Annotated in this window: 57 protein-coding genes (1 of these 57 running past the window's edge); 9 read left to right on the plus strand and 48 right to left on the minus strand. The window is 29.1% G+C overall.

The window, feature by feature from the left end; all coding sequences use genetic code 11:
• Window positions 1–248: 248 nt before the first annotated feature.
• The 29 genes from KGF48_RS11590 to KGF48_RS11730 form a co-directional block, all read right to left on the minus strand.
• A complete protein-coding gene (locus KGF48_RS11590) occupies window positions 249–443 on the minus strand; it encodes a hypothetical protein (RefSeq protein ID WP_227483267.1) in 195 nt (64 codons plus the stop codon).
• Window positions 444–751: 308 nt separating this feature from the next.
• A complete protein-coding gene (lysS, locus tag KGF48_RS11595; protein WP_227839252.1) occupies window positions 752–2,281 on the minus strand; it encodes a lysine--tRNA ligase in 1,530 nt (509 codons plus the stop codon).
• Between the two features lie 14 nt (window positions 2,282–2,295).
• Window positions 2,296–2,775: a transcription elongation factor GreA gene (gene greA / locus KGF48_RS11600; protein ID WP_227828676.1), complete on the minus strand. Its 480-nt coding sequence runs from the start codon at window positions 2,773–2,775 to the stop codon at window positions 2,296–2,298.
• A 108-nt stretch (window positions 2,776–2,883) separates the two neighbouring features.
• Complete coding sequence (dusB, locus tag KGF48_RS11605; RefSeq protein WP_227828675.1) at window positions 2,884–3,852, minus strand: tRNA dihydrouridine synthase DusB; 969 nt, start codon at window positions 3,850–3,852, stop codon at window positions 2,884–2,886.
• Between the two features lie 136 nt (window positions 3,853–3,988).
• On the minus strand, window positions 3,989–4,759 hold the full coding sequence (locus tag KGF48_RS11610) for a type III pantothenate kinase (RefSeq protein WP_227839250.1): 771 nt from the start codon (window positions 4,757–4,759) through the stop codon (window positions 3,989–3,991).
• Between the two features lie 18 nt (window positions 4,760–4,777).
• The gene (locus KGF48_RS11615; protein WP_227483268.1) at window positions 4,778–5,368 is read right to left on the minus strand and encodes an ECF transporter S component; all 591 of its coding nucleotides are present in this window, start codon (window positions 5,366–5,368) and stop codon (window positions 4,778–4,780) included.
• 196 nt (window positions 5,369–5,564) lie between these two features.
• On the minus strand, window positions 5,565–6,524 hold the full coding sequence (locus KGF48_RS11620) for a P1 family peptidase (RefSeq protein ID WP_227839249.1): 960 nt from the start codon (window positions 6,522–6,524) through the stop codon (window positions 5,565–5,567).
• Entirely contained in the window at window positions 6,517–7,494 is a 978-nt protein-coding gene (locus tag KGF48_RS11625; RefSeq protein ID WP_227868071.1) for a biotin--[acetyl-CoA-carboxylase] ligase, read from the minus strand. Before KGF48_RS11625 ends, KGF48_RS11620 begins: the two co-directional genes overlap by 8 nt.
• A 317-nt stretch (window positions 7,495–7,811) precedes the next feature.
• Complete coding sequence (gene ftsH / locus KGF48_RS11630) at window positions 7,812–9,782, minus strand: ATP-dependent zinc metalloprotease FtsH (protein WP_227839247.1); 1,971 nt, start codon at window positions 9,780–9,782, stop codon at window positions 7,812–7,814.
• Window positions 9,783–9,815: 33 nt separating this feature from the next.
• The gene (tilS, locus tag KGF48_RS11635; protein WP_227839246.1) at window positions 9,816–11,204 is read right to left on the minus strand and encodes a tRNA lysidine(34) synthetase TilS; all 1,389 of its coding nucleotides are present in this window, start codon (window positions 11,202–11,204) and stop codon (window positions 9,816–9,818) included.
• 182 nt (window positions 11,205–11,386) lie between these two features.
• Window positions 11,387–11,815 carry a DUF1934 domain-containing protein gene (locus KGF48_RS11640; protein WP_413894804.1) on the minus strand — a complete coding sequence of 143 codons (429 nt, stop codon included), beginning with the start codon at window positions 11,813–11,815 and terminating at the stop codon, window positions 11,387–11,389.
• Window positions 11,816–11,832: 17 nt separating this feature from the next.
• Entirely contained in the window at window positions 11,833–12,639 is an 807-nt protein-coding gene (gene murI / locus KGF48_RS11645) for a glutamate racemase (protein ID WP_227868072.1), read from the minus strand.
• A 201-nt stretch (window positions 12,640–12,840) separates the two neighbouring features.
• Window positions 12,841–13,347, minus strand: a complete 507-nt coding sequence (locus tag KGF48_RS11650) for a cell wall hydrolase (RefSeq protein ID WP_227839243.1) — start codon at window positions 13,345–13,347, stop codon at window positions 12,841–12,843.
• 31 nt (window positions 13,348–13,378) lie between these two features.
• Window positions 13,379–14,038: a stage II sporulation protein R gene (spoIIR, locus tag KGF48_RS11655; protein ID WP_227828667.1), complete on the minus strand. Its 660-nt coding sequence runs from the start codon at window positions 14,036–14,038 to the stop codon at window positions 13,379–13,381.
• A 135-nt stretch (window positions 14,039–14,173) separates the two neighbouring features.
• Complete coding sequence (locus KGF48_RS11660) at window positions 14,174–14,854, minus strand: GntR family transcriptional regulator (RefSeq protein ID WP_227828666.1); 681 nt, start codon at window positions 14,852–14,854, stop codon at window positions 14,174–14,176.
• A complete protein-coding gene (gene ispE, locus KGF48_RS11665; protein WP_227828665.1) occupies window positions 14,838–15,728 on the minus strand; it encodes a 4-(cytidine 5'-diphospho)-2-C-methyl-D-erythritol kinase in 891 nt (296 codons plus the stop codon). Before ispE ends, KGF48_RS11660 begins: the two co-directional genes overlap by 17 nt.
• Window positions 15,729–15,845: 117 nt before the next feature.
• On the minus strand, window positions 15,846–17,396 hold the full coding sequence (locus KGF48_RS11670) for a DUF3794 and LysM peptidoglycan-binding domain-containing protein (protein ID WP_227437546.1): 1,551 nt from the start codon (window positions 17,394–17,396) through the stop codon (window positions 15,846–15,848).
• Window positions 17,397–17,488: 92 nt separating this feature from the next.
• A complete protein-coding gene (locus KGF48_RS11675) occupies window positions 17,489–17,755 on the minus strand; it encodes a Veg family protein (RefSeq protein WP_009892135.1) in 267 nt (88 codons plus the stop codon).
• 147 nt (window positions 17,756–17,902) lie between these two features.
• Window positions 17,903–18,763, minus strand: coding sequence for a sporulation peptidase YabG (yabG, locus tag KGF48_RS11680; RefSeq protein ID WP_227839242.1), 861 nt, complete (start codon window positions 18,761–18,763; stop codon window positions 17,903–17,905).
• A gap of 83 nt (window positions 18,764–18,846) precedes the next feature.
• Window positions 18,847–19,785 carry a dipeptidase gene (locus KGF48_RS11685; protein WP_227839241.1) on the minus strand — a complete coding sequence of 313 codons (939 nt, stop codon included), beginning with the start codon at window positions 19,783–19,785 and terminating at the stop codon, window positions 18,847–18,849.
• A gap of 109 nt (window positions 19,786–19,894) precedes the next feature.
• Window positions 19,895–20,056 carry a hypothetical protein gene (locus KGF48_RS11690; protein WP_227839240.1) on the minus strand — a complete coding sequence of 54 codons (162 nt, stop codon included), beginning with the start codon at window positions 20,054–20,056 and terminating at the stop codon, window positions 19,895–19,897.
• Window positions 20,057–20,065: 9 nt separating this feature from the next.
• The gene (locus tag KGF48_RS11695; protein ID WP_227828662.1) at window positions 20,066–20,563 is read right to left on the minus strand and encodes an SEC-C metal-binding domain-containing protein; all 498 of its coding nucleotides are present in this window, start codon (window positions 20,561–20,563) and stop codon (window positions 20,066–20,068) included.
• Window positions 20,564–20,680: 117 nt separating this feature from the next.
• Window positions 20,681–21,391: a UPF0489 family protein gene (locus KGF48_RS11700; RefSeq protein ID WP_227839239.1), complete on the minus strand. Its 711-nt coding sequence runs from the start codon at window positions 21,389–21,391 to the stop codon at window positions 20,681–20,683.
• 158 nt (window positions 21,392–21,549) lie between these two features.
• Window positions 21,550–22,080 (minus strand): hypothetical protein, encoded by a 531-nt coding sequence (locus KGF48_RS11705; protein ID WP_227828660.1) that lies wholly within the window; start codon window positions 22,078–22,080, stop codon window positions 21,550–21,552.
• 4 nt (window positions 22,081–22,084) lie between these two features.
• Window positions 22,085–22,327 (minus strand): hypothetical protein, encoded by a 243-nt coding sequence (locus KGF48_RS11710; protein WP_227839238.1) that lies wholly within the window; start codon window positions 22,325–22,327, stop codon window positions 22,085–22,087.
• A gap of 15 nt (window positions 22,328–22,342) precedes the next feature.
• Window positions 22,343–23,737, minus strand: a complete 1,395-nt coding sequence (locus KGF48_RS11715) for a sodium:solute symporter family protein (RefSeq protein WP_227828658.1) — start codon at window positions 23,735–23,737, stop codon at window positions 22,343–22,345.
• Between the two features lie 214 nt (window positions 23,738–23,951).
• Entirely contained in the window at window positions 23,952–25,205 is a 1,254-nt protein-coding gene (locus KGF48_RS11720) for an MFS transporter (RefSeq protein WP_227839237.1), read from the minus strand.
• Between the two features lie 48 nt (window positions 25,206–25,253).
• Window positions 25,254–26,408 carry an aminotransferase class I/II-fold pyridoxal phosphate-dependent enzyme gene (locus tag KGF48_RS11725; RefSeq protein WP_227839236.1) on the minus strand — a complete coding sequence of 385 codons (1,155 nt, stop codon included), beginning with the start codon at window positions 26,406–26,408 and terminating at the stop codon, window positions 25,254–25,256.
• A gap of 575 nt (window positions 26,409–26,983) precedes the next feature.
• Window positions 26,984–27,553, minus strand: coding sequence for a recombinase family protein (locus KGF48_RS11730; RefSeq protein WP_227828683.1), 570 nt, complete (start codon window positions 27,551–27,553; stop codon window positions 26,984–26,986).
• 201 nt (window positions 27,554–27,754) lie between these two features.
• On the opposite strand from KGF48_RS11730, the gene KGF48_RS11735 reads away from it, so the two are divergent.
• Window positions 27,755–27,982: a single-stranded DNA-binding protein gene (locus KGF48_RS11735; protein ID WP_227437569.1), complete on the plus strand. Its 228-nt coding sequence runs from the start codon at window positions 27,755–27,757 to the stop codon at window positions 27,980–27,982.
• A gap of 221 nt (window positions 27,983–28,203) precedes the next feature.
• On the opposite strand, the gene KGF48_RS11740 is transcribed toward KGF48_RS11735, so the two are convergent.
• A complete protein-coding gene (locus KGF48_RS11740; RefSeq protein ID WP_227839235.1) occupies window positions 28,204–28,947 on the minus strand; it encodes an RsiV family protein in 744 nt (247 codons plus the stop codon).
• A 168-nt stretch (window positions 28,948–29,115) separates the two neighbouring features.
• Between KGF48_RS11740 and KGF48_RS11745 the strand changes: the two genes are divergently transcribed.
• From KGF48_RS11745 to KGF48_RS11770, 6 genes are all read left to right on the plus strand, one after another.
• Complete coding sequence (locus KGF48_RS11745) at window positions 29,116–29,988, plus strand: class I SAM-dependent methyltransferase (protein ID WP_227868073.1); 873 nt, start codon at window positions 29,116–29,118, stop codon at window positions 29,986–29,988.
• Complete coding sequence (locus tag KGF48_RS11750; RefSeq protein ID WP_227839233.1) at window positions 29,988–30,653, plus strand: RluA family pseudouridine synthase; 666 nt, start codon at window positions 29,988–29,990, stop codon at window positions 30,651–30,653. Before KGF48_RS11745 ends, KGF48_RS11750 begins: the two co-directional genes overlap by 1 nt.
• Window positions 30,654–30,673: 20 nt before the next feature.
• Window positions 30,674–31,531: a MerR family transcriptional regulator gene (locus tag KGF48_RS11755; RefSeq protein WP_227828653.1), complete on the plus strand. Its 858-nt coding sequence runs from the start codon at window positions 30,674–30,676 to the stop codon at window positions 31,529–31,531.
• 176 nt (window positions 31,532–31,707) lie between these two features.
• Complete coding sequence (locus KGF48_RS11760; protein WP_227828652.1) at window positions 31,708–32,037, plus strand: PadR family transcriptional regulator; 330 nt, start codon at window positions 31,708–31,710, stop codon at window positions 32,035–32,037.
• Between the two features lie 4 nt (window positions 32,038–32,041).
• Entirely contained in the window at window positions 32,042–32,491 is a 450-nt protein-coding gene (locus KGF48_RS11765; RefSeq protein ID WP_227839232.1) for a permease prefix domain 1-containing protein, read from the plus strand.
• Window positions 32,492–32,574: 83 nt separating this feature from the next.
• A complete protein-coding gene (locus KGF48_RS11770) occupies window positions 32,575–32,952 on the plus strand; it encodes a DNA polymerase III subunit delta (protein ID WP_227828650.1) in 378 nt (125 codons plus the stop codon).
• Between the two features lie 131 nt (window positions 32,953–33,083).
• Here KGF48_RS11770 and carB (KGF48_RS11775) read toward each other — a convergent pair whose 3' ends face one another.
• The 7 genes from carB (KGF48_RS11775) to KGF48_RS11805 all read right to left on the minus strand — a co-directional run bounded on the left by carB (KGF48_RS11775) (window position 33,084) and on the right by KGF48_RS11805 (window position 44,771).
• Entirely contained in the window at window positions 33,084–36,290 is a 3,207-nt protein-coding gene (gene carB, locus KGF48_RS11775) for a carbamoyl-phosphate synthase large subunit (protein WP_227839231.1), read from the minus strand.
• Between the two features lie 180 nt (window positions 36,291–36,470).
• Window positions 36,471–37,520, minus strand: a complete 1,050-nt coding sequence (gene carA / locus KGF48_RS11780) for a glutamine-hydrolyzing carbamoyl-phosphate synthase small subunit (RefSeq protein WP_227839230.1) — start codon at window positions 37,518–37,520, stop codon at window positions 36,471–36,473.
• 257 nt (window positions 37,521–37,777) lie between these two features.
• Window positions 37,778–40,984: a carbamoyl-phosphate synthase large subunit gene (gene carB, locus KGF48_RS11785; RefSeq protein WP_227828647.1), complete on the minus strand. Its 3,207-nt coding sequence runs from the start codon at window positions 40,982–40,984 to the stop codon at window positions 37,778–37,780.
• A gap of 52 nt (window positions 40,985–41,036) precedes the next feature.
• Window positions 41,037–42,080, minus strand: a complete 1,044-nt coding sequence (carA, locus tag KGF48_RS11790) for a glutamine-hydrolyzing carbamoyl-phosphate synthase small subunit (protein WP_227828646.1) — start codon at window positions 42,078–42,080, stop codon at window positions 41,037–41,039.
• Window positions 42,081–42,105: 25 nt separating this feature from the next.
• A complete protein-coding gene (gene pyrF / locus KGF48_RS11795; RefSeq protein ID WP_227436407.1) occupies window positions 42,106–42,822 on the minus strand; it encodes an orotidine-5'-phosphate decarboxylase in 717 nt (238 codons plus the stop codon).
• Between the two features lie 375 nt (window positions 42,823–43,197).
• On the minus strand, window positions 43,198–43,833 hold the full coding sequence (locus KGF48_RS11800) for a DUF1847 domain-containing protein (RefSeq protein ID WP_227839229.1): 636 nt from the start codon (window positions 43,831–43,833) through the stop codon (window positions 43,198–43,200).
• A gap of 23 nt (window positions 43,834–43,856) precedes the next feature.
• A complete protein-coding gene (locus tag KGF48_RS11805) occupies window positions 43,857–44,771 on the minus strand; it encodes a nitroreductase family protein (protein WP_227839228.1) in 915 nt (304 codons plus the stop codon).
• Between the two features lie 396 nt (window positions 44,772–45,167).
• On the opposite strand from KGF48_RS11805, the gene KGF48_RS11810 reads away from it, so the two are divergent.
• On the plus strand, window positions 45,168–46,397 hold the full coding sequence (locus KGF48_RS11810; RefSeq protein WP_227839227.1) for an aminopeptidase: 1,230 nt from the start codon (window positions 45,168–45,170) through the stop codon (window positions 46,395–46,397).
• A gap of 204 nt (window positions 46,398–46,601) precedes the next feature.
• Here the strand turns inward: KGF48_RS11810 and KGF48_RS11815 are convergent, their stop codons facing one another.
• The 6 genes from KGF48_RS11815 to KGF48_RS11840 all read right to left on the minus strand — a co-directional run bounded on the left by KGF48_RS11815 (window position 46,602) and on the right by KGF48_RS11840 (window position 53,122).
• Entirely contained in the window at window positions 46,602–48,983 is a 2,382-nt protein-coding gene (locus tag KGF48_RS11815) for a homocysteine S-methyltransferase family protein (protein ID WP_227839226.1), read from the minus strand.
• Window positions 48,955–49,680: a vitamin B12 dependent-methionine synthase activation domain-containing protein gene (locus tag KGF48_RS11820; RefSeq protein ID WP_227839225.1), complete on the minus strand. Its 726-nt coding sequence runs from the start codon at window positions 49,678–49,680 to the stop codon at window positions 48,955–48,957. Before KGF48_RS11820 ends, KGF48_RS11815 begins: the two co-directional genes overlap by 29 nt.
• Window positions 49,670–50,125, minus strand: a complete 456-nt coding sequence (locus KGF48_RS11825) for an S-ribosylhomocysteine lyase (protein WP_227828640.1) — start codon at window positions 50,123–50,125, stop codon at window positions 49,670–49,672. The genes KGF48_RS11820 and KGF48_RS11825 overlap by 11 nt, the downstream gene beginning before the upstream one ends.
• Window positions 50,126–50,402: 277 nt before the next feature.
• Window positions 50,403–51,590, minus strand: a complete 1,188-nt coding sequence (locus KGF48_RS11830; RefSeq protein WP_227839224.1) for an ATP-binding protein — start codon at window positions 51,588–51,590, stop codon at window positions 50,403–50,405.
• Window positions 51,580–52,272: a response regulator transcription factor gene (locus KGF48_RS11835; RefSeq protein WP_227828638.1), complete on the minus strand. Its 693-nt coding sequence runs from the start codon at window positions 52,270–52,272 to the stop codon at window positions 51,580–51,582. Before KGF48_RS11835 ends, KGF48_RS11830 begins: the two co-directional genes overlap by 11 nt.
• A 133-nt stretch (window positions 52,273–52,405) precedes the next feature.
• Window positions 52,406–53,122: a M15 family metallopeptidase gene (locus KGF48_RS11840; protein WP_227839223.1), complete on the minus strand. Its 717-nt coding sequence runs from the start codon at window positions 53,120–53,122 to the stop codon at window positions 52,406–52,408.
• 124 nt (window positions 53,123–53,246) lie between these two features.
• Here KGF48_RS11840 and KGF48_RS11845 point away from each other — a divergent pair, with 124 nt between their 5' ends.
• Window positions 53,247–53,987: an ATP-binding protein gene (locus KGF48_RS11845; RefSeq protein WP_227839222.1), complete on the plus strand. Its 741-nt coding sequence runs from the start codon at window positions 53,247–53,249 to the stop codon at window positions 53,985–53,987.
• Between the two features lie 292 nt (window positions 53,988–54,279).
• Here the strand turns inward: KGF48_RS11845 and KGF48_RS11850 are convergent, their stop codons facing one another.
• The 5 genes from KGF48_RS11850 to KGF48_RS11870 all read right to left on the minus strand — a co-directional run.
• Window positions 54,280–55,131 (minus strand): metallophosphoesterase, encoded by an 852-nt coding sequence (locus KGF48_RS11850; protein WP_227839221.1) that lies wholly within the window; start codon window positions 55,129–55,131, stop codon window positions 54,280–54,282.
• A gap of 25 nt (window positions 55,132–55,156) precedes the next feature.
• Window positions 55,157–56,095, minus strand: a complete 939-nt coding sequence (locus KGF48_RS11855) for an SDR family oxidoreductase (protein ID WP_227828634.1) — start codon at window positions 56,093–56,095, stop codon at window positions 55,157–55,159.
• A 102-nt stretch (window positions 56,096–56,197) separates the two neighbouring features.
• A complete protein-coding gene (locus KGF48_RS11860) occupies window positions 56,198–56,848 on the minus strand; it encodes an HAD family hydrolase (RefSeq protein ID WP_227828633.1) in 651 nt (216 codons plus the stop codon).
• Window positions 56,849–56,998: 150 nt separating this feature from the next.
• Window positions 56,999–57,187: a ferredoxin gene (locus tag KGF48_RS11865; RefSeq protein WP_227436432.1), complete on the minus strand. Its 189-nt coding sequence runs from the start codon at window positions 57,185–57,187 to the stop codon at window positions 56,999–57,001.
• 97 nt (window positions 57,188–57,284) lie between these two features.
• A protein-coding gene (locus tag KGF48_RS11870) for an amidohydrolase family protein (RefSeq protein ID WP_227839220.1) crosses the window boundary here: on the minus strand, window positions 57,285–57,671 show its final stretch. It continues 798 nt past the right edge of the window; only the last 387 of its 1,185 coding nucleotides appear in the window; its start codon lies beyond the right edge, outside the window — the gene reads right to left on this strand; it ends in the stop codon at window positions 57,285–57,287.

Raw genomic sequence — 57,671 nt, forward strand, 5'->3', positions numbered from 1 at the left:
TCTGGCTTTATGGTTTGTTTCTTGTTTTATAAATTAACCTACTGTTTAATTTTCAAAGTTCATTTTTCATGTTTGCCCTTTTCTTAAGGACAAGTAATACTATATCACCTTAAAAATAATTCGTCAATACTTTTTTTGTTTTTTATTTTAAAAAAGGTTATAACTCTTTGTTTTTTTTAATACTTTTAACTAAAACTAACAGATATAACCCTTGATATTACAAGTAACACATGCATATACAGTTTTTCCTATTTTGCAATTTTATTTTCATAAGAATATGAGTTAGCTCTGACTCTATCTGCCCAAACATTTATACTCTTAACTTTATTAACCTTAGTTGTACTTTCAAATATATCCATTGCATCCTTACAAAAATATACCATAACATCAAGAACTAAAAATCCAATACAAACTAAACATAAAAAATCAATTACTTGAAACATCACGCATTCCCCCAATAATTTTTTATATATAGTATTCTCAAAAATTATTCCTTTTTCCTTCCCAAAAATTACTTTAAATATTTTCATAATAAATTACTTTCAATCATATTTTCTAAATATAAAGTTCCAATCAACAAAAACTAATATCAGTTTGTAACGTTTGTTGGTAATTTATAAATTAAATACATGAAAATTTTTTTAGAATATATAAAAAGCATTCTACATTGACATTTTAAATAAAATAAAGCTATTTATTGATAATTTAATAGCTCTATTCTATTTAAAACTTAGTAGAATGCTTGTATTTTTTATTTTTCTTCTTCTTTATTTTGATTATTATCAATAGGTTTCATAGTTGGGAATAATAATACGTCTCTTATAGATGGAGAATTAGTTAATAGCATAATAACTCTATCTATACCTATTCCTAGTCCACCTGTAGGAGGTAAACCTACTTCTAATGCTTTTAAGAAATCATCATCCATTTCAAAAGCTTCATCATCGCCTAATTCTCTTTTTCTCAATTGGTCCATAAATCTTCCTTTTTGGTCAATTGGGTCATTAAGCTCAGAAAATGCATTAGCTAATTCCCACTTATTAGCAAAAGCTTCAAATCTATCAGTTCTTCTTGGGTCTTCAGCATTTCTCTTAGATAATGGAGATACTTCAACTGGATGATGTGTTATAAATGTTGGTTGGATTAATTTATCTTCTCCAAACTCTTCAAAGAAAGCATTTATTACTTCCCCTCTTCTCATTCCAGGTTTTATTTCTATGCCTTTTTCTCTAGCAACTTCTAATGCTTCTTCATCTGTATTTATTGTAGAAAAATCTACACCAGAATATTCCTTCACACAATCTTCCATAGTCATTCTCTTCCAAGGAGGTGTAAAGTTTATTTCTGTTCCTTGATAGTTGATTATCATACTTCCTGTAGCAACTTCAGCCATATGTGCAACAACATTTTCTGTTATCTCCATCATATCAGTGTAGTCTGCATATGCTTGATATAATTCTATAGCTGTATATTCAGGATTATGTTTTAAATCCATACCTTCATTTCTAAACATTCTTCCCATTTCATAAACTTTATCAAATCCACCAACAATAAGTCTCTTTAAGTATAATTCGTTTGCTATTCTTAAATACATTGGTATATGTAAAGTGTTATGGTTAGTTATGAAAGGTCTAGCATTTGCTCCACCCGCTATAGTATTTAATATTGGAGTCTCAACTTCTAAAAATCCTCTGTCATCTAAATATGCTCTTAATGCTTTTAATGCTTTCGTTCTAATTAAAAAAGCATTTTTTACTTCTGGGTTCACTATTAAATCAACATATCTTTGTCTATATCTTAATTCTTGATCTTTTAATCCATGGTATTTTTCTGGTAAAACTTGTAAAGATTTGCATAATAATACTACAGATTTAGCCTTTACAGATATTTCTCCCTTTTTAGTTCTAAATATTTCCCCTTCAATACCAATTATATCTCCAATATCATATGTTGAAAATACACTATATTCTTCTTCCCCTATAGCATCTAATCTTACATAAGATTGAATTCTTCCTTCTTGGTCTTGAATATCTATAAAACCAGCTTTACCTTGTATTCTCTTGCTCATTATACGTCCTGCTACTTTTGTAGTTTGACCTTCAAGAGCTTCAAAGTTATCTTTTATTTCCATAGAATAATGAGTTCTATCATATCTACTTTCTTTAAAAGGGTCTCTACCTGACTCTTGTAATTTTTTTAGTTTATCTCTTCTTACTTGAAGTACTTCACTAAGGTCTTCTTGAATTTGTGCTTCTTCATTGCTTTGTTGATTATTTTTCATTTTTTTCCTCCAGATTATCTTCTTATTTCTAATATTTCAAACTTAGCAACTCCATCAGGAACTTGCACTTCTACAACCTCTTTAGCAGCTCTTCCTAAAAGCGCTTTTCCTACAGGAGATTCGTTTGATATTTTACCATCATATGGGTCTGCTTCTGTTGAACCAACTATAGTATATTCAACATCTTCATCAAATTCTAAATCTTTAACTTTAACTATTGAACCTATTGTAACAACATTAAGGTCTATTTTGCTTTCATCTATGATAACAGCTTTTCTAACCATATTTTCTAATTTTAAGATTCTTTCTTCAACTTGTGCCTGTTCCTTTTTAGCTTCATCATACTCAGCATTTTCAGATAAATCACCAAAAGATATAGCAACCTTTATTCTCTCTGCAACTTCTTTTCTCTTTACAACCTTTAAATTCTCTAATTCTTCTTCTAATTTATCGTATCCCTCTTGTGTCAATAAAAATTCTTTATTCTCTTCCATTATAAATACAACTCCTTCACAAATTTCTTAGGAATTTTCCTAATTATATTTTAAAATTTTTATAATCTTTTTTTAATTTATGCGCTATATTATAAGTCACTATTATTTTTATGTCAAGGAGTCTTCCATATAGTACTCCAATTTCGACACAACTTCTTGATAGTCTTCTATTTTATTAATTTCATCTCTCAGTCTTGCAGAGTTTCTAAGACCTTTTAAATACCAAGCGATGTGTTTTCTCATTTCCCTTACAGCTACATACTCTCCATGTTCTTCTACTGCAAGCTTTAAATGTTTAATGGCAGTACTTATTTTTTCGTTAAGAGTTGGCTCTGGTAAAATCTCGCCTGTATTCATATAATGGTTTATTCTTTTAAATATCCACGGGTTACCCTGAGCACCCCTACCTATCATTATAGCATCACAACCCGTTTTGTCTAACATATTTATTGAATCTTCTATTGTAAATACATCACCATTTCCTATAACAGGTATATTTAAATTTTTCTTAATATCTGCAATTATATCCCAATCTGCTTTACCTGTATAATATTGCTCTCTCGTTCTTCCATGTATTGCTAAAGCACTTATTCCACAAGCTTCTGCCATCTTTGCTATCTCAACAGCATTTATATTATTATCATCCCATCCTTTTCTTATTTTTAAAGTAACTGGTTTCTTTGAATTCTTCACTACCGCCTTTAATACCTGCTCTGCAAGTTTAGGATTTTTCATAAGTGCTGAACCATCCCCATTTTTAACTACTTTTGGAGCTGGACATCCCATATTTATATCAAGGATTTCATTTGGATATTCATTCATTATTTCTGCTGCTCTTCCCATAAAATCTGGTTCAGAACCAAATATCTGAACAGCTACAGGATGCTCTTCTTTTTCTATCTTAAGCATTTTTTTAGTATTTTCATCATCATAGCAAAGTGCCTTACCATTTATCATTTCTGTATATAAAAGTCCACATTCTTGTTCTTTACAAATTAATCTAAATGGAAGGTCTGTTACCCCTGCCATAGGTGACAGAAAAACTTTATTTTTTAATTCTAAATTTCCTACTTTCATCGTTTTTCTCCTATATTTTCCTTTGTTTTTGTGATTTTATTTCTAAATCTGCATTTCCTCATTATAATATACCACATAACACTAAAAAACTATCATAAAAAGGGAATTGGATATATAATCCAATTCCCTGTATTAATTATTCTTGGTTTTTTTCATATATTATTCTTAATCCTTCTAGCGTTAAAAAACCATCTACATAATCTATACTTTTTGTTTCTGAAGCAATTAGTTTAGCTAGTCCACCTGTAGCTATAACCTTAACATCATCACAATTTAATTCTTTTTTCATCATATTTATTATTTTATCAACTAAACCTACATATCCATAAATTATACCAGATTGCATAGCTGATACAGTACTTTTACAAATAGTCATACCTGGTTTTGCTAATTCCACTCTAGGTAATTTAGATGCACTTTGGAATAATGCCTCACTAGATATTTTAATTCCTGGTGCTATTGTACCTCCTAGATATTCACCTTTTTCAGAAATAGCACAAAATGTAGTTGCTGTTCCAAAATCTACAAGTATACTTGGTGATCCATATTTTTCTATGCCTGCTACAGCATTAACTATCCTATCTGCTCCAACTTGTTTTGGATTATCATATTTTATATTTAGACCTGTTTTTATGCCTGGACCTACTATCAATGGATGCTTTTTACAGTATTTTATACAAAAATTTTCAAGAGAATGCATAACATTTGGAACTACAGATGATATTATTACATCATCAATAGCATTTATATCCACATCATCATACTTAAATAAGCTACTTATTAGAATTCCATATTCATCAGATGTTTTTTCCTTATCTGTTTTAATTCTCCAATAATTAACTAACTTGTCACCTTTATATATACCTAAAACCATATTAGTATTTCCAACATCAAATACTAGAAGCATATGTCATTAACCTTCTTTCTATTTTTTGCTTTTCTTAAGTACAGCAGCAACGGCAGCTACTACTAAAGCTCCTACTATTGCTTCTGGTACTCCATTTGCTGCGGCAAGAGCCATTATAACCTTTCCTGCTGAGCCATTTTGACCCATTGCTTGAAGATACTTGTCAGCATATAAAACATATATCATTCCTAAAACACCAGCTGTATTTAACAAAGAACCTACAGCTCCTGTAATTAATCCAGATATGTATACCTTACTTGTAGCATTGATTATTAGTTGATATACATAATAAGCCAATATACCTATCATAACTCTTGGCAATATTGAAACTAATGGATTTATAAAAACAAAAGATGTTACTGTTGGGTTTACTATAGCGTTTAAAAGACTTGATACTCCAAATATAAAGCCTATTGCTGCCCCAACTATTGGTCCTTCCATAATAGCTCCAATAATAACTGGTATATGCATTATAGTTGCTTTTGTAGGTCCAACTGGAATAAATCCCAATGGAGTCATAGATAGCATAATAGAAATAGCTGATAGTACTCCTATTATAGTCATCTTTCTTACATTTACTTTTCTTACTGATGCACTTGTGTTCATCATAAAAAATACACCTCCGTTCCAGCTCACTAACGATGCCGGACTACTTAATTTTTTGATTTTTCTTACTCTTATTTCTTATCATTATGAGTCAGGCTACTACTTTCAGGATGCCCGCTCTAACAAGAATAATTTTATCAAGACGAGTTGCCATTGTCAACAATTTGACAAGAAAAATATGCTAATTTCATCATATTTCTCATTTTTTTACTATGTCTTTATATGCTATTATATTTTCTACACTATCAGCTTTTTTTACTGCATTTATTATACTTTTTTCCACAGCCTCTACAGCTAATGAACCTAATAACGTTATATCTGCTTCTATTTCACCTTTTGACATTGTGAATATTGTATCTCCATCATGAGGTGTATGGATAGGAAAAATAGCTTTTGCATACCCATCATGACCCATTTGAGATATTTTTTTACATTCAGCCTTAGTCAACTTAGCATTCGTTGCTATAATTCCAATCGTAGTATTATCTATACTAAATCCGCCTTTACTTGCACCTTGTTTCATCAATTTGTACGTATCAATTGTTTCTGTTTTTTTATCATTTAAGGCACCCGCTATAACCTTGCCATCCTCATAAACATCTCCAAGAGCATTTACAGCAATCAATGCAGATACAATCAAGCCATTATCAAGTTTTATAGAATAACTTCCTATTCCACCTTTCATAGCATATTCTTGCCCTCTTATCTTTCCAACAGTAGCTCCACACCCTGCTCCATAATTCCCTTGATTTAAAACAGTTGTATTTGCTACTTCACAAGCTTTATAACCCATTTGTATATCTGGTCTACACTTAAAATCTCCTATTCCTAAATCAAATAAAACTGCGCCCACAACTATAGGAACTTTGCCAACTCCAACATCAAAACCAATTCCTCTCTCTTCTAAGTATCTACTTACTCCACAAGTAGATTCAAGACCATATGCAGAACCTCCTGCTAAAACTACAGCATGAACTTTTTGAACCATATTTACAGGGTCTAATAAATCGGTTTCTCTAGTTCCTGGAGCTGACCCTCTTACATCAACACCACAAGTTGCACCTTCTTCACAAATCACTACTGTACATCCAGTCATCCCTCTTCTATCCTCAACTTGCCCAACCTTTAAACCTTCTATATCTAAAATATTATCATACATATCCCTTTTCTCCTCTTATAGAAACTTCACCCGAAACAATTTCTTTTACACTTCCATCACTACTTTGAACCACTAAGTTACCATCTTCATTTATATCTAAGCATTTAACTAATTCTTTATCATTTCCTTTTAGTACATATATATTCTTATCTATAATCGCAGAATAATCTCTACATATTTTTAGAGTTTCTTCTTTTGAGTTATTTGCAATATAATCTAAATATAACTTTTCGAATTCAGCCAATACATTTCTGACAATCTCTACTCTAGACAATTTGTATCCTTCTTTATACAATGAGGTAGCTTTCTCAGCTATTTCTGGCTCAAAGTCCATTATTTTAACATTTATTCCAATACCAAGAACAACATAATTTGTTCTTTCAATCTCAGCAGACAATTCTGTTAGTATACCACATATTTTTTTCCCATTTAAAATAACATCATTTGGCCATTTTATTAAAGTCTTTGCCCCTAGATTATTTAAAGCTTGTGTTACACTTGCTCCTGCTATTAAAGTTATAAATGGCGCTTTAAACGGTTCCATATCTGGTTTTAGAATAATACTCATCCAAATCCCTTCATGAGGTTTGGAATCCCAAGTTCTTCCTAATCGTCCTTTTCCCATATCTTGATGTTCACTTAAAATCACAGTTCCATCTACACTATTCACAGCCACTCTTTTTGCGTATTCATTGGTTGAATCTACAGTATCAAGATGCTCAATATTCTTACCAATAAACTCTGTTTTTAATTTATAGTAGATGTTCTGTGGACTTAATAAATCAGTTGGATTTTCTGCTAATCTATAACCTTTCTTATTTACAGATTCTATATTATATCCCTCTTCCTTTAGAGCTTTCATATGTTTCCATATAGCTGCACGTGACACACCTAATTGCTTTGACAACTCTTCACCCGAAATAAACTCAGATTTATTATTTAATATAATTTCTATTATCTTCTCTCGCATACTTCACCTCTAATATGACATGATTTCATGACTTATTTTCTTCTAATAAGTAATTATACATTATTAATATATTTTTAATACTACTAATTTTAAAATTCCTTTTTAATATATTATCATAAGTAAACGTATATACCCATACCATTGATTTCCATAATTTAATATTCTACCTAATCTTTGATAAAATCACAAAAAAACTGAAAGTATTAATTAAATTGATATATGCAAATATACTTTGTTTATCAATTTAACATTATACTTTCAGTCTTAATATTTAATCCTTAATAGATAATACTCTTAAAATAATCAATGTTTTAAAATTATTTATCTTCATCAGATTTATTTTCTTGATTTTTATTTATATCAACAACATTGTTTCTTTCTTCTCTATCTTTTTCTAGATTTATAGTTAACTGCTCTTCAGTTTCTTTAGGAGAATTTTCCTCTGTAATTGCATTTTCAATATCATTTAATGGTAATTCTTTATTAAATGCTTTTATAAATTGATCTGCATCTAAAGTTTCATAGATAAGTAGGGCTTGCGCTACATACTCCAGTCTATCCATGTTTTCTTGTAATATATTTCTTGTCTTATCATATGCACCATCAACTATACGTTTTGTTTCTTGGTCTATTTCAAAAGCAACCTCTTCAGAATAATTTCTCTTACTTGAAAAACTATTACCTAAAAATACTTCATCATCACTGTCAAATGACATTGGACCAAGTTTAGAACTCATTCCATATTTTGTTACCATACTTCTTGCAGTAGATGTAACTCTTTCTAAGTCATTTGATGCTCCTGTAGACACATCTTTTAGCACTAACTCTTCTGCTACTCTACCTCCAAGTAAAACTACTATGTTTTCTTTCATCTCATTTTTAGTAGCATAGAACTTATCTTCAACAGGAAGCTGCATTGTAAATCCTCCTGCTCTTCCTCTTGGTACTATTGTAACTTGATGAACAGGACTTACTTCCTCAAGTATATGAGCACAAACTGCATGCCCGCCTTCATGATATGCTGTAAGTCTTCTTTCTTTTTCACTTATTACTCTTGATTTCTTAGCTACACCTGCTATAACCTTTGTTATAGCTTCTTCTATAGTTTCCATCTTAATTTTCTTTTCTCTTTTTCTAGCTGTTAGTATTGCAGCTTCATTCATTAAGTTTTCTATATCAGCAGGGGTAAATCCTGGTGTTCTTCTAGCTAATACATCCATTTTAACATCATCATTTAGTGGTTTATTTCTTGAGTGAACTTTAAATATAGCTTCTCTACCTTTTACATCTGGTGTACCAACAACTACTTGTCTGTCAAATCTTCCTGGTCTAAGTAAGGCTGGGTCAAGTATATCTGGTCTATTTGTTGCTGCCATGATTATTATACCTTGGTTTACTCCAAATCCATCCATCTCAACTAGAAGTTGATTAAGAGTTTGTTCTCTTTCATCATGACCTCCACCAAGACCTGCTCCTCTCTTTCTACCAACTGCATCGATTTCATCTATAAATATTATAGCTGGAGCGCTTTTTTTAGCTTGCTCAAATAAGTCTCTTACTCTTGAAGCCCCAACCCCAACAAACATCTCAACGAAATCAGAACCACTTATACTGAAAAATGGCACTCCTGCTTCTCCAGCAACTGCTCTTGATAGATATGTTTTACCTGTTCCAGGAGGTCCTACCATAAGCATTCCTTTTGGTATTCTTGCTCCTAATTCAATATATTTCTTAGGATTCTTCAAGAAGTCTACTACTTCTTGTAAATCTTCTTTTTCTTCATCCAATCCAGCTACATCTTTAAACGTAACTCTAGTTTTTTCATCATCCTTATGAACCTTAGCCTTTGACTTACCAAAGCTCATAACCTTTCCGCCTCCACCTTGAGACTGATTCATAAATACAAACCAAAGGATTACCATAAAGAATATTAACAGTAATGTAGGTAGCATCTCAACAAACCAAGGTGTAGATGGTTTAGCTTCACCACCAAATGTTAATTTTCCAGCCTTAGCTTGATCTAACACTTCATCTGCCAGTTTATCTCCCATTATTTCTGTTGGAACATATGATTTAAACTTTGTATTTGTATCTTTTATAGTACCTTCTACAGAAGTTTGATTTACAAAGTACAATCTTGATATATTCTCATCGGTTAATTCCCTATATACTTGGGAAAATTTTAAATCTTTTATTTTTTCTGTAGGCTTACCTGAGAATTGAACTATACCTACTATAATTATAAAAACAAGTAGATAAAAACCTGCCCCTTTTAGCAACTTATTCAATATAGAAGCCCTCCTTTCATACATTGCTTTGCCCTATAATTTGTTAAAATTAATTTTTAATACTTCTTTTGTGCTTTCATCAATTTTATAATTCTCACTGATTTTATAATCTCCAACACATATTATTCCTTCACTATCTGTGATTATAGGAATTTTACATCTTTCTTCTCTTGGGATTTTTAAATCTATGAATAAATCCTTCACTTTTTTACTTCCCATAGCAAGTTTTATCTTATCACCTTGCCTTCTGCTCCTTATTACTATACCCCCTTTTACCTTATTAAAATCAAACCCTTTAGATGAATTGTCTAATTTCATACTCTTATACCTATCTATACTCATTACTTGGGTTTCAATAATTTGTTTTAATTCTTTTATTTTTATAAACCCATTACTAGGTATATTGTAATAAAATTCAATTTCCTCACTAACAATTTCCTCATTGGTTAATATTATACTTTCTTTTTTTCTATAAACAAATATATTTCTCGGAAGAGTTATCATTTTATTTACTTTTGAATCACTTTCTAAAGACATTATGTCCTCTATATGTTTTTGATCAACAAAATTAGTATCTCCTAGTATATGTTTTATAGAATTTCTAAGAACCCTAACTTTGATAGCATCATGTAAGCAAATAAAAGCTTCTAAATTTATGTCTACAAAGCTCTTTTCTTTTATATTTGAAACTTCTCTAAATTTAGCTTCTGCCTCTTTCTCAATATAATCGTTATCACTTTTTAAGCTATTGCTCATCCTCACTATAGATTCTATTACATTTGAATTAAAATTATCCTTCATATATGGTAAAAGGTCTAACCTTATTTTATTTCTAGTGTATATGTTTTCTAAATTTGTTTTATCTATTCTAGGATTTAAATTATAAGCTTTACAATATTCCTCTATATCTATTCTCTCCACATCCAAGATTGGTCTAATTATACAGTTATCTCTAATATAATCAATTCCTTTTAACCCTTTAAGACCTGTTCCTCTCATAATACGCATCATGACAGTTTCAGCTTGGTCATTGAGATTATGGCCTATAGCTATTTTGTTAGCTTTAATCTTATCCTTAATTTCATAAAACATTTCATATCTTAGCTTCCTTGCTCCTTCTTCTAATGATAACCCCTCATTTTCACAATATTTTGGTACATTAATAGACTTTACAAAGAATACAATTCCCATATCCTCACAAAGCTTAGATACATATAATGCATCTTTTTGAGCTTCTATTCCTCTTATTTGATGATTTAAATGTGCTGCATATATTTCTATATTAAAATCTTTTTTTAATCTATTTAGTACATGCAATAAACAAACTGAATCAGGTCCTCCAGAAAGACCTAAAACTATTTTATCGCCTTTTTGTATTAAATTATGTTTATTTATAGTACTTAGTACCTTATCAAATATCATATTTATCCCTCTTACACTTAGTTTTATTCACTTTTAAGTATACTTTCTATAAAAAAACGCTAAACCCTTGTATCAATTTTAAGAAATTAAAGTTTAATATAAATATAATAATACCAAATAAATTAAATAAAAGGTAGTTTTTTCACTACCTTTATAAAATTTCTGGAAAATAGCTATAGTTATTATTTAATATCTATGTATATATCTATTTTGTTTCTACCTAAAAATAAATCTTGTATCTTTATATTATAGTCTATTTTCAATTTTATGTGTTCCCCTTCTTGTATATTTATATCCAATTCTCTTGTGTCAACATCAATTAATAAGGTACCTTGTGGGGTTACATATTTTGTAGTACTACTTTCTCCACACTTAAACATCATGGTTGAATTAATAGAACCAAACTTTTTAATACTAACTTCATTTTTAAGTATTTTTACAGTATTAGTTATTTCTATATTTTCTTCTTTTTCCTTGTAAATAACATATATTCCATCATTTTTATAAAAAATTTTACCAAAAGCAGTCATCTCTATGGTGTCCATATTTCCTTTTTCATCATATTGTCTAGTATTTATACTTATTTTTACACTCAACGATTTTTCCTCCATAGACTTCTTCATATAAACTAATATTTTTGTATCTCCACTTTTTGAATTTTATCAATTTTTTTCTTTAAAAATTCTTTCGCTATATCTGAAAATTTTTCATGTATATCTGATACATAATATTGATAAATTCCATGAGCTTCTGTGCTATTTATAATATTTCGTTCTTCTAAAATCTTTTTTAAATCTTTAGCTGTCTCTTTAGCTGGATTAACCAATTTTATGTGTTCTCCAACCTCTTCACCTATTGTTCTCTTTAAAATAGGATAATGAGTACATCCTAATACTAAAGAGTCTATATTCTTATCTTTTAATTCTTGTAGATATATCTTTGCTGTTAATTTAGCTACTTCTGTATTTGACCATCCTTCTTCAACAATTGGTACAAATAAAGGGCATGCTTTATTAACAATTTCTATATTTTTATCTATTTTAGATATTTCTAAATTATATGCCTTTGAACTTATAGTTCCTTCTGTTCCAATTATACCTACAATCTTGTTTTTAGTGGAGCTTACAGCTGTCCTAGCTCCTGCTTCTATAACACCTATTATTGGTATATCATATTTTTCTTGAGCCTCTTTTAAACTTCTCGCAGTAGCAGTATTACAAGCTATAACTATAGCTTTTACATCTTTAGTTTTTAAAAAATTTATAGCTTGAAAAGTATATTTAATTATAGTCTCCTTAGATCTCGAACCATATGGTATTCTAGCAGTATCTCCAAAATATATTATATCCTCATTTGGTAATATCTTCATTATTTCTTTCAAAACCGTCAATCCGCCTAATCCCGAATCAAAAACTCCTATTGGTTTATTGCTCATTTTTATACAACACCTACTTTACATTTTTGTGTTTAACAACATCTTATTTATCGCTAAAATTTATTTTTATATTCACAGTTAATATATTATTACCTAAATGATTATTATAGTTTATTTTAAACAAAAAATAAAGGAGCTATCTCAAATTAGAAAATAATTTCTAGAAAAAGACAACTCCTTTCAGTACTCAAAAACTTAAATTTATTTTGCAAACACATGATTCCCTATTCTCATATATGGATTTAGTCTAGTTATCCATTTGCAAGTGGCTATTTCTGGATTCCAGAAATATACTGCTTTATTTGTTGGGTCAGTTCCATAAAGAGCTTCTTTAGCTGCTTTACATGCTGAATCTGTTGGTGTCTTGTTTATTGAACCATCAAGCACAACTGAGAAAGCATTTTTCTGATATATAACTTCCTCTATTGAATCTGGAAACCTAGGGTCCAATACTCTGTTTATTACTACAGCTGCTACAGCAACCTGTCCCTCATAGCTTTCTCCTCTAGCTTCACCTGCAACCAATTTAGACAGTAAGATTAAATCATTATCAGATAAATTTATTACTTCCTTCTTTGCTACATTTTGTTCTTGTTTATTTACTTTCTTAACTGTCTCTGTTGGCTCATCTGCAAATACTTCTTTAATGGGCATAAATATATAGGTTAAGGCTAGTAATATAGCTATCAGTTTACTCCACCTGTCCATGATTAAAACCACTCCTTATAATTTTATTTTTTTAAAATTTTTCTTCTAAATCCTTTACTACTTCAATTACTTTAAATTTGATTTTTACTTTACTTGTTTTCTTTGGTGTGTCTTGTTTTATTAGCTTATATTCCTTGTCAGTTAAAACTTCTTTTAACTTATCATCTGTAGATTTATCTATAACACCATTAGACTCATCAACAAAGCATAATGGAGGAAACATAACACACCACCAGTTCTTTCCTTCACCTTTTCCAATTATAATTTTTAGTGCTTTATATTCACCTGCTGGAAGAACTATATTAGAATATTGCTTTGTAGGAAAGTTACTATATTGTATACCTACCTTTACACTGTAATTATATCCATTTTCGAGAATAATATTTTTACTTATTTCTTCCAGATTACTATATTCTTTTTTTATAATAGCTTCACTTTCCTCTATACTTTTTGAGTTTTGTAGCTTTGGCTGTAAATATTTTATTACTTCATCCCTAACTTTTAATTTAAGTTCTTGATCTTCATCTGTATTACTATTTGCTATAACATGAAATCTTATTAATTTATCTTTATAGTCTTTTGATATATTATCAACTTTTTTTACTTCACCATTTATTACTATCGTCATTATTGATATGACTGATATAAGACTTAATATTAATATTCCCAATCTAACCTTAATTTTTCTCATTGAAAAGTCCCCCTCAAGATAAATTTATATCATCAATTATGTCCAATTAAATTTAATTTATTCATAATATTTTTCAATATCAATAAAAAAACTACTTTGAAATGATTATAACCATTTCAAAGTAGTTTTTAAATTTTATAAGTCTTTATTCATCATAGCCTTATCTATCATAAATTGCTCTGCTTTTTCTATATGCTCTGTAGCATATTTCTTCGACAATTCACTATCACCTTTGATTATGGCATCAAGTAAAAATCTATGTTCTTCAACAATATTAAGTGATGAGTCGTAATCAGACATATAAGTAACTCTAAACCTATACACTTGTTCCCATAAGGAGTTTATCAATTGGATTAATTTTTTATTGTTTGTTGCTTTAAATATACATTCATGAAATTCTACATCTTGTTTCAATAGTGCATCTAAATCTGATTCTAAAATGCTTTTTTTTAACGCTTCTGATATATCTTTAAGTTTTTTTATATCATCATCACTAATTCTTTCAGCAGCAAGAGACGCTGCTAAACCTTCTAAGCTTGCTCTTACTTCTAATACATCTAGAAGATCCTTTAAAGACATATTTGCTACATATGCACCTTTTCTAGGTAACATAACAACTAAACCTTCTAATTCAAGCTTTCTTATTGCCTCTCTTACTGGAGTTCTACTTACGCCTAGTTGTTCTGCTAGTTGTACTTCCATCAGCCTTTGACCAGGCTTTAATTTCCCTTCTAAGATTGCCTCTCTTAAATTTTCGAAGACTACATCTCTCAATGGCTTGTAATTATCCAAGTTTAGTTTAGTTAAATTCTCCACAAATTTCAACCCCTTTTTGACTGCTGTTAACAACATATACCTGTTTATATTTTTTTAATAATTCTTTTTTTCCAATTAGAGCGTCTTCTTTACTTTCAAATAATCCAAAAACTGTAGGACCACTGCCACTCATCATAGAACCTAAAGCATTATTTTTCATCATAACTTGCTTTATATTATTTATTTCTTCATATTTACTTATAGTAACATTTTCAAGAACATTTATCATATTTTCTGATACAGCTCTTATATCTTCTGAATTTAAACACTCCATCAAATATTTATTATTGGGTCTTTTTTTAATATTATTCAAGTCTAATCCTTGATAAACTTCTTTTGTAGAAACAAATAATTCTGGTTTACATATTAAAATACTTATATCACATGGTAAACCTTTAATATCTGTTAGTTTTTCTCCAACACCTTGAGCTAAAGCAGGCCTTCCTGATATACAAAATGGAACATCTGCTCCTAAATTAAATCCTATTTCTTTTAATTCATCTTCAGATAACTCAAGTTTCCATAATTCATTTAATCCTACTAATACTGCGGCGGCATTGGAACTTCCTCCAGCCATCCCTGCTGCTACAGGAATATTTTTTTCTATGAATACTTCTACACCTTTTTTTATATTAAATTTATTCTTAATTATTTTGGCAGCTTTATAAACAATATTATCTTCATCTAAAGGAATATCTAAACTAGTGCTTTTTACCTTTATTTCATCTTTATCTAATCCTTTTATTTTTACTATATCGTATAAATCTATCGTTTGCATTATCATTTCAACAAAATGATAACCGTCTTGCCTTTTTCCTAAGACATCAATGGATAAATTTATTTTTGCTCTGCTCTTTAGTTTTATAAAATCCATTCTATCCTCCTTGTTTAAAGAATAATGCATCACTAACAATAATATTATACTACAAAAAATAAAATAATAGGGTATTATAATACCCTATTATACTTAATTACTTTAAATTTTTTAATATTAATCTACTAATACGACTTTTTTTTCTAAAATAAGACACTTACCAGGCTTAATTGCTTCGTCAAGTTTTATATCATTAAGTTCTGCAATTTCATTTTCTGTTGTATTGTATTTTTTTGCAATATTCCAGAAAGTATCTCCTTCTTTACATATATATACAATTATACTTGGGGCTTTAGATAAATCATACACACCTTGATCTTCACCTTTAACAATAAAGCTTTCTGCCTTTTTATCTAATGCTTCAGTAAATCTTTTGATTTTTATAACTAAATCTATTTGGTCTCTATTTAAATCAACTTCAATTTTATCAATACATGCTGTATTAAAAACAGATGCTGTATCAGTTAAATTATCCATCTCTATATCATGCTCAAATGGAATTTCTTCACTAATTTTATAAACTAACTTTAGCCCTTCAACTGGAATAAATAAAATTTCAACTTTTATAATCCCTTGTATAATACTTTTATTTCCTTCAATGTAGCTATTTTCTATAGACATAGTTGGACAAACGCTTACAATATCTTTTATTTGTATATCATCATTATCATTTCTTATTCCTTCTCTAACCATAAATGTTTCTTCACTATTTCTCAAAGTCTTATTTAGTTGAATAGGTTTATGGTCAAATTTTATTATCTTTTGAGGAGAGTATGCATCTTGTAATACCTCTCTTGTCACTTCATCTGTAACTTTTACCTTGCAACAAGCCATACAATCTATTTCTAATAGACCTGTATTACTTTCACTATTTTGTTTAAAAATATGATTAAAGTCTGACATGGACAATAATACTTCCTCAGTCATGCCATCACTCACTCCAGGAACTTCTACAAACTGAGTAAACTCTATACCCACTCTATCTAACTCTACAAGTTCACCCTCATATGTACAAGCCAATGGATTTATTTCTAATACTCCACCAATAATAACCTTATTATCAGTTACTCTACTTTCTTTTACTTTAACACAAGGATTTAAGCTTATTATAGATTGAATTTCTTCTGTATTTATAGTTATAGTGTCTCTTATAGAACTTTCTGCTTTTTCTATTCCCACTATATCTTGAAAACAAATTTCCTTTCTATGCTTTTGTATGCCTTCTACCTGTGCTACATCCTTTACAATATCTAATCTTTGTTTTTCAAATAAACTTCCTCTTATATTCATAAGAGCTCCTACTTTAATCTTTCTCTCATTCATTATAGTGCAGTCCATATGCTCTACTTCTGAAAATAACATGTATTCCATATCTTGCATAACATTATCTTTTTCTATTACTTCGTTTATATCCACTTTTCCATCTACATTAGAAACAGTATTTTTATCGTCCGCGATGTAAATTACGTTGTAATTAAAACTTCCTCTACAAAGTATCTTTCCGTCTGCTATCTCAATTTTTTTAAGTGATATGTAACCCTCAGTCTTTACAATCTCATATACATCTAGTTTCTTGTCTGGCACTACTGCTTCTGCCTCAATAAATGTTTGAAATTTCCCAAAGTCTATTCTATTGTCAATTTTAATTACATCTTTAATTAATTCCATAGTTTACCCCCTTAAGTATTATAAAAGTATCACACTATATTTATATTTAAGGAGCAAAAAAAAAATTACACCTATTTTTAATAGGTATAATTTTAACTTATTTGTAATTTATCTTGATCTCTAAAAACTTGCAACTTTACATTAGATGTTAATAAATCTGAGTAACTATAAGATACCCTAGGATATCCATTACTTTCATCATCTAATTTTATAACAAACACGCTTGGATAAACTTTTTCTAGTATACCCTCTTTTGTAATAATCTGCTTTCTTCCTTTATTAGCTTTCAACAATATTTTCTTTCCTATATGTCTTTCTAAGCTTACTCTTATCTTATCTAGAGTTTGAACAGTAGCCACAATATCACCTTCTTTAACGTTTATATGTTTACATAATATCACATATAAACATTTTTGTCAAACGTTTAAACTAATCATTTTATATATTTTTTGCAAAAATGTCAATACTATTTTTGAATATATACAGTATAATTATGTTAATTTTTGTTAATGCAATATTGTTTTTGGCATTGCCCATCTAAATTTCCCTCTTGTTTCAGAGCCACCAATGCCCTTAACACCTGTGATAGTCTGCTCTATAACCTCATCAATAGGTACTACTACATCAATTCTTGAACATGCAATTTTTTCTACCACAAAAACAGGGTCTAAAGCATGTATCATTATTCTACCAGGGGAACTTGCATAATTCGCTCCTGCATTTATTATTTTTTCATAATTTGACTGACATGCACCTGCAAATATTACAAGATTATCCAAATTTGGTTGCCATTTACGTGCTTCTTTAACTGTTTTCATAAAATTTAAAGAGTTTCTATAGTTATTCATATCTTCTATATCTCCTCTTTTTATTGTCATTGCATCATGTCCTGTAATTACTAGTATATCCGGATTATATTTTTCTAGTAATGCTCTTACTTCTTTATGCTGATTTTGCTCTGAAACTGCTACTCCTACTGCAGGTATTCCAAGTTGAGCATATACATCCAAACAAATTTTCAAATACTCTTTATCTCCATCTATTTGTAGTACTTTTCCAGGCATCCCATATGTGTTAGAATTTAATTGAAGTTTTGGAACTGCCCTTGTCATCTTTTTCTGTCTCTCTTTAGCCTTTCTTACTGACTTATATAATAAATTTTCTACATTTTTATCTATTAATATATCTTTTATATCAGGTGCTTTTACTAATTCAAGGTCATCAATATAAGCATCTGCTATTACTCTAAATGCAATTCCTTTTAGTATAGCTATTTTTTCATTATTTTCATCTACACCAAAAGAGACTATTTTAAATACAATATCTTTGTTATGTGACTTTCTAGCTACAATGTCTCCTACCTTCATAGTTAAACCTCCAATAAATTTTTATCTTAGTTTATACTATGTTCGATATAAAACTTTGTTTCCTAATGTCAAAAAAACATTTCTTATAACACTTCTTTTATTACCCTTAAAGCGTTTTTATAGTATATTTTTTCTATTTCATCTTCACTAAATCCTTCTTTTTTTAGAGGTTCATATAATTTACCCATTTGAGATATATCTTCAATCTCAACCTTTGAATGTATTCCATCGAAATCTGAGCCTAAAGCTACAACATCAATTCCTCCAACATTTACAATATGTTTTATATGTCTAACCATATCTTCAAGCTTACTTTCACTTTTATCACTTAAAAACAAGTGGAAGAAGTTTATTCCTGTAACCCCACCCTTATTAGCCAACACTTTAATCATATCATCAGTTAGGTTTCTAGTATGATTCATCATTGCTCTTGAATTCGAATGTGTAGCTATTATTGGTTTAGAAGATATTTTTGCAATTTCATAAAATCCACCATCTGAAATATGAGAAACATCAACTAGCATACCTAGTTCATTCATCTTATGTACAACTTCTCTACCAAAATCTGTAAGACCTTTTTCTCTATACTCTATCTTATTATGAGGAAAACTTAACTCATTCACATGATTCCAACTTATTGTCATCATTCTAACACCTAAATCATAAAACTTCTTTAAGTTTTCTATTCTACCTTCAAGTACTGCCCCTTCCTCTATGGATAAAAGTGCTGTAAGTTTATTCTCTGATTGATTTTTCATAATTTCTTTATAGTTAGTAGCTAGAGCTATTACATCACTATTTTTTTTCATTTCTTTATGAAATTTATCTGCCATACTCATACAGTAATCAAAAGGATGTTTTACTTCTTCAGTATCAACAAAAAGAGCAAATGTTTGAGCCAATGAATCCCCTTTTTTCAACCTGTCTATATCAACAGAATATTTGTTAGTTTTAAGTTCACTTGTTTCCACATTTTCCATTAATTTTGCTATAGTATCACAATGTAAATCAATAAATTTCATATTTATACCCCCTGTATATTTTATATTTATATCTAAAAATAGAAATAGTTGTCCTTATAGACAACTATTGACAACTATTTTTTAATATTCTTTTTAGTGTTACTTAATTTTATTCCTCTTTTAGGTTAGGTATTACTTTTTTAACTTCTTCAATTTGATGCCATGTTTTATCTATACTATTTTCACTAATATATTTTTTTAAATCAGTTAAAGATGTAAAATCTTTAACTGATAAATTGTCTTCATCATCTGCAAATCTTAAAATAAACATAAGATTACCTTACTTTCCACAACATTTCTTATATTTTTTACCACTTCCACATGGGCATGAATCATTTCTTCCTATTTTTGCTTCTTTAACTACTGTTTTAGATTTTTTGTATGCTTTTATTATTTCTTTTCTTTGGTCTGCTGGTAATATTTCTTCCCAACCTTGTAAATTATATAGCCAATGAGCCTCAACAGTTACCATATTGTTATATAATTTTTCCCAATCTATTTTTATAGAAACTTCTTTATCAGCTTCTACATCTTCTAAAACTATATCTTCTTTTAAACTTTCACTTATTCCATCTATGAATCCCATGAAAAATTCATTAGTAGTTCCAAATTTTTCAGCTAATTCACTTACTTTACCTTCAACAACATCCATTTTATTATTTAATATTTCATTGTATATTCCAGCTTCAACTTTTAAATATTCTTCCCAGAATTTTACCTCTGTTTCTTGATTCTCGTGGTTATCACTTAAATTTCTCCATTCAGTATATAAACTCATACTTTTTTCCTCCTAAGTATATCTATATTTTTTTAGTTTTTTTATAGTATAAAATCTTTTAGTTAGATTGGAAGTTTCTTCTTTTTGATTATACCATATTCTATTTAAAGTTAACTCTTACATTATATCATAATTAAACAATTCTTTTAATACTTTTATAGCATACTCTTGGTTTATAAAGTAAGGACTAGTAGCAATTGTTACAACTTTAGCCTTTTTAATTAGATTTTTTATCTTTTCTAGTTTAAAATCAAATGGTATATAGTCCATATCCTCTGAAAATATATCTAAATCTATATCAAGAACAAACTCTGGTTCTATATCTAAATCAAAGCCATATGAGCTATCTATTATTATTAATTCTGAAAATATACTATGTTTTAATGCTGGTTTTATAAAACTTCCTACATTTAAAACCTCATTTGTATACCTAAATACATCCTCCAGATTATTTATATCTACATTGTAGTTTTTAGGCTCTCTAGTATCCTTATGCTGGTCTACATGTACTAGTTTACATCCTCTTGTGAATTCATTTACCATCATAGATTTTATCCAAAAATAAAATGCATGGTTATGATTATCAAAAACATATATTCTTTTATTTCCCAGGACATATTCGACCATATTTTCCAATCCTTTTGCTTTTATCTCTTTATTTTCATCAATTTCATTAAATACTACTTTATTTCCCAATTTCACATCATCCAGTGTTCCACTTATTAGTTTTGGAACATATATACTCTTATTTTCTCTTTCTTCATATGAAAATACATTATTTCCTACTGGTTTTTCTATATAAAATCCTGTATATTTATAGTTTGTCATAAGAAAATTTCCTCCATTATTATAATCTATATACATTAAAATCACTTATTATAAATTAGGTTATCTAATATAGAAGCTACTTTGTATATAACTAAATATTATCTCTTCTCTCAATATGTATTATACAATAAGTGTAAAATATATTTATATAAAATATCTTACATTCCTATAACAAAGCCATCTGCTTCAATTGGCAAGTAACTTACTCTTGTATTTAATTCCACTTTTCCAAAGAATACTACCCAGTATGGTCTAAAGATACTTTCAATTTTAACTATCTCAATCTCTGGTATCCCCCCCATAAACCTGTGACTTAATCTTATAGCCATTTTATTTGCCTTTGCTTTTACCCTTCTCTCATCCTTATCACTATATTGTATGATGTCATTATCTACATTTTTTACAATTTCAGATACTGGTAATTCTTGTACTATACTACCAGCACCTGTAGAGCCATTTACTAAAATATTTAATTCATTTATATTGCTAGCTTGTTTTTTTTTCATGAAAGGAGATTTATTTTGATAAATTTTAAGTGTAACGACTTTAAACTCTATATAATGAAGTCTAACTTCATGAACTTCTTTATTTTTTAATATCAACATACTTAATAAGGAATTCTTTCCACTTTTTGCTATATCTATAGCTTCATCTTTTGTAATTTTTATAGGCAATGCTCTTATATCCATAAAATCATTCCCTTTCCTCTTTTTTTCTTGTCATTTTGAATACTCTATATAGATAATCAAAAAATATTATAACTACTGCTATCATAACTCCATATGGGATTATCTTTCCAACTATAATATCATTTCTAGTTACTATACCATAAAATATAAATCCTGTTATTAAGAAGTATAATAGTACTAAAAAACCATCTATACCAATCCATTTTATTTCCAAATCTTTTTTTACTTTAGAGACCAATTTAGACATAATAACTACTCCTTTTTATAGATTATTTTGTGTATTTAAATTTTCGCCTATTCTATTTCCTATTGTCCATGCAATAAATGAAAGAGGGATGGCTATAACAAGAGGCTCTAATTCAAAACTTTGAACTGGAAACATTTTAAAATAACCAAAAGTTACTCCACCTACAATCATTCCCAAAATACCGCCCATAGATGTTCTTCTTCCATTACCAAGAAGTCCTCCTACTATAGGTACAAATGCTGAACCCATCCAAATACTTCCTACAAATATACATGCATCATATACATTTTCAAATCTAAACGCCACACTAAGTCCCATAACTGCCGCTAAACATACACCTACTCTAGTAAGTTTAACTAATTGCTTTTGAGATAATTCTTTTTTAGTAATTCTTCCATATATATCATTTGCTAAAGTGGCTCCTGCTGCTAGATAATAACTATCTAGTGTTGATATTATTGAACCTAAAATTCCTATTATAAATATTACTCTTATACCTTCTGGCAATGTATTTAAAACTAAAGTTATATATCCAGCTGCTGGAGCCATTTCTGGATAAGTGGCTCTAACTATAAGACCTGTCATAGTTAACACCATGTCAAAACATATCCACAGAGAAAAACAAGTCAACAAGGCTCTCCTACCAACTTTTGGAGAGTCTGCTGCCGAAAACCTTTGATAGAAAGTTGGGTCTGAATAAGCTCCAAATGAATATACTATTAACATCAATGCTTTCATTGCTGACATACCTTTTGTAGGATGCATTAGCTGAGGTGCATCTTTAAGTGCTTCTGTAAGACCTTGAAAACCACCTATTTGGTCAAATTGACCTGGCATGACCATAGTTAGACCAAATACCATGCAGAAAAACAATACCATATCTGTAATGGCAACTCCCATAAGACCACCAAGAACTGTCAATATAACTACTACCACTACCATTATAAACCCTATTAGTTGTTTATCAATTCCCCAAGCTACATTACCTATAGTTCCCATAGCTGTTATTTCTCCAAGTTGTGCACAATATATAAACATTAAAACTGCTCCAATTATAGCAACTTGCTTTCCATAAAAACTTTCTAATAAATCAGGAACTGTTATATTAGTTCTTATATGAATTCTTGGTCCAACCCACAATGCTAAAGGCATTCTTCCAATGTGTGCAGCTATTGACCATACTGCCCATGCAGATATCCCATATATAGCTGCATACTCTACACTACCAACTGTACCAACTCCACCATACCAAGAGGCAACCAAAGTACCTACTATCAAAGACCATGGTAAGCTTCGATTTCCTAGGTAATAACTTTCCATATCTTTTACATTTCTAGAAAAATAATAGCCTATCCCTAACAATAGAAATGCAAATATAATTATAATTCCATTTTCCCATAATGCTAACATATCTACTCTCCATATTCTTATTATTGTCTTAATTTTCTATTTTAATATTTAAATAGTTACTGTCATTTTTTAATTAAACTTAATTTATACCATGTGTTATAAATTTATTTTATAATTATGAAATCTCTAAACTGAAACTATTTCTTATTTTAAACATGAACAACTCTACCCATTTTTTAAAAATAGGTAGAGTTATATAAATAATTATAAGTATTTAAGCAATTTTATTATTCAAGTTTTTATTTTCTTTTTTATTTATTTTATTTAAAGCATAAGTAGCAAATATACCTATAACTGCACACACTACAGATAAAATAAATATATACGTATATCCTGTCTGTCCATATTTATCTAACCAGTTACCTGCAACGGTATAGTAAAATGCATCTGGAGAGAATCCTATAAATGAAGCGAATCCAACTACTGCTCCTGTAGTTTCTAAAGATATATTAGACTCTGAAACAGATGCAAAGTATATACCTCTAAATCCAAATAAGATTACACTTAGTATTATCATATTTATTACAGCTATCCATATAAGTCCTGCACTTTTAGGAATTACTAAGTAAGCTGCTGTACTTATTGTCATTAATATAAACCCTACAAACATTACTTTTATAGATGAACCAACTTTATCTGTTATAACACCTGCAATAGGAGATGCTCCCATTTTTATAACATAAGTTCTAATTATTGATAAAGCTGAAACTAAAGTCATTGGCATTACATAAACTTCTGATAGGTATGGGCTTAAATAAGTTAAACTTGAAAATACTAAATAAGTTGAAAATATTATAAGACCAATCAGCCAAGCTTTTGGCATTGTAACTACTTTTAGTAATGATTTAATACTTAATCCTTCATCTGATGCTCCAGTATCTTTCTTTTCTTCTACTAAGAAGAATAAAAGTATACCACATATTATAGATGCTGCAGAATATAACCATACTACATATTTAAATCCAATAGTTATTTCAGCAAATTTTCCAAAGAAGTAAAGACCTATAAAAGAAATTAACGTACCTGATACCCCTGATAACCCTTCATAAAATCCAAATATTCTTCCTTGTTCTGATTCACTACCCTGCATTCTAACAACCTTAACAGAAGCTGAGAAGAATGTTAATATTGTTGTAAATCCCCATAATACAAATATTAAAAGAATCATGTTGTATGATGGAAATGTTGAGAAGTAAAACCCTAATGCTCCTGAAGCAATTAAAGAAAAAGTTATCAGTTTTCTAACTGAAAACCTATCAGCAAACCATCCACCTATAAAATAAGATACCATTCCTACTAATCCATATAAACTCAATAAGTTCCCTATTTGCGTATGACTCAATGCTAATGCTTGTTGCATTGGATCATAAAATGATGACTTCATATATGGTAAACTATACATGGCTGTTGTTCCAAATGCCAATATGAATATTACCAAAAATCTCTTAACATTATTTTTGTTTTCCATGATTTTCTCTCCTTAAGATTTTAATTTTCTAGTTTTATTTCTATAACTTTATTTTAATTTTTCTATAGCTTGTTTAAAGTCATTTATTATATCATTTGCAGACTCTAATCCTACTGCTATTCTTATTAGATTTTCTCCATTCATTTGAACTAATGTATGTTCTTCTCCTAAACTTGTTGCTATTGTTGCAAGCTCTAAAGAATTCATTAATTTTCTACTAGCTTGGTCTCTTGTTAATCCATTTATTCCATCTTTAAGTTTAAATGAAACTACTCCTCCACCTAAACCATTCATTTGAGTTTTGCAAAGTTCATACTGAGGATGAGCTTTTAGTGCTGGATATTTTACCAATTCTACATTTTCTTCTTGCTCTAAAAACTCTGCTACTGCCAATCCATTTTCACAGTGTTTTTTCATTCTCATGTCTAAAGTTTTCATGCCTCTTAAAATCATCCATGCACTCATTGGTGGTAAAGATGCTCCTGTAAAACAACATAAACTTGGCCATCTCACTAAATCTATTAATTCCTTTGAACCTGCTACTGCTCCCCCTAAAGTATCTCCATGTCCATTTATAAATTTAGTAAGACTATGTATTACCAAGTCTGCACCTAAGTCTATTGGTCTTTGTATAATTGGAGTACCAAAAGTGCTGTCAACAATAGCTAAACTCTTATTTTCATGAGCTATTTCTGCTATTGTTTTTATATCTACTAAATCTAATGATGGATTTAATGGACTTTCTATATAAACTATCTTAGTATTTGATTTCATTGCATCTTTTACATTTTGTGGATTTACTGCATCCACAAATGTAACTTCAACGCCAAATTTGGCCAACAACTCAGACATAAATAATTTAGTATGTGAGAATATTCCATCAGAACTAACTATATGGTCTCCACTTTTTACTAATGCTAATATAGTAGATGTTATTGCTCCCATACCTGATGTACTAGATATAGCACTTTCTGCATTTTCAAGCATAGCTAATTTAGCTTCTAACTCTGTAAGTGTAGGATTACACTCTCTTGTATATACATACCCCCATGTCATACATAACTCTTCAAAATGCTCTACTGTCTTTGCAGCAAATGTTGCTGTTTGACATATTGGAGTAGCTAATGCACCTGTTGTTGGATCTGCACTATGTCCCCAATGTATTATTTTTGTCTCCAAATCTTGATTAATATTATTACTCATTTTAATTCCTCCTGTTTTGACCTATTTATACAACGTTTTCCCTGCCAAATTTCACCAATTCAGCTTTAATTAGTATAAACTTTTTAAGTATACTTTTATATTTGTTATAATTTCTAAAAATCTGACACTTATTTTGCTTTTTTACAGTTTTAATTATAAACTCTATAGTAACTATAGAGTCAATATATTTTTGATATTTTTTTTACAATGTTTAAAAAATTTAACATAAAAAGAGATATGCATTAAAATAAGCTTATTTTAATGCATATCTCTTTTTATATTAAATTTGATTCAATACATAAAACATCAATTTTTTGTTCTCTGTGTAAATTCTTTCATTGTCATTTTCTCATCAAAAGTCTATAGTAATTATATACATTACTATGATTTAACATCTGTAATAAAATATACTACATCAAGAAAATTATATACTCTATAAAACTTTATATAAAAATCAAAAAAAGTTTTACTATTTATTGTATCCATATATCTGTAAATAAAATTAATTAGAGGCATAAATATATTCAAATCATCCAATTTATTTATACCTCTAATTTTTCATAAGTAAAATCTCATTAAATTGATTTCTTCGCACGAATAAGTGTGCTTTTAGAGATACCAGTCATCTTCACAACCTCTCTATAAGGTTTAGAATTTAATAATCCCAATGCGTATTGTATCTGCTGATTACTATATTTCTTTGGTCTACCATCCTTAAAATCTTTTTTCCTTCTAGCAAATTCTTTTCCCAACTGAGTTCGTTCTATTATCATATTTCTTTCAAGTTCTGCAACTGCAAGTAATGTAGTTAAAAAGAATTTCCCCATTGAAGTATTTTCTAGGAGACCTATATTTAAAATATGGACACTAACTTCTTTAGCAAACAAACCCTCTATCAGTTGTATTCCTTCTGATGTACTTCTAGCCAGTCTATCAAGTTTAGTTGCAACAAGTAAATCTCCCTTTTTTAAAGAAGATATAATTTTTTCAAATTTAGGTCTATTTGTAGTAGTACCTGTATAAGTTTCTTTTATTATTTTGGCATTGTTATACTTGCTTAATATCTCTTGCTGTTGTTGATACAAACTGTTGTTATCTGTCTGATTCTTTGTACTGACACGGCAATATCCATATATAATAATAATCACTTCCTAACGTAAATATTTAATGCAGAAATTTGTAGATATCTGTATCTACATGTCTTTATACATTTTACTAAAACGATTTTTTGGTGTCAATACTGTTAACTTTTGACACCATTATAATTCCTTTATAATTTGTTTGACTATGTCAAAAATTAACAATATAATGAAGTTAATGAAATTATACAAATTGGAGGAAATAATATGAATAGTCTGTTAAATGATGCAATAGATGAGTTAAAAAACATCCATTGCGGAGAGGTTTTTTTATTAAAAGAATTGTTCAAAGGCTATGAATGGAACAGGTTGGAGATGAACATCAGGTTAAAATTAGGAAAACTTTTTTTGTATGAGGTAGTAAGTAATCCCAATTTAAAGGTAGAAGTAATCAATAAAAACTCTGCTTATCAACAAATGTATAAAAAAAAATAGCAACTTAAATATATATAATAATATAATCTTCTTGTTGAGTCAAAAGTTAAAACTTTTAATACAAATTGTACTATATAAATGTTTATCAGTAGGTCTGAGTCTATATAACTAACATATACAAATAGTACTGTTTAAATTATGTTTTTAAGATAGATAAATCTTAACCCTACTCCAGCATAAATCTAGATACACTAAAATAGGGCTCAGAATTATCTATATTTTTATACCATAAAATGCTTAGCTCTTCCTCTTGATTGAATGTATATGTCTGGAGAAATGCAATAGAAACGTTGGTTTATAAAATTTCCAAAATCAGAAAATCTTATCTTAAATTTAGGAATTCCAAAACTTTCAGGTGCTATTTCATCTACACCAAAATATATAACAAGCCCATCATCTGTAATATAAAATGCCTGATCTTCAGGTATAACTAATTCTACATTAGAATAATACATTTCTCTATTTTCATTAATTTCAGATTTTATATAATCAGTTATTATGTTTATATAGTCAACTCCATCTCTAAAAATATCACTTAGTAAAAGTTCTTTTCCATTTGTTAAATCTATATTGTAATTATTTAATGTATTGTACTTAGGCCCAGAACTACCAGCAAATCCCATAAGATTTAATATCATACTTAGTACATAGTTTTTACTAAAAGTAACTGCATAATTAGTAGAAACCCAGTAACTTTGTTTTGGAAGTGAATTTTGAGAAGCTGCATTATTATATTCTTGTTCTTCTTCTTGTAATCCAACCTTAAAATTATTTACAGTCATTTTTACAGCAGAATTTATGTTGTTTAAAATAGGCGGATTTACATAGGTGGATTGATTTCTAATATTGTAAAGAATAGGATATTTTACATCATATGAAAAGTACTTACTTCTGCCAAAGTCTTCATTAAACTGCACATATAATATGTTATATGTACAAGTATTTGTAGCTTGATAATTTTCCATTAAAACTCTCCTCCTCTTATTAAAAAAATCAGATACTATATAATATGTTTAAAAGAGTAATAATGTTAACAATAAATGTAAAGAATAGAAAGTATCTAAAACAGCAAAAAATGACTGATTTTGTGGTATAATACATAGGATTGAGAGTTATTTTATAGGAGGAAAGATATGTTATTATTAGCAGATAAATGGAAAGATTATGAACTTATAGATATGGGAAATGGAGAAAAATTAGAGCGTTGGGGTAAGTATGTACTTAGAAGACCAGATCCACAGGTTGTATGGCCAATGGAGTCCGAATGGGCTCTATGGAAAAACCCTCATGGACATTATCATAGAAGTAATAAAGGTGGAGGTCAATGGGAACACAAAAAAAGATATCCAGAACAATGGACTATAAATTACAAAAACTTAAAATTCCACATTAAACCAACTGGATTTAAACATACTGGATTATTCCCAGAACAAGCAGCCAATTGGGACTGGATGATGGACAAAATCAAAAAAGCTGACAGACCTATAAAAGTATTAAATCTTTTTGCATATACAGGAGGAGCTACAGTAGCATGTGCATCCGCTGGTGCAGAAGTATGTCATGTTGATGCTGCAAAAGGTATGGTCAACTGGGCAAAAGAAAATATAGAGTTATCAGGACTTAAAAATCAAACAGTAAGATTTATAGTAGATGATGTTGTAAAGTTTGTTGAAAGAGAAATAAGAAGAGGTAAGAAATATGATGCAATAATAATGGACCCACCTTCTTATGGAAGAGGACCTAAGGGAGAAGTATGGCAGATAGAAGAAAAATTATATAGCTTTGTGGATTTATGTATGGGTGTTTTATCTGATAATCCTTTATTCTTTCTAATTAATTCTTACACAACAGGCTTCTCTCCAATAGTTCTTGAAAATGTACTATCTACAACAATAGAAAAAAAGGCAAATAATGGAGAAATTTATGGCGGTGAACTAGGAATACCAGCTTCTAGGGATAGTAAAATACTTCCTTGTGGTATATTTGGAAGATGGGAGAACAAATAATGATAAAAGTCATATATGAAGATAACCATTTATTAGTTGTAGAGAAACCTGTAAATGTATTATCTCAAGGAGATGATACCAATGATAAGGACATGGTAAATCTTTTAAAAGACTATATCAAAACAAAGTACAATAAACCTGGAAACGTATATATTGGTTTGGTACATAGATTGGATAGACCAGTAGGTGGAGTCATGATTTTTGCCAAAACATCAAAAGCTGCCTCAAGATTGTCTGAACAAGTAAGAAATAAGACATTCAAAAAAACCTATATGGCAGTTGTTCATGGTAAAATGAAATCCGATTCAGACATATTAAAAGATTTTTTATATAAAAATAAAAAGACAAATATGGTAAGTGTCGTGAAAAAAAACCATAAAGATGCTAAAGAAGCTGAACTTAGTTATAAAGTATTGGGTTTTAAAGAAAATCTAAGCTTAGTTCAAGTAAACTTAAAAACTGGCCGTTCTCATCAGATAAGAGTTCAATTTGCAACTAGAAAACACCCTTTATATGGAGACCAAAGATATGGCCAAGAAGTAAATAAAATTGGACAACAGATTTCTCTTTGGTCTAATAAAATAGAAATTTGCCATCCAACAACAAAGGAAAAAATGGAATTTATATGTACTCCACCTGATAAATATCCATGGAATATATTCTAAATCTCAAATGAGGTGATTATATGAGTAAAAAGTTTTCAATAGGTGAAATGTCAAAGCTTCACAAAATAAGCATACAAACATTACGATACTATGACCAAATAGATTTATTTAAACCTGTTCATGTTGATCAAGAAAGCAATTACAGATATTACTCAATTGACCAATTTTCACAATTGGATATTATAAAATACTTAAAGTATCTAGGTATGCCATTAAAAGAAATCAAAGAAAAGTTAGATGAAAACAATGAAGAAATTCTAAAATTATTAACTAATAAGATTAATATAGTAGATGAAAAAATTAAAGAATTAGAACTTATAAAAAAAGTATTAAGTACAAAAAAAGAAACAATGGAAAAAGGTATGAAAGTAGATGAAGTAGGTAAAATAGTAAGAAAACATATTCCAAGAAGAAGTATTTTATCCATAGAATATGAAGAAGGTTTAAGTAGTGAAGAAACTATGGAACTTTCCAGAAGACAAATAGCAAATATACTAGAAGATAATATCTCTGTGTTTTATGGTGGAGTAAGTGGTCTTGTATCTATAGATAAATTCTTAAACGAAGATAAAGTCATCTATGAAAATAGTTTTGTAAATGTTGAAAGAGATTTATTTGATGCTAAATCTCAAAAATATATATCTGAAATTTCAGCTGGTGATTTTATTTGTATGACATATAAAGGTTCTTACAGAGAAAATTATACTGCTTTTAAAAAGTTAGTTGACTATGTTGATTATAAAAGGATACCTATTGAAAATTATATATATGAGATACCTATAATAGACCCTCTATCTACAAACAATGAAGAGGAACTTCTAACCGAAATTCAGATACAGGTTAAAAAGAGAGAAATTGATTTAAGATGTCTAGTATAATCAATTATTATAAAAAAGGGCGTTTCCAAATGATTTTTAAATCATAAATGGAATGCCCTTTTTAAATAATAATTAAAATTTTATAGTTTACACTTGGAAAATAATATGAAATGTTTTATTATATATCTATATACCTTATAATACGAGGTATATGATAACATAAAGTAGGTGAATTTATGGACTTAAATAAAGAAGTGCTTAAAGGTCATATTGATACTTTAATATTATCAATACTAAACAAAGGAGATTCATATGGATATGAAATAGCAAAAGTGGTTAGAGATGAAACTACATTTGAGTTAAAAGAAAGTACACTCTATGTGTCTCTTAAAAGATTAGAATCTAAGGGTTTGATAAAATCTTATTGGGGAAATGACCAAGGCGTAGGAAGCAGGAGAAAGTATTACAATATAACAGATGACGGAAAGGATAACTTAGAAATAAAAATTCAGGAGTGGGACTTTATACAGGGTATTATGAACAAATTTCTAAAGAAGGGGGATTAGATTTATGAAAATAATAGAAGAGTATTTAGAAACACTATATAAGAACGAAAATAACAAAGAGATTCAAGATTTAAAAGAAGAGCTAAGAGAACATCTAACAACATCTGCAAATGAATTTATTGAAAATGGATATAACATAGATGAAGCACAAAATAAGGCAATCGAGAGATTCGATGGTGGCGGTGAGATGTCAGTAGAATTACGTTCAATATTTAAACAAAAAATAGAACCTAAAAAAGTTTTATTGCGAAGATTATCAAATTCAAGGCTCTTATTTTTAAATTTATTTGGATGGCTTGTTGCAGCTGCTGCATTTACAGCCAATAGAGGTTTTGGACACATAGTTCCACCTTGGTTGATTGTAGCTTTGATAATCGTAGTAGCTATATTAATAATTTTAAGCATTATAATTAATAGATTAAAGAAAGAAATAGAAAATGATTATGTTATGTAGTCACATTAATAAATATATTTTTGTTTTATTTATATGAATAAGTACTAGGATATTAATAAATACTATGAAAGGAGTTTTTGTATATGGAGAAAAAAATATTATTAGAAAAAATTCTTGATACGCCAGGAGTTTCATATATTAATGAGAAAGTAAATTTATTTAAATATACCAAATGGATTTCATTTGGAACTTATATAATGACTGTTGAAAGCTTCTGCTATAAAGAAGATTCAAAACACTATAATCCAGTAATGGGCACATTTGATTATGAGTCAGAAATTTTTATAGTTAATGCCATATATAAAGATGAGGTCTACTCTATTAAAAGTAAAAAACTCTATAGAAATGTATCTAAGGGAGATAAAATAGTTGTTACAATTAAATACTATTATGATAAATATGAAAATCTTATACATGAAGAAATTCATGACTACCACTCTTATCCTCTATCTAATGATTAAAGAAAAAACTGATAGTATCAAGATTAATATTTATTTTAGTTCACATAAAAAAATAATTATAGAGTATTAATTAAAGGCGAAAGCTTCTACGGACTAACGCCTTTAATTAATCTAAATATTAGTTTATTTTTTTATTCCGCTATATTATAAACTTTTAATTTATCTTTGTTTATATGCTTTTTCTTAACCTCTACTAAGGCTTTTAATGTATCTAAAGATGTCATTATTTCAGTAGAGAATTCAATAGCTGTTCTTCTCATTTTAAATCCATCTCTTGTTGAGTCATTACCTTTAGTAGGTGTATTTATTACTATATCAACTTGTTTATTTCTTATAGCATCTAGTATGTTTGGTCTAGGCTCTTCAACTCTGTTTACTATATCAGCCTCTATTCCATTTTCTCTTAGACTCTTAGCTGTACCTTCTGTTGCAACAAAAGTATATCCTAACTCTTTCATATCTTTTGCTATTGCTATAAATTCATCTTTATCGTTATTATTGACAGTAGCAAGCACTACTCCTCTTTCATCAGACATATGTCTACCTGCTGCTAAGAATCCTTTATATAAGGCTTCTTCTAGGTTTTCTCCTACACCTAAAACTTCTCCTGTAGATTTCATTTCAGGTCCAAGACTTACTTCAACTTTAGCTAATTTAGACATTGAGAATACTGGAACTTTTACTGATACTAGTTTAGGCTCTTTATAAACTCCTGTACCATATCCTAAATCCTTTAATTTAGCTCCTAGCATACATTTTGTAGCTAAGTCAACTATTGGTACTCCACTCACTTTACTTATATATGGGACTGTTCTACTGGCTCTAGGGTTAACCTCAATTATATATAATTCATTTTGGAATTCTATAAATTGTATATTAACCATACCAAGTACATTAAGGTCTAAAGCTATTTTTTTAGTATATTCTAGAATTTTATCTTTTATCTTATCAGATATATTTTGGCTTGGATACATTGTCGTACTATCTCCAGAGTGAACTCCAGCTCTTTCTAAATGTTCCATTATTCCAGGTATTAATATATCTTCTTTATCACATATAGCATCTACTTCTATTTCTCTACCAGTTAAATACTTGTCTATAAGTACTGGATTTTTATGGTCTCTAGCAAAAGCATCATCTAAATACTGAGTTAATTTTTCCTCGTTGTAAGTTATTTCCATACCTTGGCCACCAAGTACATAAGATGGTCTAACTAATACTGGATAACCTAATTCATTAGCAACTTCAATACCTTCATTAGTTGTCCATACGCCTTTTCCTTTTGGTCTATTTATATCTAATCTCTCTAATAAGTCGTCAAATTTTTCTCTGTCTTCTGCTGCATCTATATCATCAAAATCAGTTCCCAATATAGGTATTTTTTTCTCATGTAAGAACTTAGCTAGTTTTATAGCTGTTTGTCCTCCAAATTGTAGTATTACACCTTCTGGTTTTTCTTTTTCAATTATATTTAAAACTTCTTCTTCTGTTAATGGTTCAAAATATAGTTTATCTGATGTATCAAAATCTGTACTTACTGTTTCAGGGTTATTGTTTACAATTATAGTTTCTATACCCATTTTTCTTAAAGATTTTACACAGTGAACTGAACAATAGTCAAACTCTATACCTTGACCTATTCTTATTGGTCCAGAACCCAATACTACCACTTTTCTCTTATCACTTACAACTACTTCATCATATTGCTCATAAGTTGAGTAATAATATGGAGATAGAGCTTCAAATTCTCCTCCACATGTATCAACCATTTTATAAACTGGTTGTATATTATATAGACTTCTTAGTTCATATAATTTTTCTGGGCTAATCTTCATTAAGTCAGATATACCCTTATCAGAGAATCCTTTTTTCTTTAATTCATGTAAGTATTCCTTATCTAAATCTTCTATTTTAAGACCTTTTAATTTTTCTTCTTGCTCAACTATCCATTTAAATTTATTTATAAACCACTTATCAACACCAGTGATTTCTTCTATCATTTCTACTTTATAGCCTCTTCTTATCATTTCAGCTAAGTCAAACAATCTTTCATCATCAGGCACTACAACTCTTTTCTTTAACTCTTCTAACGTTCTACCTTCTGATGGGGCATGAACTAATGAATATTTTCCTGTTTCAAGTGATCTTATTCCCTTAAGAATGGCAGCTTCAAAGTTACTTCCTATACTCATTATTTCACCAGTTGCCATCATCTTAGTTCCTAATTTTCTATTTGCCTTTTTAAATTTATCAAATGGCCACTTTGGTATTTTTACTACCACATAATCTAAAGTTGGCTCAAAACAAGCATAAGTTTTTTTAGTTACCGCATTTTCTATTTCATCCAAAGTATATCCTAAAGCTATTTTAGCTGCCACTTTTGCTATTGGATATCCTGTAGCTTTTGATGCTAGTGCTGATGATCTACTAACTCTTGGATTTATTTCTATTATTGCATATTCTAAGCTGTGTGGATTTAAAGCTATTTGAACATTACATCCACCTTGAACTTCTATTGCATTTATTATATCTATTGATGCTTTTCTAAGTAGTTGGTATTCTTCATCACTTAAAGTTTGACTTGGAGCAACAACTATACTATCTCCTGTATGAACTCCAACTGGGTCTACATTTTCCATGTTACATACAGTTATACAGTTTCCATTTCCGTCTCTCATTACTTCATATTCTATTTCTTTCCAACCTTTTATACTCTTTTCAAGAAGAACTTGACCTACTGGACTTAATTGCAATCCATGTGAAAGTATCTCTCTTAATTCTTCCTCTGTATCAGCTATACCTCCACCAGTTCCACCTAATGTGTATGCTGGTCTTACAACCACTGGATATCCTATTTTATTTGCAAATTCAAGACCTGCTTCTAAATTTGTAACTATATCACTAACTATTACAGGTTGATTTATTTCTTTCATTACTTCTCTAAATAAATCTCTATCCTCACCCTTTTTTATAGACTCTATAGACGTACCTATAACTTTTACATTATATTTATCTAGTATACCAGCATCATGTAATTCTACAGCCAAGTTTAGTCCTGTTTGACCACCCATACCTGCAAGTAAACTATCTGGTCTTTCTTTTTCAATTATTTTTTCTATAAATTCTATTGTTAATGGTTCTATATATATTTTATCTGCAATTTCTTTATCAGTCATTATTGTAGCTGGATTACTATTTACTAATACAACTTCTATTCCCTCTTCTTTTAGTGCTTGGCAGGCCTGTGTTCCTGAATAGTCAAATTCTGCTGCTTGACCTATTATTATTGGCCCTGACCCTAATACTAAAGTTTTCTTTATACTATCTAATTTAGGCATAACTCTTTCTCCTTATCTAAACAATTTTCACAGTTTTTATCTTCATAATCTATACAATCAATTTTAATTACTTTATTTCATCTTTAAATTTGAGTTTATTTATTATATCTATATTAATTAAACCAATACTTTTTTTGATTTAAGTTAGTCTTATTTTTTAGTTATATATTCTGATATTATTTATTTTACAAACTCTAAAAACTTATCGAAAATATAGTCATTGTCTTTTGGCCCTGGACAAGCTTCAGGGTGGTATTGAACACTGTATACATCTAGCTTCTCATGTCTCATTCCTTCAACAGTATTATCGTTTAAATTTATATGTGTCACTTTCATTTGTTCAGGAACTTCTGAAACATAATATCCATGATTTTGAGAAGTTATAAATACTTTTCCCTCTTCTAAATCTTTAACTGGATGATTTCCGCCTCTATGTCCAAATTTAAGTTTCGCAGTTTTTCCGCCAAGAGCTAGGGCTAAAAGCTGATGTCCTAAGCATATTCCAACTATAGGCTTTTTACCAATTAGAACTTTTATATTTTCTATAATATCTTCTAAATCCTCTGGGTCTCCAGGCCCATTTGATAAAAATATTAAATCAGGATTTATACTTAATACATCTTCTGGAGATGTTGTAGCTGGGAATATTGTTATATCGCATCCACGAGCTATAAATGATCTTAAGATGTTTCTTTTAACTCCAAAATCCATAACAGCTACTTTTGGACCATTTCCTTCTATATGCTCTACTTCTTTTCTTGTAACCGTTCTAACTGCTTCTGTATTTGAAAACTTATCTAATTTATGTTTAACATCTTCTAATTTACTATCTTCTAATGTAATTATACCTTTCATTGTCCCATTATTTCTAAGTATCTTAGTTAAAGCTCTTGTATCTATTCCTTCTAGTCCTATCACTTTATTTTGCTTTAAATATTGGTCTATATCAATTTCACATCTAAAATTACTTGGAGAATCACTTTTTTCTCTTACTATAAATCCTTTCACTTGCACTTTTTCAGATTCTGCTGATGATAAATTTATACCATAATTTCCTATAAGAGGATAAGTCATAGTAACTATTTGACCATAGTAAGAAGGGTCTGTTAAAACTTCACCATATCCTATCATTGAAGTATTAAATACTACTTCTCCTACACTTTCTTCTAAATATCCAAATGCTTTTCCTATAAAAACTGTCCCATCTTCTAATATTAACCTTGCTTTCATATTACAGTACCTCCTATAATTCTCTTTAGGCAAACTAAAGAACATTAACTAAATATAATCTTTTAAATATCTATATATATTTTTCACTTTTACATTCTAGTTTTATACTCATTTGCATTTATTTTTTATCTTTTTCTATTATACTACAAATTTCTTAAAAAAAAGAAGTTATCTCAAAAGTAAAAACTCCTAGAAAAAATAACTTCTTCTTTTTAATTTAATGATTAAATTCTTAAACTATACAATCAACTTAATTTCTATTCAGCTATATTGTAAACTTTTAACTTATCTTTGTTTAGGTGTTTTTTCTTAACCTCTACTAAGGCTTTTAATGTATCTAAAGATGTCATTATTTCAGTAGAGAATTCAATAGCTGTTCTTCTTATTTTAAATCCATCTCTTGTTGAGTCATTGCCTTTAGTAGGTGTATTTATTACTATATCAACTTGTTTATTTCTTATAGCATCTAGTATGTTTGGTCTAGATTCTTCCACTCTGTTTACTATATCAGCTTCTATTCCATTTTCTCTTAGACTCTTAGCTGTACCTTCTGTTGCAACAAAAGTATATCCTAACTCTTTCATATCTTTTGCTATTGCTATAAACTCATCTTTATCGTTATTATTGACAGTAGCAAGCACTACTCCTCTTTCATCGGACATATGTCTACCTGCTGCTAAGAATCCTTTATATAAGGCTTCTTCTAGGTTTTCTCCTACACCTAAAACTTCTCCTGTAGATTTCATTTCAGGTCCAAGACTTACTTCAACTTTAGCTAATTTAGACATTGAGAATACTGGAACTTTTACTGATACTAGTTTAGGCTCTTTATAAACCCCTGTACCATATCCTAAATCCTTTAATTTAGCTCCTAACATACATTTTGTAGCTAGGTCAACTATTGGTACCCCACTCACTTTACTTATATATGGGACTGTTCTACTGGCTCTAGGGTTAACCTCAATTATATATAATTCATTTTGGAATTCTATAAATTGTATATTAACCATACCAAGTACATTAAGGTCTAAAGCTATTTTTTTAGTGTATTCTACTATCTTTTCCTTTATCTTATCAGATATATTTTGGCTTGGATACATTGTTGTACTATCTCCAGAGTGAACCCCAGCTCTTTCTAAGTGTTCCATTATTCCAGGTATTAATATATCTTCTTTATCACATATAGCATCTACTTCTATTTCTCTACCAGTTAGATATTTATCTATAAGTACTGGATTTTTATGGTCTCTATCAAATGCATCCTGTAGGTATTGAGATAATTTTTCTTCATTGTAAGTTATTTCCATACCTTGACCACCAAGTACATAAGATGGTCTAACTAATACTGGATAACCTAATTCATTAGCAACTTCAATACCTTCATTAAGTGACCATACACCTTTTCCTTTTGGTCTATTTATATCTAATCTCTCTAATAATTCATCAAATTTTTCTCTGTCTTCTGCTGCATCTATATCATCAAAGTCCGTTCCCAATATAGGTATATTTTTCTCATGTAAGAACTTAGCTAGTTTTATAGCTGTTTGTCCTCCAAATTGTAGTATTACACCTTCTGGTTTTTCTTTTTCAATTATACTTAAAACTTCTTCTTCTGTTAATGGTTCAAAATATAGTTTATCTGATGTATCAAAATCTGTACTTACTGTCTCAGGATTATTGTTTATGATTATAGTTTCTATATCCATCTTTCTTAAAGATTTTACACAGTGAACTGAACAATAATCAAATTCTATACCTTGACCTATTCTTATTGGGCCAGAGCCTAACACTATTACTTTTTTCTTATCACTAACAACTACTTCATCATATTGCTCATAAGTTGAGTAGTAATATGGAGATATAGCATCTATTTCTCCCGCACATGTATCGACCATTTTGTATGCTGGTTTTATGTTATATAGACTTCTTAATTCATATAATTTTTCTGGGCTTATCTTCATTAAATCAGATATACCTTTATCAGAGAATCCTTTTTTCTTTAACTCAAGAAGATAATCTTTAGTTAAGTCTTCAATCTTCATAACTTTTAATTTTTCTTCTTGTTCAACTATCCATTTAAATTTATTTATAAACCACTTGTCTATTCCTGTGATTTGCTCTATCATTTCTACTTTATAGCCTCTTCTTATCATTTCAGCTAAATCAAATAGTCTTTCATCATCAGGTACTACAACTCTTTTCTTTAACGCTTCAATACTTCTCTCTTCTGATGGTGCATGAACTAATGAATATTTTCCTGTTTCAAGTGATCTTATTCCCTTAAGAATAGCAGCTTCAAAGTTACTTCCTATACTCATTATTTCACCAGTTGCCATCATCTTAGTTCCTAATTTTCTATTTGCCTTTTTAAATTTATCAAATGGCCATTTTGGTATCTTAGCCACTACATAGTCTATAGTTGGCTCAAAACAAGCATAAGTTTTTTTAGTTACTGCATTTTCTATTTCATCCAAAGTATATCCTAAAGCTATTTTTGATGAAACTTTGGCTATTGGATATCCTGTGGCTTTTGATGCTAGTGCTGATGATCTACTAACTCTTGGATTTATCTCTATAACTGCATATTCAAAACTATGTGGGTTTAATGCAAACTGAACATTACACCCACCTTGAACTTCTACTGCATTTAATATATCTAAAGATGCTTTTTTAAGCATCGCACATTCTTTATTGCTTAAAGTTTGTGTTGGAGCAACTACTATACTATCTCCTGTATGAACTCCAACTGGGTCTATATTTTCCATGTTACATACAACTATACAGTTTCCTTTTGAATCTCTTATTACTTCATATTCTATTTCTTTCCAACCTTTTATACTTTTTTCAATTAATACTTGTCCAACTGGGCTTAATTGCAATCCATGTGAAAGTATCTCTCTTAATTCTTCCTCTGTATCAGCTATACCTCCACCAGTTCCACCTAATGTGTATGCTGGTCTTACAACTACTGGATACCCTATTGTAAGTGCATAATCAAGACCTGCTTGTAACTCTGTAACTATATCACTAACTATTACAGGTTGATTTATTTCTTTCATTACATCTCTAAATATATCTCTATCTTCACCTTTTTTGATAGATTCTACTGAAGTACCTATTATTTTTACTCCGTATTTATCTAGTATGCCTTTTTCATAAAGCTCAACTGCTAAGTTTAATCCTGTTTGTCCACCCATACCTGCAAGTAAACTATCTGGTCTTTCTTTTTCAATTATTTTTTCTATAAATTCTATTGTTAATGGTTCTATATATATTTTATCTGCCACTTCTTTATCAGTCATTATTGTAGCTGGATTACTATTTATTAATACAACTTCAATTCCTTCTTCTTTTAAAGATTGACATGCTTGAGTTCCTGAATAGTCAAATTCTGCCGCTTGACCTATTATTATTGGTCCTGACCCTAATACTAAAGTTTTCTTTATACTATCTAATTTAGGCATAAATTTTTCTCCTTATCTAAATGGTTTTTACTATCTGTAAATAATACTAAATCTATATTAATGCTAAGAATTTATTAAATATACAATCTAAATCTTCTTTTGTTGTGTATTCTGGAATGTACTGAACACTATATATTGGTAATTCCTTATGTCTCATTCCTTCTATAGTATTGTCATTTAAATTTACATGAGTTATCTCTGTATTTTCTGGCATCTCTGAAACATTGTATCCATGATTTTGAGAAGTTATAAATACTTTTCCTGTTTCTAAACATTTAACTGGATGATTTCCTCCTCTATGTCCAAATGCAAGTTTTGAAGTTTTTCCACCTAATGCTAATGCCAAAATTTGATGTCCTAAACCGATTCCTGCTAGTGGTTTTTTGCCTACTAATTTCTTTATATTTTCAACTATATCATTTATATCTTCTGGATTACCTGGCCCATTAGATAATAATATCAAGTCAGGGTTTATTCTTAAAATTTCTTCTGAAGTAGTCATTGCTGGTACTACTGTTATGTCGCAGTTACAAGCTTTCAGTGAATCTAATATACTATTTTTAACACCAAAGTCTACAACTACAACTTTAGCACCAGTCCCTTTAATATTTTCAATTTCTTTTCTTGTAACACTTTTAACTGAATCTTTATTGCAACACTCCGTCAATTTAGACTGAACTTCTTGTAATGATACATTTTCTAAAGTTATAATACCTCTTTTTGTTCCATTATTTCTAATAATCTTAGTCAATGCTCTTGTATCTATTCCTTCAAGTCCAATTACTTTATTTTGCTTTAGATATGTGTCTATATCCATTTCACATCTAAAATTATTTGGGTTGTCACTTTTTTCTCTTACTATAAGTCCTTTTACTTGCACTTTATTTGATTCAACATCTTCTAAATTTATTCCGTAGTTCCCTATAAGTGGATATGTCATTGTCACTATTTGTCCATAATAAGTTGCATCTGTCAGTAGTTCACCATATCCTGCCATTGAAGTATTAAACACAACTTCACCAACAGCTTCCTTTAAATATCCAAATGCTTTTCCTTCAAATACTGTTCCATCTTCTAAAATTAATTTCCCCTTCATATAAGCTACCTCCCAAATGTTTTATCTAAGCATTTTCTATTTCTTTTACAATATTAATAGCTGATTCTCTTGGACTTTCTGCTTTTGTTATAGGTCTTCCAACAACTAAATAATGAGCTCCTCTTTTTATTGCATCTGATGGAGTAACAACTCTTTTTTGGTCTCCAACTTCTGCTGACTTAGGTCTTATCCCTGGGCAAACTGTTATAAAATCAGTTCCACACGCTTCTACTATCTTATCTACTTCTTGAGCTGAGCAAACAACTCCATCTATTCCTGATTCTTTTGCTAATTTAGCTCTCTTTATAGCCAATTCTTCTGTTGTCATATTACATCCTATATCTTGTAAGTCTTGGTTGCTTAATGAAGTTAAAACCGTTACTCCAACCACCAAAGGTTTTTCTATATTTAATCTCTCTGCTTCTTCTTTAGCAACTAGTGCACATTGTCTCATCCCTTCCATGTCTGATACATGTATTGTCATTAACCAAACATTATCTCTTACTGCAGCTCTTACTGCACTTTTCATAGTATTTGGAATATCATGGAATTTAAGGTCTAGAAATATTTTTTTACCTTTTTCTTTTAAATAGTCTATAGTCTTTCCTTTTGTAGCCACATATTGTTCTAGTCCTACTTTAAATATATCTACACTATCTTCTAATTTGTCTATTAGTTCTTTAGCTTTATCAAATTCGTCAGTATCAATTGCAACTATTAGCTTCTCTTTACCATTTATCATTTTTACATCTCCTTTTTAATAAAGCCTAAATCCTCATAAAAAAATCCTCACACCAAAAGAGGCACAAGGATTTTATCTATACATAACTCTATTCATTAGCTATGAGATATCTTTCCCAGTCTCTCTGGACTAGTTTAAAAGACTTTATTATATTTAAATTTTTATTTTATACTCATCAAAAACCTCTAGAAGATTTACTAGAGGTTATATATTAACACTATCTATAACCCTTTAGTCTCTCTGGACTAATTTAAGGAATTTAGCTGTAATATTTTTCTTTATTTATATAACTTTATGTATCTTAAGGATATTTTAAAGTTTCATCTTTTTTATAATTAAACCACTAATTGCTTTTTATGTCAATAAGTCTTTGAATTATTCTTTATCTTTATCAAACAATTTTTTTTCAAAATAAGACTCTGCATTATATATCGCAGCAGCTGGATTATGCCCAGTTACTCTATCTTTGACAATTAGAGTTGTTATAGGAGCTTCCATATATTTCATAGCTAATGTATCATGTCCAACACATAGTCCAAGAATTATATTAAGGTCAACTTTAGCTTCATTTAAAAACAAAGCCTGCCCTATTGGATTACACATTATTTCATCTGCACACTTTGATATCGTTTGAGATGCTTCTAATCCAACTGTACTTTTAGGCATTGCTCCATTTTTACATATCACAGAAAACACTTCAAATCCATGATGTTCAAATACCTTTTGTACTGTTTGCATTTCTCTTTTTAAACCAATACAAAACGCTATACCAATTTTTTTATAGTCACATTTTTTAGCAAACTCTATAATCTCTTTTAACCTAGTATATTGACAGTATCCCTCTGTTTCAATTAATCCAGCATTATAAGCTATTTTTCTATTTTCTTCATCTTCATAAAGTTTTTTTGCCTTTTCTTGTAACTCAACTTCTCTAGTTGGACATATCTTCATTAGCTTATCCATATCTCCATCTGAACAGCCTCTAAGATTACATTTCCCACACTTATACATACATACTATCCCCTCTCAAAATTTTATTCATTTTGTGATTCTTCTTTTTCCAAACTTAAATTTTCATCTTGAGTTTCTTCTTCTGATTTTACATGTTCAACTACAGTTATAAAATATGACTTTCCTATTCTATTCTTTATAGGAAGTTTTTCATATGAAACATCTATTTTATTTTTTATACATGCTATATCAAAATGTCTTAAGCCTACTCCTAAGCTAACCTTATTCATATCTTCACAATGTTTCTTAGGTTTCTTTTCAAATAGATGAAGACCTCGTTCATCTTTATGAAAATACCAAGGTTGAGAGTTTTTCACAGATGGAGCTCTTCTTGTAAATTCTAATATTTCTTTCCATTTCCTATTTCTATTTATTTTATTTATGATATCTTTTACTGGTTTTCTATCAGGCCTAGCGTATCTTGTCCTAAATAAATCTTCATTTTTTGCCGGATATCCAAAAGCTATTATTATATATGGATTCTCTATTTTGTTTTCATCTTCTTCTTCCGTTTTTATTCCAGCTAAATAATCTAAATCGTCTTCTTCATCTTCTCTTGGGTCTTTGTTGCCAATATCTACAAATTCCAAGATATCTTCTCTTTTTAATGTCGACTCCAACCAACAAGTAGCTACTCCTAACGTTGTAAGACGTAAGACTATACCTTCAGTGGCAAAACCTATATTTTGTAGATAGTCTTTTCCTTTATCTGATGTGACTACTATATAATGAGGTGCTTTTACTTTACACTCTTTACCCATTAAAAAGTGTATTATATGACCTCTATCAACAACATGTGCTTTAATATTTAAATCTTCATTTAAGTATTCTAAATTTTTACAACTTCTTTTTATTTCTTCCATTAATGGCTTTTTTAGTTTTGTACTGGAAAAATTTCTTACAGATTTTCTATAAAAAATGGCTTCATAAAGCTCCATTTATGCCCTCCTAACTGAAATCTTCTGTTCATAATATATAAACTACTATATTTAAACATATATAAGCTTTGCCAGAAAATTTTTTATTTCATTATAAATATCTATCTCATTATTATATTATAAGTTTTTTTCGGTATTCTTGTATAGCTTTTCACTAAAAAAGTATTTTTATTTCTACTTTAATACTATTATCAACAAAAAATAACGTCTTAGTTGCAATTATATATTTAAACAATCTATTTTAATTAAAATAAGTGTTTTTTATTTCTCAATCTATTGAGTATAAATATTTTAAATATGACCCAAAATCTAAGTAATGATATTAATATTTTATAAGTTATTTAATGATATAATATTTTATAAGTTATTTAATATTAAAAATACAGGAGGAATGATATGGATTTTAATAAAAATTTAGAAAAATATGCTGAGTTAGCAATTAAGGTCGGAGTTAACATACAACCAGGTCAAACTTTACTTATAAAATCACCAATTGAATGTGCTGATTTTGCAAGAAGTGCACTAAAGGAAGCATATAAATATGGTGCTAAAAATGTATATATAGAATGGTCTGATGAAGAAAGTACTCTTATTAAATATTTATATGCACCAGACGAAGCATTTCATGAGTTTCCAAAATGGACAGCAGATCAATATGTAGACATAGCTAAAGAAGGTGGAGCATTTTTATCAGTATATGCTCAAAACCCTGATTTATTAAAAGATGTTGACCCTGAGAAAGTTGCTAACTTTCAAAAAGCTTCTGGAAAGGCTTTAAAAGAGTGGCGTTCTTATACGCTAACAGATAAATGTAAATGGAGTATAGTTTCTGTACCAACAAAAGATTGGGCAAAAAAAGTATTTCCAAATTTATCAGAAAACGAAGCAGTAGATAAGTTATGGGATGCCATATTTAAGTGTTCAAGAGTTGATGGACAAGACCCTATAAAAGCATGGAAAGAACATAATGAAAATCTAAAGTCTAAAATGGATTTTTTAAATGAAAGTAATTTCAAAACTTTAAAGTATAAATCTTCAAAAACTAATTTAACTTTGGATTTACCAAAAGGTCATATTTGGTTGAGTGGAGCATCTAAAGACCCTAATGGAGTAAGCTTTAATCCTAACATTCCAACTGAAGAGATTTTTGGAATGCCACACAAGTTTAAAGTCAATGGAACTGTTTACAGCACTAAACCTCTTGTTTATGGAGGAAATATAATTGATAATTTCTTTTTGACATTCAAAGATGGTAAAATAGTAGATTTCTCTGCTGAAAAGGGATTAGAAACATTAAAGAAACTTATTGAAACAGATGAAGGTTCTCATTATCTAGGAGAGGTTGCTCTTGTTCCATATAACTCTCCAATATCTGATACAAATATTATTTTTTATAATACTTTATATGATGAAAATGCTTCTTGCCACTTTGCAATTGGGTCTGCTTATAAGACTTGCTTAGATGGTGGAAATGATTTGAAGGATGAAGAATTGGATGAACATGGAGTAAATGATAGTCTAACACATGTTGACTTTATGGTTGGCTCTTCAGATATGGATATTGTTGGAGAAACTCATGATGGAAAACATATACAGATTTTTAAAAATGGCAATTGGGCTTTTTAACTTATTTTTATACTAAAAAGGGCTGACGGAAGTTATACCAGACTTCCCAGCCCTTTTTAATGTTGATGATAAATATTTTTTTATATTAATTAATCTCATTATTATAGATTAATTCCTATTATTTTGGACATAAGTTTCTAAAACTTATATTTATATTATATATAAAATATCCTGTTTAGTAAAACCTTTATTTTAATTTCCATGCTAAAAATTTAACTTTGCTATCTCAACAGCAGATTTTGCATCTTTTGAATAATAGTCAGCTCCCATTTCCTCAGCATATTCCTCTGTCAAAACTGCACCACCTACAAATACCTTTGCATTTATTTCATTATCTCTTAATGCTTGAATTGTATCTTTCATACTTTGAACAGTTGTAGTCATAAGTGCACTCAATCCCACTAACTTTATATTTCTTTTTTTAGCAACCTCTACTACTTCTTCAATTGGAACATCTTTTCCTAAGTCTATAACTTCATATCCATAATTCTCTAGCATTATTTTTACTATATTTTTTCCAATATCATGAATATCCCCTTTTACTGTAGCAACTATTATTTTTCCTTTAGATACATTGTCACTATTTCTACTTAGTAAGGTTTCTTTTATTGTATTTAGTGAAGTTTTTACTGTTTCTGCTGATTGAATCAGTTGTGGTAAAAAGATGTCTCCACTATCGTATTTCTTTCCTACTCTATCAAGAGCTGGAATTAAAATTTTATCTAATATATAATTTTCATCCTTCTCTTTTAAAAGATTCAATGTTACATTTTTGGCTTCTTCTTTGAATCCTCTTTCAACTAAAACATCTAGTGACAAATCTTTATTAGCTTTAACAGTGGAATCAGACTGTTTTGAATTATTTATATTGCTATATTGATTTATGTAATTTATACATCCTTTATCTGTATTATTTAAGATTCTAAAAGAATTAACAGCCTCCATCATGCTATATTCGTTTGGATTTATAATTGCTAAGTCAAGCCCTGCTCCTAAAGCTAGCGTTAAAAAAGAGGCATTAAGTGCTTTTCTATTTGGAAGTCCAAATGAAATATTTGAAACCCCTAGTATAGTTTTTACCCCTAATGTCTTAACCATTGTTATGGCTCTTATAGTTTCTATTGCTTCCTCTTGTTGAGCTGAAACAGTTAGTGATAAACAATCTATAAATATATCTTTTGGTTTTATTCCATAAGAAACTGCTCTATCAACTATTTTTTTTGCTATTTCAAATCTTTCCTCAGCTTTTTTAGGTATACCTTTTTCGTCTAATGCAAGACCAACCACACATGCACCATACTTTTTAACTATTGGTAATATACTTTCTAAAGACTCTTCTTTGCCGTTTACAGAGTTTACGATTGTTCTACCATTATAATATCTAAGACCTTGTTCTAAAGCCTCTACATCGGAAGAATCGACTTGTAATGGTGTGTCTACTACTGCTTGAATCTCTTTTATTAACTTTGGCATTAATTTCTTTTCATCTATTTCTGGCAAACCAACATTCACACCTAATATTTGTGCCCCAGCACTTACTTGTTCTAGCCCTAAATTTATTGCATAATCTAAATTTTCATTTTTTAAAGCTTCTTGTAAAGATTTTCTACCTGTTGGATTTAATCTTTCTCCGACAACTGTAGGCGATTCTACTTCAACAAATTTTGATGGCGAACAAACTACACACTTATCAATCTTTTTGGTACTTCCCTTTTTAACAGAACTTATATTTTCAGATATTTCTTTTATAAAGCTTGGATTTGTGCCACAACATCCGCCTATTATAGTTGCTCCAGCTTCAACAAATTTTTTGACTCCCTCAAAAAATTCCTTCGCATCAACATCATATATAGCTTCTCCATCAACTATATTTGGTAAACCTGCATTTGCTTGAACCATTACAGGTATTGAAGCTCTTGACACGATTTTTTTTACTATTGGTAAGAGTTGTTTAGGACCTAATGAACAGTTTACTCCTATTGCGTCAACCCCCAGCCCTTCTATTGTAGCAACCATACTTTCTGGCATACATCCAGTAAAACTTCTCCCACTCTCATCAAATGTCATAGTACAGAAAACAGGTAAATCAGAATTCTCCTTAGCCGCTAAAACAGCAGCTTTAGCTTCATATAAGTCCATCATAGTCTCTATTACTATTACATCAGCTCCAGATTTAACACCCTGTAATACTTGTCTTTTAAATATCTCATATGCTCTGTCAAAGCTTAAAGTTCCCATAGGCTCTAACATTTCTCCTATAGGACCAATATCTAGTGCTACATATCTAGGTTTAGTGTTATCTACATTTTCTATAGCTTTTCTAGCCACTAAAATGGCATTGTCGATAACTTTTTCTACTGTATATTCACTATCTAATTTTAATTCATTACACCCAAAAGTATTTGTAAGAATTACATTTGAGCCTGCCTCTAAATATGATGTATGTATCTCTATAAGTTTTTCTGGATTTTGAAGACCAAATACTTCTGGATTTTCACCTATTTTTAACCCCTTTTGTTGAAGCATTGTTCCCATTGCACCATCAAATATTAATATATTATCCTTTAGATATTGTCTTATTTCCACAAGAATTCGCTCCTTTTCTATATGTACAATTTCTGTAGTTTTTACAATTTTCACACGATTTTTCTTTCTTTGATTTATCTATTTTCAAATTAGAAATGCCTATAATAGCTACTACTGATTTTCTTGGTATCATAATCCCATTTGATGTAATTGTGAGTCCTATTTGTTTTTGAGCATTTAAAACATTTAATATATCTATATTTTTCTCTATTGGTAAGTCCCCATATCCTGGGCTATATCGCATAGTTATAAATTTGTTTTGTTCTGAAAAAACCTTTTCTATATTGTTTTGAACAATATCACATACTTCTTCTATTGCTGTTGTTCCACATGAATCAATTATTAGTCCTTTTGTTAAATCTGAGTAAGAGTATCTTTTTATTTCCTTTTCTACTTCTATTCCCAAAGTCGCTGCCATAATTACACATTCATCACAGTTTTTTAGAAGTTCATATATATCCCTACTCTTTAAAGTTAAATTTGTTCCCTCTAGTTCTACAATCTTATCTTTATTTATTTTGATAGGATAAATCCTAGATATATATCTAGGATTTATCTTGTTTTTGGCTGTTTCTATACATTCATCAATAGTTTCTTTAAGTTCTTTATCTATTTCTTGTCCTTTATATTGTAAATACCTTAAAACTTCACTTTGATTTATGCTTATACTTTCTCTTTCAATTAAATTATTCTCCATATATATTAAGAGAAAATCCTTTATCTAAAACATCTTTTGCATATTCTTTTGCTCCAAATAAAGATAAGTCTCTATAATTTCCACATTCTAAAGCTGTAGCTGCTGGCATTTTATCAGATTCAATTACTTTCTTTAATGCCTTTTCTAAACCATCTTTAACTGTCTTAGCATCTACATCTCCCCATAATATTAAATAAAATCCTGTTCTGCATCCCATTGGAGATAAGTCTATCACACCATCTAATGTCTCTCTTAAATAAGTTGCTAGTAAATGTTCTAAACCATGCATAGCAGCAGTTCCAAAGCTTTCTACATTTGGTTGTAAAAATCTCAGGTCAAATTTACTTATTTTATCTCCTTTAACTCCATCAAGTACACTGCACTTTCTCACAAAAGGAGCTTTAACTTTTGTATGGTCTAATTTAAAACTTTCTACTTTTTCCATTTTTGAACCCTCCATTATCACTTAAAAATTTATTACTTTAAATCTATAAAAAAACTCTCCCTATCCACTATTGATAAGAAGAGTATATTATTTCCAATCATCTCATCGTTGTTAGCAGGACCACCTAATAAAAGGTTGGTATAGGTTCACTGAGCTAACTCTCTCCCCTAATTCTTGATAAGTATCTTATTAAACTGACTTAAATTATATATTACTTTTTTATTTTTGTAAACACTTTATGCTATAAATATTTGTGCATCTAAATCATACTTTTATCTTATTGCACAGTTTCTTGTATTATTGGTAGCTGTACCTCAAATACAGTTTGATGTATATTACTTGAAACAGTAATTTCCCCACCATGTAAATTCACAATATTTTTTGTAATTGCAAGACCTAATCCAGAACCTCCATCATTTCTATTTCTTGATTTTTCAACTCTATAGAATCTATCAAATATATTTGGTAAATCTAATACTGGAATAGGTTCTCCATAATTTATAACTTTTGCAATCGCCATATTTCCTTTTTTGGCAGTTACTATATCTACATAAATTCCTTCTTTTCCATATTTCATAGCATTGGTTATAAGATTTTCAAAAGCTCTCACCAATTTATTTGGGTCAGCATTTATAATTAATTTTTCTTCATTGAAGTTAACTCTACTAACCATAAATTCTTTTTTAAAATAAAATCCAAGTTGAGATACTATTTGACTTAATAGTTCTACCAAGTTTATATCTATTTTTTTTAATCTTATTGTATTATTTTGCATTTTTGTAAGTTCAAATAAATCATTTATAAGTATATTTAAACTTTTTGATTTCTCATATGCAATATTAACATAATACATCAACTGAACTTCATCTTTATACTTACCATCTTCTATCAATCCCAGATAACCCATTATTGAGGTTAAAGGAGTTCTTAAGTCATGCGAAACATTTGTTATTAAATCCGCTTTAGTCTGTTGAGCTTGTCTTTCTTCAACAGTTATATTTCTAAGTTGATAAACTATACTATTGATTTTATTTGCAAGTTCATCAATCTCATCAATTTTTTTATCACTTAATCCATTTGACTCATACTCAATATCTATACTTTTTTCTAAATCGCCTTCCTCCATTGAGTTTACAGCATCCATGATAATTTCTAGTTTTTTATTTTTGTTATCAGTATCTTTTAGAAAATTTACAAGTTTTTTATTTCTCTTGTATGACATTAATGAATAAATTGATAATGATGCTGTCAGAAATAAAACAGAATATAATGTACTGTCTCCTATAACAGCTCTAATGTCTCTTAAACTACGCATAAGGTAATTAATCGTAGATAAAGTAGTTCTCATATATAATATCTTTATTATATATACACTTGTTAACATAATCATTAGGGTTATAATACAACTTATTATAAAGTCTACTATAGGGCGAAACATATAATTTAATACACTCTTATTTTTCAATTTTATATCCTACCCCCCATACAGTATGAATTATTTTTTCTCCATCTGTATACTTTTCAATTTTATCTCTTATCCTACTCATATGAACCATTACAGTATTGTTAGATTGGTAGTATTGTTCTTTCCACACTTTTTCAAATATCTCTTCTGTACTATATACTCTACCTCTATTATTTGCTAGTAAATACAAGATATCAAATTCTCTTGATGTCAAAAATATATCCTTGCCAGCTACTGTTACACTATGTTTTTCCTTATCTATTAACACCACTCCTACTTCTATGACATCTTTATTTTCTTTGTCAGTACCACTAAAATAATACGCTCTTCTAAGTAATGCTTTTACTCTCACAGTAAGTTCAAGTGGATTAAATGGCTTTGTTAGATAGTCATCTGCACCCGTCATTATTCCTTGTATCTTGTCCATATCCTCTGATTTTGCACTCAGCATAAGTATTGGTATATTTAAACTTTCTCTAACTTTTCTACAAACTGCTATCCCATCCATCTTTGGCATCATTATATCCAATACCATCAGATGAATATTTTCTTTTTTTAAAATATCTAAAGCTTCTTGTCCATCTTTAGCTTTAATTACATTATATCCATCATTTAAAAGATATATCTCTACAAGGTCTCTTATTTCCTTTTCATCATCCACAACAAGAATTGTATCTTTCACTTTTTCACATCCTAACTTACTTTAATATAGTTCTTACTCATCTAAAATTATACTATACTTAAAGTAGTCTAATCTATCAAATTTATTTATATTACATTTAGTAATATTATACAATTTATGTTATGTTGTTTTATTATTTGCTTTGTAAATATTCTTCCAAAGTTAACCCTTTTGAATAAATTTCCTCAGCGACATCCTTACCCACATATCTAATGTGCCATGGCTCATATGCTGTACCTGTTATATCTTCTTTACCTTTAGGATATCTTATTATAAATCCAAATTTATGAGCATTTTCTGCCAACCATATGGCTTCTTTTGTGCTTCCAACAAACCATCTTTCTGGATTTGTCAAGTCAATACACAGTCCAGATTGATGTTCACTATGTCCAGGTTTTGCTACATATGCATCGGCTTTTTCCTGACCTTGAGAATTTACTCTTCTTGTATAAGTATCTTGTTGAGTATCATAAGACCTATATGCTGAAGACCCTAGAAACTGTATTCCTTCTTCGTTAGCTTGTCTAACTAAGTCTTCTACTGCTTTTGCAGGTTCTCCTGCCATTTGTTTTTCCTCTTCAGTAGCTTCTGGAACAAACTCTATATTTACTTTAGTAATATCTTTTGGCATATAATCTTTACTAAGTTCATTTGTCTTGTTTACCAATAATATATTATCTGCTATACTGTTTGAGTGATTTTTTTTCTGAGAATTTGCTTCAGCATCTTCTGATGAAGCAAATTGAGCAGTTCCAGTCTGTTCTTCATCTTTCAGAATTTTATCTTTAACTATAAACATACTTATAAATACTACTACTATAATCGCTAACATCAATTTTAATTTTTTCATGGTTAAATCGTCTCCTTTGTTATGTTTGTTAATGTTAATTTTAGAGTATAAGTTTTAAGTATTTTATAAGTAAACCTTAAGTTATTCTTAAGTTTATATTTTCAAATAAAGGATGGTGCTAAAAATGACTATGCAAAAACTTCTTAGTAAAGCCCGTAAGGCTATACAAGACTTTGATATGATACAAGAAAATGATAAAATTGCAGTTGGTCTTTCTGGTGGAAAAGATAGTTTGACATTACTTCATATACTTAAAAATTATCAACGATTTTCTCCACAAAAGTTTGAATTAATAGCTGTAACACTAAATACTGGTGGAATTGATAACTCTCCATTAAATAAGTTATGCGAGGAAATAAATGTACCTTTTTATGAATTTCAAACTAATATAAAAGAAATCGTATTTGATATAAGAAAAGAAAAAAATCCTTGTGCATTATGTGCTAATTTAAGAAGAGGTGCTTTAAATGACAACTCAAAGAAACTTGGGTGCAACAAAGTAGCTCTAGGACACCATAAGGATGATGCTATTGAGACATTTTTAATGTCTATGTTTTATGAAGGAAGAGTTAATTGTTTTTCACCAAAGACATATTTAGATAGACAAGATTTAACTGTTATAAGACCTATGATTTACATAGAAGAATATATGACTAAGAAGATTTCAAAGGAGTGTAACTATCCTATCATAGCAAATCTATGTCCTGCAAATGGCCATACTAGGAGAGAATACATAAAAAATCTTATTGCTAATTTAAATAAAGAAATGCCAGATTTTAAAAGGAATGTATTTGGAGCTTTAAATAATTCAGAAAAACTTTTTATATGGGATAAAGAAAAGATAAAAAATATTTATTTAAAATAATTTAAATATAACATTAAATCGCTTTCATACATTGTATAAAAATTAATATCTTTATATAAAGAAATGCAAGATTGTATTAATTATAAATACTCTCTATTTATAATTGACACAATCTTGCTATATTATAATCTTTTATATTTTTATTATTTTTTATATCTATATTTTAATAGTTATTAATATTATTATCGATTCTAATAAATGCATTAACTATAACTTAAACTTTTTATATTCTTAACTCAATTTATTCTTAAAATTTCTATCCCTCTATATTTCATAAAAACAATATTCTATGCTAGATTAGAATATTAAATTCGACTATCTCTGGTACATTAAAAAATCTAAACGGCAACTTTGTACTTCCAAGACCAGAACTCACATATAGATGATTTCCTTTTATATCATAAAATCCTTTAGTGTATTTCCTTCCATATGGAGGAGTGACTAAAGCTCCCTTGAAAGGCAATCTTATTTGACCGCCATGACTATGTCCAGATAAAACTAAATTCATTGTATCTTTACTGAGCATATCTACCAAATCTGGTTCATGCGCTAGCAATAAATTAAAACTATTATAATCAGTTTTACTTTCCAAATCTTGTATATTTGGATTACCATTTAATATCTCATCAGCTCCAAGTATATTAATATACTTATTGTCTTCAAGTTTTATTTTCTTACTTTCATTAACTAAAAGATGAAAGTTAGAATTTTTCATAATTTGTCTATAATACCTAGGAAGTTCATACATATAATCATGATTACCAAATACTGAAAATTTTCCTAACCTTGCATTCATACTAGATAAAATCTTTGTAATTTCATCTATATCTGGATTTTTATTAGAATAATCAATTAAATCTCCAGTAAATACTAATATATCTGGATTTAAGGCATTCACCTTATTAGCTACTTTTTTGAGTTTATTAGTTGAATAAAAACTGCCTATTTGAGTATCTGAAATCTGAACTACTTTTATAGTCTCATTCTCATTTTTTACTATATTTTCTTTAATCATGTTTCCATCTTCATTTATATTATATTTTTTCACAATTAATAGACTCGGTTCTATTGCAACTGAGTATATAAAAATTAAAACAAATATCAATATAAAAAATTTTAAAAAACGTTTTATCTTTAATTTCAAAGTATTTACCTACTTATTTATTATCTTAAACTATTTGAATTACAGACTCAACTTTGTCCATTTTTCTATCGTGTAATTTTGGTTTATTAGCTAAAAACCATTTATATGTTCTTGTAAGACCTTCTTTTAATAAAATATTTGGTATATAAAGACCATGTTCAATAAGCTTATTTATATCTAGATTAAAGTCTATATTTCTAAATGGGAAGTAAGTTCTCTCTCTAAACTCAACTTTTTCCATGTCTACATATTTTATAATAGGTTCCTTACCAATAACTTCTCCACATGTATATATAAGTTCATCCCAAGATATTAACTGTGGATTTGTTACATTATACGCTTCTCTTACATGAGAATTTTTCATTACACTTTCTAGCACTTTTACTAAATCCCCAATATATATAAATTGATTGCTTACTTGTTTTCCTTTAGGTACTGGTATTTTTTCGTTTTTTTCTATTTTTTCAAAGAAATAATATTCTCTATACAAATTATTATTTTCCCCATATATATAAGTTGGCCTAATAATTATATATGGTATAGAGCTATTTATAACAAAATCTTCTGTTTCTTTTTTGTTAAGTCCATATTTACCCCAATTTTCATTTTCACCTTTTTCATTATCTTCTTTTACATTTCTTCCACTATCTTTGTATACGGCTCCTGCTGACAATACTATGTATTTTTTTAAATTATCTAAGTTTACAAAATCAATAAGATTACCAACATCCTCTTTTGTATATGCTGTCATATCATATATGTAATCATACTGTCTTCCATTGATAATGTTTTCCATATCTTTGCGTACTTTTCTATCGCAAATTAAGTGCTCTCTAAAACCTTTATAATCTATTTCCTTTTTACCATTCGTAAGTATATCTATTTGATACCCACATTTAATTAAACGCTTAGCAAGTGCAGAACCTATAAAGTCGCTTCCACCCATGATTAAAATAGATTTCATTTCAAGTGCATCCTCCTCTTTTTTAAATGGCTTCCTTAATTATAATATCATATTTTTAAATATGCTACACCATTTTGTATTGTTTTTGTCTATAAAAGATATTTATAGCAAAATATCTTTTATAGATTTAACACTTTCGACAATATAAGTAGGATTACTTTTACTAATCTCATCAAAAGAGCCATATCCATACAATACACCTATAGAATCTACACCTATTTTATTAGCTCCAATTATATCGTATTTTCTATCGCCAATCATAATGACCTTATCTTTATCTGTTACATCACACAAATCTAACACATATTCTATAACTTCATTTTTATTTACTCTTGTACCATCAAGATTACTGCCTGCGATATATTTAAAATATCTATCTATACCAAAATATTTAAGTATTGTTTCTGCAAAAACTGTTGGTTTAGAAGTAGCCAATAATAATGTTTTTCCATTTTCATAAAGTATTTTTAAAGTCTCTTTTATGTCTTTATAAATTTTATTTTCAAATATTCCTCTGTCAGAAAAGTATTCTCTATACTTTTCAACAGCTTCTGTTGCCTTTTCATCTTCAAATTTATAATAGTCTTTAAAAGTAGCATGTAGGGGTGGCCCTATAAATTGTTCTAAGTTATCCAATTCTTCTTCTATCCCAAAACTACTTAAAGAATATTGAATAGACTTTGTTATCCCTTCTTTAGGGTCTGTAAGTGTTCCATCCAGGTCAAATAACACTATTTCATAATTTTTTTTCATATTTAAATCCTCCACTTTTTATAAAAATAATACTTTATCTTTTGAGTTTATCTATTTTAAAAAGCTATAGTAATAGAATCTTAATCTAATACTATAGCTTAAATAATAATCAAATCTTATATGTTGTCTTTAAACTAAATTTAAACAGTTTTATTTAACTGTTATAGCTGAAACTGGACATCCTTCTTCTGCTTCTTTACATAAATCCTGTAATTCTGCTGGTATTTCTCCTTCAATTGCAACTGAATGACCTTCATCACTCATACTAAAAACGTCTGGACATGTTCCTATACACGCTCCACAAGCTACACATACATCCTTATCAACAAATGCTTTCATACTAAAATACCTCCCCTAAAATTATAATTATTGTTCCTTACATATTTATCCAATATATACTAATTTAAACATATTTTTCCTTTTTTATCAATATGACTTAATTTATTACAGTCCCATCATACCAATGTCTATAAACTTCACTACTTTTCATCCATGATTTTATAGTATATTGTAAGCTCAATTTTTTATTTAGCATTAGTTCATTATTATTATAATCTGTTATAATTTCTTTACTATCATCTATTGTAAATATTGTAAAATCGCCTTCTCCACCAACTTTTATCCTACCTTGACTTCCTTGCAAATTAAAAACTTTTGTTGGATATTCAGTTACTTTTTCTATACATTTTTCTAGAGGTATACCAAGTTCCATAATTTTATTTACAACATTTAAAAGAGAATAATGTATATCTTTCATATTTTTTATATGCATATCTGTACTTATTAAATCTGGCTCTAATCCTTGATTTACTGCTTTTTTAAA

The organism is Clostridioides sp. ZZV15-6388 (assembly GCF_020657755.1).
Lineage (GTDB): Bacteria > Bacillota > Clostridia > Peptostreptococcales > Peptostreptococcaceae > Clostridioides.

Excerpts from the sequence above, each read along its gene's own strand:
- KGF48_RS11590 (WP_227483267.1), bottom strand. The coding sequence starts at position 443 with ATGTTTCAAGTAATTGATTTTTTATGTTTAGTTTGTATTGGATTTTTA.
- lysS (WP_227839252.1), bottom strand. The coding sequence starts at position 2,281 with ATGAAAAATAATCAACAAAGCAATGAAGAAGCACAAATTCAAGAAGAC.
- greA (WP_227828676.1), bottom strand. The coding sequence starts at position 2,775 with ATGGAAGAGAATAAAGAATTTTTATTGACACAAGAGGGATACGATAAA.
- dusB (WP_227828675.1), bottom strand. The coding sequence starts at position 3,852 with ATGAAAGTAGGAAATTTAGAATTAAAAAATAAAGTTTTTCTGTCACCT.
- KGF48_RS11610 (WP_227839250.1), bottom strand. The coding sequence starts at position 4,759 with ATGCTTCTAGTATTTGATGTTGGAAATACTAATATGGTTTTAGGTATA.
- KGF48_RS11615 (WP_227483268.1), bottom strand. The coding sequence starts at position 5,368 with ATGATGAACACAAGTGCATCAGTAAGAAAAGTAAATGTAAGAAAGATG.
- KGF48_RS11620 (WP_227839249.1), bottom strand. The coding sequence starts at position 6,524 with ATGTATGATAATATTTTAGATATAGAAGGTTTAAAGGTTGGGCAAGTT.
- KGF48_RS11625 (WP_227868071.1), bottom strand. The coding sequence starts at position 7,494 with ATGCGAGAGAAGATAATAGAAATTATATTAAATAATAAATCTGAGTTT.
- tilS (WP_227839246.1), bottom strand. The coding sequence starts at position 11,204 with ATGATATTTGATAAGGTACTAAGTACTATAAATAAACATAATTTAATA.
- KGF48_RS11640 (WP_413894804.1), bottom strand. The coding sequence starts at position 11,815 with ATGGAGGAAAAATCGTTGAGTGTAAAAATAAGTATAAATACTAGACAA.
- murI (WP_227868072.1), bottom strand. The coding sequence starts at position 12,639 with ATGAGCAATAAACCAATAGGAGTTTTTGATTCGGGATTAGGCGGATTG.
- KGF48_RS11650 (WP_227839243.1), bottom strand. The coding sequence starts at position 13,347 with ATGGACAGGTGGAGTAAACTGATAGCTATATTACTAGCCTTAACCTAT.
- spoIIR (WP_227828667.1), bottom strand. The coding sequence starts at position 14,038 with ATGAGAAAAATTAAGGTTAGATTGGGAATATTAATATTAAGTCTTATA.
- ispE (WP_227828665.1), bottom strand. The coding sequence starts at position 15,728 with ATGGATTTTATAAAACTAAAGAGCAGAGCAAAAATAAATTTATCCATT.
- KGF48_RS11670 (WP_227437546.1), bottom strand. The coding sequence starts at position 17,396 with ATGGAATTAATTAAAGATGTAATTAAAATTGACAATAGAATAGACTTT.
- yabG (WP_227839242.1), bottom strand. The coding sequence starts at position 18,763 with ATGAAGGTAGGAGACATTGTAGCTAGAAAGTCACATAACAAAGATATT.
- KGF48_RS11685 (WP_227839241.1), bottom strand. The coding sequence starts at position 19,785 with ATGAAATTTATTGATTTACATTGTGATACTATAGCAAAATTAATGGAA.
- KGF48_RS11690 (WP_227839240.1), bottom strand. The coding sequence starts at position 20,056 with ATGTTTATTTTAAGATTTGCAGATGATGAAGACAATTTATCAGTTAAA.
- KGF48_RS11695 (WP_227828662.1), bottom strand. The coding sequence starts at position 20,563 with ATGAGTTTATATACTGAATGGAGAAATTTAAGTGATAACCACGAGAAT.
- KGF48_RS11700 (WP_227839239.1), bottom strand. The coding sequence starts at position 21,391 with ATGACAAACTATAAATATACAGGATTTTATATAGAAAAACCAGTAGGA.
- KGF48_RS11705 (WP_227828660.1), bottom strand. The coding sequence starts at position 22,080 with ATGGATATAAGAGCATTGCCTATAAAAATTACAAAAGATGAAGCTATA.
- KGF48_RS11710 (WP_227839238.1), bottom strand. The coding sequence starts at position 22,327 with ATGTCTAAATTGGTCTCTAAAGTAAAAAAAGATTTGGAAATAAAATGG.
- KGF48_RS11715 (WP_227828658.1), bottom strand. The coding sequence starts at position 23,737 with ATGTTAGCATTATGGGAAAATGGAATTATAATTATATTTGCATTTCTA.
- KGF48_RS11720 (WP_227839237.1), bottom strand. The coding sequence starts at position 25,205 with ATGGAAAACAAAAATAATGTTAAGAGATTTTTGGTAATATTCATATTG.
- KGF48_RS11725 (WP_227839236.1), bottom strand. The coding sequence starts at position 26,408 with ATGAGTAATAATATTAATCAAGATTTGGAGACAAAAATAATACATTGG.
- KGF48_RS11735 (WP_227437569.1), top strand. The coding sequence starts at position 27,755 with ATGAATAGTCTGTTAAATGATGCAATAGATGAGTTAAAAAACATCCAT.
- KGF48_RS11740 (WP_227839235.1), bottom strand. The coding sequence starts at position 28,947 with ATGGAAAATTATCAAGCTACAAATACTTGTACATATAACATATTATAT.
- KGF48_RS11745 (WP_227868073.1), top strand. The coding sequence starts at position 29,116 with ATGTTATTATTAGCAGATAAATGGAAAGATTATGAACTTATAGATATG.
- KGF48_RS11750 (WP_227839233.1), top strand. The coding sequence starts at position 29,988 with ATGATAAAAGTCATATATGAAGATAACCATTTATTAGTTGTAGAGAAA.
- KGF48_RS11755 (WP_227828653.1), top strand. The coding sequence starts at position 30,674 with ATGAGTAAAAAGTTTTCAATAGGTGAAATGTCAAAGCTTCACAAAATA.
- KGF48_RS11760 (WP_227828652.1), top strand. The coding sequence starts at position 31,708 with ATGGACTTAAATAAAGAAGTGCTTAAAGGTCATATTGATACTTTAATA.
- KGF48_RS11765 (WP_227839232.1), top strand. The coding sequence starts at position 32,042 with ATGAAAATAATAGAAGAGTATTTAGAAACACTATATAAGAACGAAAAT.
- KGF48_RS11770 (WP_227828650.1), top strand. The coding sequence starts at position 32,575 with ATGGAGAAAAAAATATTATTAGAAAAAATTCTTGATACGCCAGGAGTT.
- carB (WP_227839231.1), bottom strand. The coding sequence starts at position 36,290 with ATGCCTAAATTAGATAGTATAAAGAAAACTTTAGTATTAGGGTCAGGG.
- carA (WP_227839230.1), bottom strand. The coding sequence starts at position 37,520 with ATGAAAGCAAGGTTAATATTAGAAGATGGGACAGTTTTTATAGGAAAA.
- carB (WP_227828647.1), bottom strand. The coding sequence starts at position 40,984 with ATGCCTAAATTAGATAGTATAAAGAAAACTTTAGTATTAGGGTCAGGA.
- carA (WP_227828646.1), bottom strand. The coding sequence starts at position 42,080 with ATGAAGGGGAAATTAATTTTAGAAGATGGAACAGTATTTGAAGGAAAA.
- pyrF (WP_227436407.1), bottom strand. The coding sequence starts at position 42,822 with ATGATAAATGGTAAAGAGAAGCTAATAGTTGCAATTGATACTGACGAA.
- KGF48_RS11800 (WP_227839229.1), bottom strand. The coding sequence starts at position 43,833 with ATGTATAAGTGTGGGAAATGTAATCTTAGAGGCTGTTCAGATGGAGAT.
- KGF48_RS11805 (WP_227839228.1), bottom strand. The coding sequence starts at position 44,771 with ATGGAGCTTTATGAAGCCATTTTTTATAGAAAATCTGTAAGAAATTTT.
- KGF48_RS11810 (WP_227839227.1), top strand. The coding sequence starts at position 45,168 with ATGGATTTTAATAAAAATTTAGAAAAATATGCTGAGTTAGCAATTAAG.
- KGF48_RS11820 (WP_227839225.1), bottom strand. The coding sequence starts at position 49,680 with ATGGAGAATAATTTAATTGAAAGAGAAAGTATAAGCATAAATCAAAGT.
- KGF48_RS11825 (WP_227828640.1), bottom strand. The coding sequence starts at position 50,125 with ATGGAAAAAGTAGAAAGTTTTAAATTAGACCATACAAAAGTTAAAGCT.
- KGF48_RS11840 (WP_227839223.1), bottom strand. The coding sequence starts at position 53,122 with ATGAAAAAATTAAAATTGATGTTAGCGATTATAGTAGTAGTATTTATA.
- KGF48_RS11845 (WP_227839222.1), top strand. The coding sequence starts at position 53,247 with ATGACTATGCAAAAACTTCTTAGTAAAGCCCGTAAGGCTATACAAGAC.
- KGF48_RS11855 (WP_227828634.1), bottom strand. The coding sequence starts at position 56,095 with ATGAAATCTATTTTAATCATGGGTGGAAGCGACTTTATAGGTTCTGCA.
- KGF48_RS11860 (WP_227828633.1), bottom strand. The coding sequence starts at position 56,848 with ATGAAAAAAAATTATGAAATAGTGTTATTTGACCTGGATGGAACACTT.
- KGF48_RS11865 (WP_227436432.1), bottom strand. The coding sequence starts at position 57,187 with ATGAAAGCATTTGTTGATAAGGATGTATGTGTAGCTTGTGGAGCGTGT.